General features: G+C 60.2%; 49 protein-coding genes and 2 pseudogenes (1 of these 51 running past the window's edge). 21 read left to right on the forward strand and 30 right to left on the reverse strand.

Features of this window, described 5'->3' with window-relative positions; translation table 11 throughout:
- Positions 1–562: 562 nt before the first annotated feature.
- Both IEQ42_RS22165 and IEQ42_RS22170 read right to left on the reverse strand, forming a co-directional pair.
- Positions 563–991: a nuclear transport factor 2 family protein gene (locus tag IEQ42_RS22165; protein ID WP_210705225.1), complete on the reverse strand. Its 429-nt coding sequence runs from the start codon at positions 989–991 to the stop codon at positions 563–565.
- Between the two features lie 144 nt (positions 992–1,135).
- Entirely contained in the window at positions 1,136–1,357 is a 222-nt protein-coding gene (locus tag IEQ42_RS22170) for a hypothetical protein (RefSeq protein ID WP_210705227.1), read from the reverse strand.
- A 74-nt stretch (positions 1,358–1,431) separates the two neighbouring features.
- Between IEQ42_RS22170 and IEQ42_RS22175 the strand changes: the two genes are divergently transcribed.
- Positions 1,432–1,878, forward strand: coding sequence for an NUDIX hydrolase (locus IEQ42_RS22175; RefSeq protein ID WP_210705228.1), 447 nt, complete (start codon positions 1,432–1,434; stop codon positions 1,876–1,878).
- A 276-nt stretch (positions 1,879–2,154) separates the two neighbouring features.
- Here IEQ42_RS22175 and IEQ42_RS22180 read toward each other — a convergent pair whose 3' ends face one another.
- The 9 genes and pseudogenes from IEQ42_RS22180 to IEQ42_RS22220 all read right to left on the reverse strand — a co-directional run bounded on the left by IEQ42_RS22180 (position 2,155) and on the right by IEQ42_RS22220 (position 12,029).
- Positions 2,155–2,337, reverse strand: a complete 183-nt coding sequence (locus IEQ42_RS22180; RefSeq protein ID WP_042559650.1) for a hypothetical protein — start codon at positions 2,335–2,337, stop codon at positions 2,155–2,157.
- Between the two features lie 143 nt (positions 2,338–2,480).
- On the reverse strand, positions 2,481–3,869 hold the full coding sequence (locus tag IEQ42_RS22185) for an amidohydrolase family protein (RefSeq protein WP_210705231.1): 1,389 nt from the start codon (positions 3,867–3,869) through the stop codon (positions 2,481–2,483).
- A 13-nt stretch (positions 3,870–3,882) separates the two neighbouring features.
- Positions 3,883–5,250, reverse strand: a complete 1,368-nt coding sequence (locus tag IEQ42_RS22190; RefSeq protein WP_210705233.1) for a nucleobase:cation symporter-2 family protein — start codon at positions 5,248–5,250, stop codon at positions 3,883–3,885.
- A gap of 247 nt (positions 5,251–5,497) precedes the next feature.
- Entirely contained in the window at positions 5,498–6,547 is a 1,050-nt protein-coding gene (locus IEQ42_RS22195; RefSeq protein WP_210705235.1) for a CobW family GTP-binding protein, read from the reverse strand.
- A gap of 90 nt (positions 6,548–6,637) precedes the next feature.
- Positions 6,638–7,251: pseudogene (locus IEQ42_RS22200) on the reverse strand (UbiX family flavin prenyltransferase).
- An 11-nt stretch (positions 7,252–7,262) separates the two neighbouring features.
- Complete coding sequence (locus IEQ42_RS22205; protein WP_210705236.1) at positions 7,263–8,648, reverse strand: UbiD family decarboxylase; 1,386 nt, start codon at positions 8,646–8,648, stop codon at positions 7,263–7,265.
- Positions 8,649–8,890: 242 nt separating this feature from the next.
- A complete protein-coding gene (locus tag IEQ42_RS22210; protein ID WP_034152486.1) occupies positions 8,891–9,796 on the reverse strand; it encodes an amidohydrolase family protein in 906 nt (301 codons plus the stop codon).
- A 4-nt stretch (positions 9,797–9,800) separates the two neighbouring features.
- The gene (locus tag IEQ42_RS22215; protein ID WP_042559644.1) at positions 9,801–10,730 is read right to left on the reverse strand and encodes an amidohydrolase family protein; all 930 of its coding nucleotides are present in this window, start codon (positions 10,728–10,730) and stop codon (positions 9,801–9,803) included.
- 375 nt (positions 10,731–11,105) lie between these two features.
- Positions 11,106–12,029, reverse strand: coding sequence for a LysR substrate-binding domain-containing protein (locus tag IEQ42_RS22220; RefSeq protein WP_210705237.1), 924 nt, complete (start codon positions 12,027–12,029; stop codon positions 11,106–11,108).
- Positions 12,030–12,147: 118 nt separating this feature from the next.
- Between IEQ42_RS22220 and IEQ42_RS22225 the strand changes: the two genes are divergently transcribed.
- The 5 genes from IEQ42_RS22225 (at position 12,148) to IEQ42_RS22245 (ending at position 17,807) form a co-directional block, all read left to right on the forward strand.
- Positions 12,148–12,612 carry a (2Fe-2S)-binding protein gene (locus tag IEQ42_RS22225; protein WP_042559642.1) on the forward strand — a complete coding sequence of 155 codons (465 nt, stop codon included), beginning with the start codon at positions 12,148–12,150 and terminating at the stop codon, positions 12,610–12,612.
- Positions 12,612–14,825 carry a xanthine dehydrogenase family protein molybdopterin-binding subunit gene (locus IEQ42_RS22230; RefSeq protein ID WP_210705238.1) on the forward strand — a complete coding sequence of 738 codons (2,214 nt, stop codon included), beginning with the start codon at positions 12,612–12,614 and terminating at the stop codon, positions 14,823–14,825. Before IEQ42_RS22225 ends, IEQ42_RS22230 begins: the two co-directional genes overlap by 1 nt.
- A gap of 6 nt (positions 14,826–14,831) precedes the next feature.
- Positions 14,832–15,725 carry a LysR substrate-binding domain-containing protein gene (locus tag IEQ42_RS22235; RefSeq protein WP_210705239.1) on the forward strand — a complete coding sequence of 298 codons (894 nt, stop codon included), beginning with the start codon at positions 14,832–14,834 and terminating at the stop codon, positions 15,723–15,725.
- 192 nt (positions 15,726–15,917) lie between these two features.
- Positions 15,918–17,414, forward strand: coding sequence for a helix-turn-helix transcriptional regulator (locus IEQ42_RS22240; RefSeq protein ID WP_210705240.1), 1,497 nt, complete (start codon positions 15,918–15,920; stop codon positions 17,412–17,414).
- A gap of 135 nt (positions 17,415–17,549) precedes the next feature.
- Positions 17,550–17,807 carry a DUF1652 domain-containing protein gene (locus tag IEQ42_RS22245; RefSeq protein WP_210705241.1) on the forward strand — a complete coding sequence of 86 codons (258 nt, stop codon included), beginning with the start codon at positions 17,550–17,552 and terminating at the stop codon, positions 17,805–17,807.
- A 1,033-nt stretch (positions 17,808–18,840) separates the two neighbouring features.
- On the opposite strand, the gene IEQ42_RS22250 is transcribed toward IEQ42_RS22245, so the two are convergent.
- Both IEQ42_RS22250 and IEQ42_RS22255 read right to left on the reverse strand, forming a co-directional pair.
- The gene (locus IEQ42_RS22250; RefSeq protein ID WP_042559635.1) at positions 18,841–19,608 is read right to left on the reverse strand and encodes an SDR family oxidoreductase; all 768 of its coding nucleotides are present in this window, start codon (positions 19,606–19,608) and stop codon (positions 18,841–18,843) included.
- Between the two features lie 38 nt (positions 19,609–19,646).
- Entirely contained in the window at positions 19,647–20,714 is a 1,068-nt protein-coding gene (locus IEQ42_RS22255) for a phosphotransferase family protein (protein WP_150592240.1), read from the reverse strand.
- 190 nt (positions 20,715–20,904) lie between these two features.
- Here IEQ42_RS22255 and IEQ42_RS22260 point away from each other — a divergent pair, with 190 nt between their 5' ends.
- Positions 20,905–21,300: a DUF4280 domain-containing protein gene (locus tag IEQ42_RS22260; protein ID WP_210705242.1), complete on the forward strand. Its 396-nt coding sequence runs from the start codon at positions 20,905–20,907 to the stop codon at positions 21,298–21,300.
- Positions 21,301–21,528: 228 nt separating this feature from the next.
- Here IEQ42_RS22260 and IEQ42_RS22265 read toward each other — a convergent pair whose 3' ends face one another.
- From IEQ42_RS22265 to tssB, 12 genes are all read right to left on the reverse strand, one after another.
- Positions 21,529–22,071: a toxin-antitoxin system YwqK family antitoxin gene (locus IEQ42_RS22265; protein ID WP_210705243.1), complete on the reverse strand. Its 543-nt coding sequence runs from the start codon at positions 22,069–22,071 to the stop codon at positions 21,529–21,531.
- 11 nt (positions 22,072–22,082) lie between these two features.
- On the reverse strand, positions 22,083–24,092 hold the full coding sequence (locus IEQ42_RS22270; RefSeq protein WP_210705244.1) for a type VI secretion system Vgr family protein: 2,010 nt from the start codon (positions 24,090–24,092) through the stop codon (positions 22,083–22,085).
- 68 nt (positions 24,093–24,160) lie between these two features.
- A complete protein-coding gene (locus IEQ42_RS22275) occupies positions 24,161–24,628 on the reverse strand; it encodes a hypothetical protein (protein WP_210705245.1) in 468 nt (155 codons plus the stop codon).
- A 13-nt stretch (positions 24,629–24,641) separates the two neighbouring features.
- Entirely contained in the window at positions 24,642–25,475 is an 834-nt protein-coding gene (locus tag IEQ42_RS22280; protein ID WP_210705246.1) for a hypothetical protein, read from the reverse strand.
- A gap of 270 nt (positions 25,476–25,745) precedes the next feature.
- Entirely contained in the window at positions 25,746–27,242 is a 1,497-nt protein-coding gene (locus IEQ42_RS22285; RefSeq protein ID WP_210705247.1) for a hypothetical protein, read from the reverse strand.
- A 77-nt stretch (positions 27,243–27,319) separates the two neighbouring features.
- On the reverse strand, positions 27,320–29,860 hold the full coding sequence (gene tssH / locus IEQ42_RS22290; protein ID WP_210705248.1) for a type VI secretion system ATPase TssH: 2,541 nt from the start codon (positions 29,858–29,860) through the stop codon (positions 27,320–27,322).
- A gap of 1 nt (position 29,861) precedes the next feature.
- Entirely contained in the window at positions 29,862–30,887 is a 1,026-nt protein-coding gene (gene tssG, locus IEQ42_RS22295) for a type VI secretion system baseplate subunit TssG (protein WP_210705249.1), read from the reverse strand.
- Positions 30,851–32,644: a type VI secretion system baseplate subunit TssF gene (gene tssF, locus IEQ42_RS22300; RefSeq protein WP_210705250.1), complete on the reverse strand. Its 1,794-nt coding sequence runs from the start codon at positions 32,642–32,644 to the stop codon at positions 30,851–30,853. Before tssF ends, tssG begins: the two co-directional genes overlap by 37 nt.
- Positions 32,628–33,071: a type VI secretion system baseplate subunit TssE gene (gene tssE / locus IEQ42_RS22305; RefSeq protein ID WP_210705252.1), complete on the reverse strand. Its 444-nt coding sequence runs from the start codon at positions 33,069–33,071 to the stop codon at positions 32,628–32,630. The genes tssF and tssE overlap by 17 nt, the downstream gene beginning before the upstream one ends.
- A gap of 15 nt (positions 33,072–33,086) precedes the next feature.
- A complete protein-coding gene (locus IEQ42_RS22310) occupies positions 33,087–33,584 on the reverse strand; it encodes an Hcp family type VI secretion system effector (protein ID WP_150602870.1) in 498 nt (165 codons plus the stop codon).
- 77 nt (positions 33,585–33,661) lie between these two features.
- A complete protein-coding gene (tssC, locus tag IEQ42_RS22315) occupies positions 33,662–35,143 on the reverse strand; it encodes a type VI secretion system contractile sheath large subunit (RefSeq protein WP_210705254.1) in 1,482 nt (493 codons plus the stop codon).
- 30 nt (positions 35,144–35,173) lie between these two features.
- On the reverse strand, positions 35,174–35,716 hold the full coding sequence (tssB, locus tag IEQ42_RS22320; protein WP_150602868.1) for a type VI secretion system contractile sheath small subunit: 543 nt from the start codon (positions 35,714–35,716) through the stop codon (positions 35,174–35,176).
- 267 nt (positions 35,717–35,983) lie between these two features.
- Here tssB and IEQ42_RS22325 point away from each other — a divergent pair, with 267 nt between their 5' ends.
- From IEQ42_RS22325 to tssA, 5 genes are read left to right on the forward strand one after another with little or no spacing between them, the layout of a single operon-like run.
- On the forward strand, positions 35,984–36,391 hold the full coding sequence (locus IEQ42_RS22325; RefSeq protein ID WP_395593714.1) for a type VI secretion protein: 408 nt from the start codon (positions 35,984–35,986) through the stop codon (positions 36,389–36,391).
- A 46-nt stretch (positions 36,392–36,437) separates the two neighbouring features.
- Positions 36,438–37,769, forward strand: a complete 1,332-nt coding sequence (gene tssK / locus IEQ42_RS22330; RefSeq protein ID WP_210705258.1) for a type VI secretion system baseplate subunit TssK — start codon at positions 36,438–36,440, stop codon at positions 37,767–37,769.
- An 18-nt stretch (positions 37,770–37,787) separates the two neighbouring features.
- Entirely contained in the window at positions 37,788–38,552 is a 765-nt protein-coding gene (locus IEQ42_RS22335) for a DotU/TssL family secretion system protein (protein WP_210705261.1), read from the forward strand.
- Positions 38,549–42,373, forward strand: a complete 3,825-nt coding sequence (locus IEQ42_RS22340; protein WP_210705263.1) for a type VI secretion system protein — start codon at positions 38,549–38,551, stop codon at positions 42,371–42,373. Before IEQ42_RS22335 ends, IEQ42_RS22340 begins: the two co-directional genes overlap by 4 nt.
- Entirely contained in the window at positions 42,370–43,452 is a 1,083-nt protein-coding gene (tssA, locus tag IEQ42_RS22345) for a type VI secretion system protein TssA (protein WP_210705265.1), read from the forward strand. The genes IEQ42_RS22340 and tssA overlap by 4 nt, the downstream gene beginning before the upstream one ends.
- Here the strand turns inward: tssA and IEQ42_RS22350 are convergent.
- Both IEQ42_RS22350 and IEQ42_RS22355 read right to left on the reverse strand, forming a co-directional pair.
- Entirely contained in the window at positions 43,449–44,417 is a 969-nt protein-coding gene (locus IEQ42_RS22350) for a 2-hydroxyacid dehydrogenase (RefSeq protein WP_210705267.1), read from the reverse strand. The genes tssA and IEQ42_RS22350 overlap by 4 nt on opposite strands.
- Before the next feature lie 140 nt (positions 44,418–44,557).
- Positions 44,558–45,082, reverse strand: a complete 525-nt coding sequence (locus tag IEQ42_RS22355; RefSeq protein WP_210705269.1) for a cysteine hydrolase family protein — start codon at positions 45,080–45,082, stop codon at positions 44,558–44,560.
- Between the two features lie 308 nt (positions 45,083–45,390).
- Between IEQ42_RS22355 and IEQ42_RS27810 the strand changes: the two genes are divergently transcribed.
- The 3 genes from IEQ42_RS27810 (at position 45,391) to IEQ42_RS22370 (ending at position 47,474) form a co-directional block, all read left to right on the forward strand.
- Positions 45,391–45,720 (forward strand): hypothetical protein, encoded by a 330-nt coding sequence (locus IEQ42_RS27810; RefSeq protein ID WP_395593712.1) that lies wholly within the window; start codon positions 45,391–45,393, stop codon positions 45,718–45,720.
- Between the two features lie 49 nt (positions 45,721–45,769).
- Positions 45,770–45,940 (forward strand): hypothetical protein, encoded by a 171-nt coding sequence (locus tag IEQ42_RS22365; protein ID WP_196304163.1) that lies wholly within the window; start codon positions 45,770–45,772, stop codon positions 45,938–45,940.
- Positions 45,941–46,193: 253 nt separating this feature from the next.
- The gene (locus tag IEQ42_RS22370) at positions 46,194–47,474 is read left to right on the forward strand and encodes an HAAAP family serine/threonine permease (protein WP_210705346.1); all 1,281 of its coding nucleotides are present in this window, start codon (positions 46,194–46,196) and stop codon (positions 47,472–47,474) included.
- A 267-nt stretch (positions 47,475–47,741) separates the two neighbouring features.
- Here the strand turns inward: IEQ42_RS22370 and acnB are convergent, their stop codons facing one another.
- Positions 47,742–50,351: a bifunctional aconitate hydratase 2/2-methylisocitrate dehydratase gene (gene acnB / locus IEQ42_RS22375; RefSeq protein WP_210705347.1), complete on the reverse strand. Its 2,610-nt coding sequence runs from the start codon at positions 50,349–50,351 to the stop codon at positions 47,742–47,744.
- Between the two features lie 471 nt (positions 50,352–50,822).
- Here acnB and IEQ42_RS22380 point away from each other — a divergent pair, with 471 nt between their 5' ends.
- Positions 50,823–51,293, forward strand: coding sequence for a DUF1289 domain-containing protein (locus IEQ42_RS22380; RefSeq protein WP_042559628.1), 471 nt, complete (start codon positions 50,823–50,825; stop codon positions 51,291–51,293).
- Positions 51,294–51,380: 87 nt separating this feature from the next.
- Here IEQ42_RS22380 and IEQ42_RS22385 read toward each other — a convergent pair whose 3' ends face one another.
- The gene (locus tag IEQ42_RS22385) at positions 51,381–52,244 is read right to left on the reverse strand and encodes a universal stress protein (RefSeq protein ID WP_042559627.1); all 864 of its coding nucleotides are present in this window, start codon (positions 52,242–52,244) and stop codon (positions 51,381–51,383) included.
- 159 nt (positions 52,245–52,403) lie between these two features.
- Here IEQ42_RS22385 and IEQ42_RS22390 point away from each other — a divergent pair, with 159 nt between their 5' ends.
- From IEQ42_RS22390 to IEQ42_RS22400, 3 genes are all read left to right on the forward strand, one after another.
- On the forward strand, positions 52,404–53,012 hold the full coding sequence (locus tag IEQ42_RS22390; protein WP_042559626.1) for a MiaE family protein: 609 nt from the start codon (positions 52,404–52,406) through the stop codon (positions 53,010–53,012).
- A gap of 246 nt (positions 53,013–53,258) precedes the next feature.
- A complete protein-coding gene (locus IEQ42_RS22395; protein ID WP_210705348.1) occupies positions 53,259–53,966 on the forward strand; it encodes a response regulator in 708 nt (235 codons plus the stop codon).
- On the forward strand, positions 53,967–55,253 hold the full coding sequence (locus IEQ42_RS22400; protein WP_210705271.1) for an ATP-binding protein: 1,287 nt from the start codon (positions 53,967–53,969) through the stop codon (positions 55,251–55,253).
- Between the two features lie 313 nt (positions 55,254–55,566).
- On the opposite strand, the pseudogene IEQ42_RS27815 reads toward IEQ42_RS22400, so the two are convergent.
- Positions 55,567–55,674: pseudogene (locus tag IEQ42_RS27815) on the reverse strand (GFA family protein); the annotation flags it as partial.
- A gap of 139 nt (positions 55,675–55,813) precedes the next feature.
- On the opposite strand from IEQ42_RS27815, the gene glsB reads away from it, so the two are divergent.
- Positions 55,814–56,722, forward strand: a complete 909-nt coding sequence (glsB, locus tag IEQ42_RS22410; RefSeq protein ID WP_210705275.1) for a glutaminase B — start codon at positions 55,814–55,816, stop codon at positions 56,720–56,722.
- Positions 56,723–56,923: 201 nt separating this feature from the next.
- Positions 56,924–57,671, forward strand: partial view of an aldehyde dehydrogenase family protein gene (locus IEQ42_RS22415; RefSeq protein ID WP_210705276.1) — the beginning only. Its footprint extends 755 nt past the window's final position; the window shows 748 of its 1,503 coding nt (coding positions 1–748); its start codon is at positions 56,924–56,926; its stop codon lies beyond the right edge, outside the window.

Genomic DNA, 57,671 nt, shown 5'->3' on the forward strand with positions numbered 1-57,671 from the left:
AGCACGATCAGAGGAAAGAGCCGTGAATTAAAGACAAGAAGGGTCTGTTTTTCGGCCGACTTGGATTTTTTGAACCTCAAGCAGCGAGGGCCTCAAAAATCGGTGGGTACTTCAGACCTTCCTTAGGGTTCTTTAATTTCTCCGATTTTGTTGAAACGTTTTCTGTATGGGGTACGCTCGTTGCGATGCCCGTGTTTGGCGTGCTGCTTTATTGGTACAGGCAAAGATTTCGAATGTCCTATGGAGTGTTCGAGTTTTTTATAGGGTTAATTATGACCTACTATGTTTTCTTTCCTGATTTTAGTTATGAAAAAATTACTGTGGTTGAAGGTATACAAATAATCGGTGGATTGTATGTGATGGTTCGGGGTATGGACAATTTAAGCAAGGGGGTTGAAGGTACCCGGTTTGAGACAATGTGGAAAAAAATATTCTCCTGAAGTTTCTCGTAATGATACACCTTCTGTTTTTTAGATGGCGATTAGTGGTGGATGTGAGGGTTGCCAAAGTTGCAGTTTCTCTAATACAACTTTGGTAACTCTCGTAGTTGGAGTGAAGCAAGTTATTTTTTGACCGAGGCGAGATATGCACCAAGCCGTCGGCCCATTTCTTCGCCCAGCGCTTGCAGGCCGCTGAGTGGCCGCACCATCACTTCGAACTCGACAATCTTGCCGCGCTCATCGAAGCGAATCATGTCGATACCTTTAAGTTCCTTCGCGCCCACCTTGGCACTGAACTCCAGAATCACATTCAAACCGTCAGCCGTCGCCAGTTCGCGGTGATATTCAAAATCCTCGAATACCTCAAACACCGTGTTGAGAATCATCGCCACGACCTGCGCGCCAGGGTAAGGCGTGTGTGCCATCGGCGAGCGGAATACGGCGTTGGCATCAAGTAGCGCGGGCAGGGCGCTCAGGTCGCCGGTACGGATCATCTCGTGCCAGCGGTTCAGGGATTCGGCGGCACCGGGTTGCAGGTTCAGATCAGTCATTTGCACCTCTGGATTTTTGTTGTTCTTGGACTCTAGATCAAAGCCTCGGCAGGGCAAGCTTGTTGTCGCTGCTTGAATACCGCCTTATGACAATCGTATTGGGGCTCTTACAGATCAGATCTCATCTGATACGCTTTTTTCGTTTCAATCTGCCTCTGTATTCGGTTCAGATGCAGGATCAAACTGCCCCCGCAGTTCGGTCACTCGCGACAGTCCTTCATCCCGAAGCGTCCAGTGCACCGCAAGCTCAGCATTAAGGAGAGCAACATGAACAAGATGGCGTATTTTCTGGGTGGGTTTTTGGTACTGACCGTTTTGATTGGCATGCTCGCGACGATTTCTCCTGTCTGAGGTGATGTGCTTCATATGACGGTCACAGGTGTGCCGCGCGAATCGTGTTTAAATGCCGCGCCTCACACCTGTAAATGGATTTACCCCCCATGGCCGAACCGCGTATCCGCGCCCTCGCACTCTGCGTTTTTCAGCACAACGGCAGAATTCTGGTTAACGAGTTTCGTGACCCAGTCAGTCAGCAAACCTGCTTTCGGCCCATCGGCGGCGGGATCGATTTCGGCGAGACCAGCGCCGAAGCGATCGTGCGCGAAGTGCAGGAAGAGTTGGGCCAGTCGATAAAAGACCTGCGCCTGCTTGGCACGCTGGAAAGCCTGTTCATCTATAACGGCAAACCGGGACACGAGATCGTCCAGGTCTACGACGCGTCGTTTGCCGATCCAGGTGTGTACACCCATGCGCAGATCAACGGCCACGAAAGCGACGGCGCGCCCTTTACCGTGCGCTGGCATGACAGCTCAAGCTTCAGCGAGCAGGCGCCATTGGTGCCGAAGGGATTGGGCGATTTGCTAAAAAGCGCCGGATTACTGGATTGACCTAAGCCCTTATCGCTGGCAAACCAGCTCCCACAGGGGCCTCGGGCGTGTGCTGAATTCTCAGCCATGCCACGGAAATTGTAGGAGTGAGCCTGCTCGCGATAGCGGTGTGTCAGGCGACACAAATTTTGGTTGGGCCGACGCCATCGCGAGCAGGCTCACTCCTACAGGGTTTTATGTTGACCACAGAGTGTGGACACACCGCCAATCATTGTGGGAGCTGGCTTGCCAGCGATGGCGTTGGGTCAGTCAACATTGATGTAAGGGCTGTCGGCCTCAGCGCTGGCGACGTTCGGTGCCTTCAGGGTTGCCAGTGTCGAGCAATCTTCTTTCCACCAATACGTTCTCCAGCGCCTGACGCTCGACGGGCTTCATTTGGTGTTCGCGCTTTTTCAGCTCCAGCAGGATGGGACTGGACCAGGTGCGATAGGTCTGTTCGATGTTGCGGCGGGACATCATCAGTCTCTCCTTGATCAAGAGCCCGGTGTTACTGGCAGGGGCTCTGTCCGATGAGGTACTAACCCTAGACGACAAACCCGTATCGTGCGAATGCGTACCCCGTGTAGGAGCTGCCGGAGGCTGCTCCTACACGGGGATTTCGATCAGTCGTCAACCTTCATCATCGCCTGCACCCCCTCCCATGCCTCGGTGCGCATGCGTTCAATATCCAGCCCCGGAATCACGCCGTTATCGACGACGATCCGCCCGCCCACCAGGCTGTATTTCACCGTGATCGGTTCGCCCGCCACCACCGGTGCGACGGCGCTGTCGTGGAAGCCGTAGAAGCGTGGGTGGTCGAGGCCGTAGACCACCAGATCCGCCGCTTGGCCGACTTCCAGCGTACCGACGGCGCCAAGGCCCAGCACCTGCGCGCCGCCCGCCGTACCCCAGTGGATGACATCTTCGGCTGTCGTCGCCGAGGCGCCTTGTTCGGCGCGGTGGATCAGCCATGCGGTGTTGGCTTCGCCGACCATGCTCCCGGATTCGTTCGAGGCGACGCCGTCGACGCCGAGGGAGATCGGCACGCCCGCCTCGTACATCTGCGGCACCGGGGCGACGCCACTGCCCAGTCGTGCATTGCTCACCGGGCAGTGGGAAATGCCGGTGCCGGTTTGCGCGAGCATGCGGATTTCGCCGGGTTGTAGGTGCACGGCGTGGGCAAACCAGACGTCAGGGCCGAGCCATTCGTGTTCGGCGACGAACTCCACGGGCAGGCAGTTGTATTTTTCCCGGCAGAAGTTCACGTAATTCTGCGTCTCCGACAGGTGCGTGTGCAGGCGCAGACCGAGGCCGCGCGCGGTGTGGGCCAGTTCGCGCAGCAGGGTGGGCGGCAGCGAGAAGGTCGGCGTGGTGGGCGCAACCACGACACGACGCAATGCGTCTGGCGTGTCCTGGTGATACAGCGACTTCAACCGCTCGATGTCGCCGACCATCTGGTCGAGGCTTTCCGGTTGCAACGCGGTTTTCGAGAAGCCCGGATGGGCACTCGCCGACTCCAGTGCGCCACCCCGACACAGGACGAAACGCAGGCCGAATTCATCCGCCAGGTCGAACAGCAAGTCGCCGGTCTCGGTGCTGCCGTGGGCGTGGTAGAGGTAATGGTGATCGGCGCACGTGGTGACGCCGGACAGCAGTAATTCGACCATCCCCAGGCGCGCGGCGATCCGCGCCAGTTGCGGGGTGAAACGGTTCAAACGCGGGTAGGGCACGCTGGCGAGCCAGCCTTGCAGGTCCTGATTCAAACCTTCGGGCACGGCTTTGAGCAAGTTCTGAAACAGATGATGGTGGGTGTTGATCCAGCCCGGATAAACCACGCAGTTGCGCGCATCGATTACCCGTTCGCCGGGTTGCGCTGCCAGATCGGTAGCCATTTCGGCGATACGACCATTGACCACGCGGATGTCCACGGCGCCCGCTCGGGCACGCGTGCCGCGCAGGCCGGTCATGACCGCGACCGGGTTCTTGATCAGGATGTTCTGAAGTTGAGTCATGGGCAGGCTCCAGTCAAAGGATGTGCGAGGCGGATTTGGCGGCAGTGGTTTGCGGCACGCTGACGCCATTCAGCGCGGCGTTGAGCAGCACCGACACCAGGCAGGCGATGACCACGCTGCTGTGCAGGAACGGCTGCGACCACTCTGGTAATTGTTTGAACAGGGTTGGCGCGAGCACCGGCACCAGCGCCGCGGCGAGGGTGAAACCAACGATCAGCACGTTGTAGCGATTGCGCTCGTAGTCGACCTTGGCCAGGGTCTGAATCCCCGCTGCCGCGACCACGCCGAACATGGCGATACCGGCACCGCCGAGTGCGGCAGTCGGCATCGACGCGATGATCGCCCCGGCCTTGGGCACCAAGGCAACCGAGCACATCAGCAAGCCGCTGACCGCGACCACCCAACGGCTGCGCACGCCGGTCAGGATCACCAGGCCGACGTTTTCCATGAAGGCAATAAACGGGAACGCGGCGAACATCCCGGCGATGGTGCTGGCCAGACCGTTGGCGCGCAGGCCGTTGATGACCTGTTTGTCTTCGACCGGTTTTTCGACGATGTCGCCGATGGCCACGAACAGCCCCATTGACTCGACCATCTGCACGATCATCACCACCACCATGGTCGCAATGGGGATCAGGCTGAACGTGGGCAGACCGAAGTAGAACGGATAGGGCACGGTCAGCCACGGCGCTTCTTCGACGCTGTGAAAACTGCCCATGCCCAAACCGTAGGCCAGACCGGCGCCCACCAGCATGCCCACCAGCACCGCCATGTTGCGCAGCAGCGGGCTGCCATAGCGGTTGACCAGCAGAATCGTCAGCAATACCACCACCGCCACGCCGAGGAAGGCCGGCGCGCCAAAGTTGCTCGCATTGCGCCCGCCACCGACCCATTCATAGGCGATCGGGAACAGCTGCAAACCGATCACCGTGACGATGCAGCCGGTTACCACCGGCGGGAAAAATCGCCGCAATCGACCTACGAAGGGCGCGATCAGCATGGTAAAAATCCCGGCACCGATCACCGCCCCGCAGACGCCGGCAAAGCCCACATCGGGGTTACTGCCGATGGCGATCACCGGGCCAACGCTGCTGAACGCGACGCCTTGCAGGATCGGCAAACGCACGCCGAATTTCCAAAAACCGACGGTTTGCAGCAGGGTGGCGATACCGGAACAGAACAGCGTGGTGCTGATCAGCGCCACTGTTTCGGCGTGGGACATTTTCAGCGCACTGGCGACAATCAACGGCACGGCGATGGCGCCGATGTACGAGACGGCCATGTGTTGCAGGCCGAGTGTGAGCATCTGTCGCACCGGCAGAATCTGGTCGACGGGATGGACGGTGGAAGCACTTTGCGATGGGGATGTGGCTGACGACATGGGGAAACACCTCTGGCTGTTTTTATGCGGTAGAGAGGGGTATTCGTCTGATGCCGCTTAACTCGAGAACACAGTGGAACCTGTGGGAGCTGGCTTGCCAGCGATGGCAGTTGATCAGTCACCTTCTTCATCAACTGACAGTCCGCTATCGCTGGCAAGCCAGCTCCCACAGGTTTTGTGTTGTTCAAAAAACAGGCATCAGTCATTCGTGCTGCGAAGCCGCCATCCACCGGCTCCGACGCCTTGTTCAGCCTGCCAGGCAGGCGGCGAAGCCGTGGTTCAGCGCCGCACGATCCAGGTCGCGGCCGATGAACACGATCTTGCTTGAGCGGGGCTCCGTGCCCCACGCGGTCGACGCCCGGAATTCCACTAGGCTGTGCACGCCTTGCAGCACGTAGCGTTGGTCTTCATTGGCCACCGCCAGCACACCTTTCATGCGGTACAGGTTGTCGGCCTGAGATGAGCGCAGCTCGCTGATCCAGCGGTGGAACGCCATCAGATCGACCGCGCCGTCGACGGCGATGCCCACCGACGACACGCTCGGGTCATGTTGGTGATCCAGCTCTTCGATAGAGTGCTCGTGGGCATGTTGGTGGTGGTCATGCTGTTCAGCGCCGATTTCCATAAGCTTTTGCGTGCATTCGAACGCGCCGATGCCGAGGATCTTCGTCAGGTCGATTTGCGCGTGGGTGGACGTCACCAGATCCGCTGTGGCATTCAGTCCACGGATCTTGTTGCGCAGGCTTTCCACTTCATCTGCGCTGACCAGATCGACCTTGTTGATGACGATCCGGTCGGCGCAAACAATCTGATCCACCGCCTGATTGTCGACGCCGTCCAGTTGCAGGTCTTCCAGATGTTGGGCGATGTGCTTGGCGTCGACCATGGTCACGATCGCGTCGAGTTCGACTTCATCGGCAATCGGGTCATTGATGAAAAAGCTCTGCGCCACCGGGTACGGATCGGCCAGACCGCTGGTCTCGATCAGGATGTGGTCGAGCCGCACCGGGCGCGCCACCAACTCGCGGACGATGCGCACCAGGTCCTCGCGAACCTCGGCGGTGCAGCACACGCAGCCATTGACCATCTCGTAGATTTCTTCGGTTTCTGAGCTCAGCACCAGGTCGCCGTCGATACCGACTTCGCCAAACTCGTTTTCGATCACGGCGATCTTGCGGCCGTGGTTTTCCTTGAGGATGTAATTGAGCAGGGTGGTTTTACCGGCACCGAGGAACCCGGTGAGGATGGTCACGGGGATTTTGGTGTTCGGGGTTGGGGCGTTGAATGGGGTGTTCATTGAGAGCTCCTGGGTATTGATAAACCGGTGCACGATGAAATGAGTGATGACGCTTTCTGTGGGAGCTGGCTTGCCAGCGATGGCGGTGTGTCATTCACCAGTGATGCCGACTGACCTATTGCTATCGCTGGCAAGCCAGCTCTCACAAGGGCCGGGGGGGTCTCTCCAGCGGGTGGCGACGCCCGCATCGAGGCCGAACAGGTCGAGTACCGGCCAAGGCTGTGGTCGACCATTTGCGCGAGGTTGTCGGGGCGGGCATAGAAGGCCGGCACCGGCGGGGCGATGATGGCGCCCATCTCGGTGACGGCAGTCATGTTGCGCAGGTGCGCGAGGGTCAGCGGAGTTTCGCGGGCCATCAGCACCAGCGTGCGGCGCTCCTTGAGGGTGACGTCCGCGGCGCGGCCGATCAGCCCTGATGAAGTGCCGGTAGCAATCTCCGCCAATGTGCGCATCGAACACGGCGCAACCACCATGCCCAGGCAACGGAATGAACCGCTGGCGATCCCGGCGGCGACGTCATCGGCACGGTGGTAGTGGCTGGCCAGGGCGATGATGTCGGCCAGTTTGTAGTCGGTTTCGTGGGCCATGGTCAGTAACGCGGCGCGGCTGATGATCAGGTGGCTTTCGATGTCCAGTTCGCCGAGCAATTGCAGCAGGCGCACGCCGTAGATGAAGCCGGACGCGCCGCTGATGCCGACCACCATCCGTTGCCGGTTCACGATTCCAGCCCCTTGAGCAGTTGCCGCGCGCGTTCGAGCACGTCCTGATCGAGCTGCGCCTTGATCCCGTCGAACCCGGAACCGCGCGTTGCATCCAGCCCCATCCGCGAGGTGGTGCCATTGACCGAGGACGACGGGTCGAGCGGACTGCCGGGCAAGCCGTCGATGGTGAAAATATCCAGATGCGGCTGGAAGTGCGTGGCCAGCGCCCATAGCACCTGGCTGTCGTCGCTGATGTCGATATCACTGTCCACCGCGATCACGGTTTTCAGATACGGGTCCCAGCCGAGCAGGGCCAGCATGATCTGCCGCGCCTCGCCGTCGCGGCTCTGATCCAGTGCCACGTAGCAATGAAAATGCGTGCCGGAGTTCGGGTAGTGCACGGCGGTGACGGCGGGGAAACGTGCCTTGAGCTTCTCGCTCATTTCCGCTTCCCGCGGCAGGCGCGCAAGCGTCAGATGCTCGGCGTAGCGGCCGCCCATTACATCGACCAGCCAGGCGTCCTTGCGCCGTAGCAGGGTGTCGACGCGCAGCACATTGTTGGTCGAGCGATCCGAGGAGTAACCACTGAATTCGCCGAACGGGCCTTCCTCGGCGTAGGCCGCCGGATCGATGGCGCCTTCCAGCACAAACTCGGCATACGCCGGCACACCAATGCCATAGCGCGGGGTTTTCACCAGCTCCAGCGGTGCGCCAAACAAACCGCCGGCCACCGCACGTTCGTCACTGCCATAGGGCAGGCGCGCCGCAGCGGCGAGCATGAACAATGGATGCGCGCCGACCACCATCGCCACGCGCAGTTCTTCGCCACGTTCACGAGCGGTTTGCAGCATCCGCCACAGGTGCCCGCGTGAGTGCAGACTGGTGGCGAGGGCCTGACGGGCATGGCGCATCGAGCGGTGGTAACTCATGTTGGCGATGCCGGTCACCGGGTCTTCGGCGATGATGATCGCGTTGGTGATGTACGGCCCGCGATCACTGTCGAAATGCTTGAGCATCGGCAGCCATGCCAGATCCAGCGCTTCGCTTTCGAAGACTTCATCGAGGATCGGGCCGGTTTCCACATAGCGCGGCGGGACTGGCTGGTTGGCGCGGGTCTGGAAGGTTTCGTGCAGTTGCGCAGGGGTTACGCCGAACAACCGGGCGATGCGGGTGCGGGAGGCGAACAGGTTGGTCGCGACCGGCACGCCAAGGTTGCCGACGTTTTCGCAGATCAGCAGTGGATCGCGGCCCTGGGCGGCGAGGGCATCGACCAGGGCAGTGACGTCCTGATCGGCAGAAATCGGATGGGTGATGGTCAGCACATCGTCCGGGTACTCGCGGCGATAGGCCTCGATGAATACATGAAAATCCTGAGAATCGCCGAGCGTCGAACGGGTCATGGTTTCACCTCGTAAAAAGCAGGCACGCAGGGGTGAGAGGGCGTTCGATCGACAAGCCGTTGGCCTGCCGGTCGAGCGAACGCCGGGTCATCTTCGTGCCTGTAAAGTCGCTGTGTGTCGGTCTTAACACTGGCCCCTGTGGGAGCGAACCTGCTCGCGAATGCGGTTTTTCATTCAATGTTGATGGCGACTGATCCACCGCTTTCGCGATCAGGCTCGCTCCCACAATGGGTTTTGCGTGGCTAGAGATACGTGGTGGTCAGGCGTATGTCGGCCTCGACCAGATCCTTGGGCGGTGGCGTCGGTTCGATCCCGCACAAGCGGGCAATGTTGTTGCCCAGGTAATCTTCCAGATGATCCTCATCGATCCCCAGACCCTGCGGCGCTGGCGAGCACAACACCTCCAGCTCACGCAGCCACATGCCCGGTTCGTTCGGCGGTGAGTCAGTGCCGAACACAATCTTGTTGCGCGGCAGCTCTTTGGCGAACTCGACGATCCGTGACTGGAAGCACCAGCCCGATTCGCAGTACACGTTCGGCGTGTCCATCGCCATCCAGAACGCTTCGAACGAGTAGTTGCCGCCGGTCTGGATACCGAAATGGCCGATGATGAAATTGACCATCGGGAACTCGCGGATGATCGGGTAAAACATTGTTGGAATCGTGTACGGGCCATCGCCTGTGTGGATCAGCACCACGATGTTGTATTTGGCGCAGACCTTCATCGCCGGACGCAGCCAGTCCAGCGCCCGGTCCGGGCGATAGCCGTGCATGTTGGCGTGCAGCTTGAGCATCTTGAAACCGTATTCCTTGATATGGAATTCCAGCTCCGCCGCACCGTTTTCCGGCCCCCAGCGCGGGTTGAAGTTGAAGTTGCCGATGAAGCGATCCGGGTACTTCATGCACAGTTCGGCGATGTACGACATGTAGTCGCGCACGCCCTCACGGCCACGGCGGTTGCCGTCGCGATAACCGGTGTTGCCCGGTGGCGGCTGGATGAAACCCATGTCGATGCGGCGTGGTTTGCCGTTGATCATGTACGGGCCGTCCATCAACTTGAGCATGCGCTCGCCAGTGAACGGTTCGCCGGTGTGGCGCCAGGCCTCGTCGACCAGGTTGGTGGGGTGCAGATGGGTGTCGATGATCATCGGTTCAGCTCCTGGCCAGTTGAGTGGTGACGGGGCGCTTGAGTTGCGCCTCTGCTTCGGAAACGGAACGCGGTGGCGGGGTTGGCTCAAGGCCGATCATCCGCGCGGTGTTGTTGCCCAGATACTCTTCGAGCGTGTCTTCGTCGAGGTTGAGGCCCTGCGGCGGCTCATGACACAGCACTTCGAGCAGGCGCAGCCACATGCCCGGTTCATTCGGCGGGGTGTCGGTGCCGAAGAGGATTTTGTGCGTCGGCAGGACCTTGGCGAATTCGACGATCCGCGATTGCAGGCACCAGCCCGACTCGCAGTAGACGTTGGGCAATTCCATCGCCCATTGCATCGGTTCAAACACGTAGACGCCACCGGTCTGCACGCCGAAGTGGGCCATGATGAAATCGACGTTGGGAAACTCCTTGATCATCGGCACCCATTCGGACGGGATGCTGTACGGCCCGTCGCCGGTGTGCAGCTTGACCGGAATGCCCAGCTCGGCGCATTTCTCGAAGCAGGGGCGCACCCAGTCCAGCGCACGGTCCGGGCGATAGGCGTGCATGTTGGCCTGCATCTGGACCATTTTGAAGCCGTGCTCCTTGACGTAGCGCTCGATCGCCTCGACGCCGTTTTCCACGCCGCAGCGCGGGTTGTAGACGAAGCAGCCGATAAACCGGTCCGGGTAGGTCTGGACCATTTTCAGGGTGTAGGCCATGTAGGCGTCGATGGATTCACGGCCGGTCAGGTCGCCGTCGGTCCAGGTGTAGATGGTGTTGCCTTGCGGCGGCTGGATGAAGGCTTTGTCGATGCGGCGAGGCTTGCCGTTGACCATGTAGGGGCCATCCATCATCTCCAGCAGACGCTCGCCGGTGAACGGGTCACCGTCATGCCTCCAGGCGAGGTCCACCAGATCGGTGGGATAGCAGCTGATATCGATGATCATTGAAGTCGATCTCCTGATAGCGGGGTAGGGAGCCTTGCGGCTCTCGGCATCCACGTCCCGGGCAATCGGCCATTTCTATGCGCAACGTGCACGCATTCCCTCGCCTGGTCGCATCCGGCCCGGGTGGGTGGCTGCTGAGGGCGAGTATTGGAAAGGGGGGAGGGGTTCGTACAATATTAATTGGGAGCGGTGGTGATATGCGTTCGATATGGGGCCTGGATCAAAAGCCCCTCACCCCAGCCCTCTCCCGGAGGGAGAGGGGGCCGACCGCGGTGTCTTGCGCGATGCATCGACCTGAAATAACCAGTCGATTATGGATTCACAGCAAATATCGCACGTCGGCGTTACTCGCCAATATCCCCCAATCAGTCCCCTCTACCTCTGGGAGAGGGCTAGGGTGAGGGCCGGGTTCTCGAGCGTACGCAAAGCCAACTGTTTGATCACTTCAACCACCGGCGCCACGCGCTCAGCCTGGCCCTGCGGCCACACGGCATACAGGTTGTAATGCGCCGCAATCTGCGCCTCGTTCAACGTCACCAACCGTCCGCTGCGCAAGGCATCGGCGGCCAGTAATCCACGCACCAGTCCTGCGCCGACGCCAGCCTCGGCGGCGGCGATCAGATTCGCCGCGTTATCAAAAATCACCCGTGCCGTGGGTTCGGTCGGTGTCATCCCGGCAGCATCCAGCCAAGGAATCCACGAGCGCCGCGTATACCCCAGCAACGGTAACTCAAGCACTTGCGCCGGACTCAATGGCAACTGCAATCCATGCCGTTCCAGCAACTCAGGCGAGGCCACCGCCATCACCCGGTCGCCACAGATTTGCGTCATCTCACAGTCGTCCCAATCGCCATATCCGTAACGCAACGCCAGATCGACCCGCTCAAACGTGCTGCGATCACTGCGCGGCATCGACAGCAGCGTCACCTCGTAATCCGGCAGTCCATCGAGTAACTGCGGCAGGCGTGGATTGAGCCAGCTCTGCGCCAGTTCACTGTCGACATCCAGCGTCAGGCGTTGCGCCACGCTGCGGTTTTTCACCGAGGACAACGCCCGATCAATCTGCGCCAGCCCGTCCGACAACACGCTGGCAAACAACTGCCCGGCGTCCGTAAGGTTGCTGCCGCCACCTTCACGCACGAACAACGGCTGGCCGATGAAGTCCTCCAGCGCACGGATCTGCTGGCTGATGGCGCTGTGGGTCAGGTCGAGTTTGCGCGCAGCGCTGGAAAAACTGCCGCTGCGCGCCGCGTGAATAAACGCGCTCATGGACTGCACCGACGGGTATCGCTTGTACATGTTGTTAGTCCTGCTTACACCGGTTGGCAGAAATCGTCGCTGGCCGCAGATTGCCGTGGCTTCCAATAATCGGTGACCAGGCCCGCACAAAGACGGGCCGCTCTCTTGGAGCCTGACAATGATTACATTCACGGTTAACGGCGAACGACGCGAGCTGGATGAGGCGTCCCCCTCCATGCCCTTGTTATGGGTCTTGCGTGATCAGTTGAAACTCACCGGCACCAAATTCGGTTGTGGCATGGGCCTGTGCGGTGCCTGCACCGTGCATCTGGACGGTGTTGCAGTGCGTTCCTGCCAGTTGCCGCTGGCCGCCGTCGCGGGCCACAGCATCACCACCATCGAAGGCTTGTCGCCGACGCAAAACCATCCGTTGCAACTGGCCTGGGTCGCCGAAGATGTGCCGCAATGCGGCTACTGTCAATCGGGGCAGATCATGTCGGCGGCGGCGTTGCTCAGCACCGGTGCGGCAGTGACTGATGATTCGATCCGCAATGCCATGTCCGGCAACATCTGCCGCTGCGGCACCTACGGGCGTATCAACAAAGCCATCAAACGCGCGGCGAATACGCCGAAGGAGGCTTGATGAGCCTTCTCGATGATAGCTGTGCGGAGCTGCCGCGCCGGGTGTTTCTCAAACAAGCGGTCACGGTCGCTTCCGGGTTGGCGATAGCCTTGTATCTGCCGAGCGGCATGGCGGCGACTGACCCGAAGGCCCCGGCACCCGCCAGCGAATTCGAACCCAATGCCTGGGTGCGGGTGCTGCCCGACGGCACGGTGAAACTGGTGGTGCACAAGCACGATTCCGGCACCGGTACGCATACCGCGCTGGCCGCGTGTGTGGCCGAGGAACTCGATGTCAATCCGATGACCGTGCAGGTGATCACCCCGGAAGATCCGTTCTTCGAAACCTACATTCACCCGATCTGGAAGGTCTTCTCCACGGGCGGCAGCACCAGCGTTTCGCTGGAGTACGATCGCTTGCGTATGGCCGGTGCCACGGCGCGGGCGCTGTTGATCACGGCAGCGGCCAGGCAGTGGAAAGTCAGCCTGGAGAGTTGCTCCACCGAAGAAGGTCGGGTAGTGCACCCCTCGAGCAAACGCAGCCTGGGTTACGGCGAACTTGTCGGCGTGGCGGCGCGTCTGCCGGCACCCGACAAGGTCACGCTGAAGGATCCGTCGCAGTTCAAGTACATCGGCAAACTACGGCATAAACGCGACGCGGCAGCCAAGGTCTGCGGGCAGTTCACGTACAGCATCGACGTGCAATTGCCAGGGATGCTGGTGGCGGTGATCCAGCGTGCGCCGGTGGTGGGCGCGAAAGTGGTCAGCGTGGGCTCGGCAACAGCGTTACGGGTGCCCGGCGTGCGCAAAGTGATCGCGATTCCCGGGCGGCCCGATGTGCTGGGCGGCAATCTGGAAGGTGTCGCGGTGTTGGCCGATACGTACTGGGCGGCGCAGGAGGGGCGCAAGCTACTGGACATCCGGTGGAGTGATTCGACGCTGGCCGGATTCGACAGCGACCAGTTGTTCAGCGCCCAGGCCAAAGCCGTCGGTGATCCGCAAGCGCAAACCGTCGTTGCCATGGCTCAAGGCGATGTCGCCGGGCAATGGGCAGGCGCAGCGAAGCTGCTCGAAGCCGATTACACCATGCCCTACAAAGTGCAAAATCCGCTGGAACCGATCTGCATCACGGCACAAGTGAAAGACAAGGCAATCACCTATTGGGGCGGCGTGCAGGTGCCGTCCTCGGCGCTGGAAGCGGCGCAAACCGTGTGTGGGATCGACAAGGCCAGCGTCACCATCCATGAGTTGGTCTCCGGCGGCAGTTTCGGTGCGCGAGAGGCCAAATACTGGTTGTTCGAAGTGGCCTATCTGGCGCAGAAAACCGGTGTACCGGTGAAGCTGCTCAACAGCCGCGAAGACGAAATGCACGCGCTCTTCTATCACCCGGCAACGCTGAACCGAATCAAAGGTGCACTGGACGCTCAGGGGAAACTCGGCGCATTGCAATTGCATGCGGTTTCGCCGGCTTCCCCCGAGCAGTGGGAGCCGGGTTACTTCCAGCGCCCGGATCACATGGATTACAGCACCACCGAAGCCATCACCGCGTGGGACTTCGCCTACCGTCCGCCGCATCTGCAACTGAATTGGGTCAGGCATGAAAGCAACGTGCCCAGCGGTTGGTATCGCTCGGTGAGTTTCATTCCCAACGTGTTCGCCGTGGAAAGCTTCATGGACGAACTGGCCCACGCGGCGGGTGCCGATCCGCTGGCATTCCGCCTGGCCAACATGCAGGAGCGACCGCGCCATGTAGCGGTGCTTAAGCAGGCCGCCGAGCGCGCCGGATGGGGCCAACCATTGCCGCCGGGCACTGCGCTGGGGATCGCGACCAATCAGGGTTACACCAGTTTTATCGCAGTGGTGGCGCGGGTCACGACTGTCGATGGCAAGGCCCGGATCGAGAAACTCACCTGCGTGGTCGATTGTGGTTTGGCCGTGTCGCCGGGCGGAGTCGAGGAGCAGATCTACGGCGGCCTGATGTGGGGCCTGGGCCATGCGTTGTTTGACAAGCTCGATATCAAACAGGGCAGGGTGGTGCAGAGCAACTTCCACGACTATCGCGTGGCGCGCATGTCCGACATGCCGGCCACCGACATCGTTTTGCTGGACGGCGAGCCGAGTAAACCCGGCGGCGTTGGTGAACTGGGCAGCCCGTCCGTGGTGCCGGCCATCGCCAATGCGCTGTTCGCACTGACCGGCGTGCGTCAGCGCTCGACGCCGCTGAGTCTGGGGTAAACGGCCATGGATCTGCGTCTGCTGCGGTATTTCATGGCCCTGGCCGATGAGCTGCATTTCGGCCGTGCCGCCGAGCGGCTGCACATCTGTCAGCCGCCGTTGAGCCAACAGATTCGTCTGCTGGAAGAGGAACTCGGCACGCCGCTGTTCGAGCGCAGTCATCATCGCGTCGAGCTGACCGCAGCGGGGCAGATGCTCAAGGAGCAGGCGCCGCTGGTATTCGAACAGCTTGAGCGCGCCCTGGACCTGACCCGGCAAACCGGGCGCGGACAGCTCGGTGAGCTGGAAATCGGCATGATCAGCTCGGTGATGGTCGGCGTGCTGCCCAAGGCGCTGCATCTGTTTCGCGAGCGCTATCCGCAGGTCACCTGGCGTTTGCATGAAATGACCCCGGCGGCGCAGGTCAAGGCGTTGAAGGAGAAACGCATCGACGCCTGCGTGTTCCGCGTGGGCTATGACGACCCGCAATTGCGCAATGAATTGCTGATCTACGAGCCGATCCATGTGGTGATGCCAGCGGATCATCCGTTGGCGGGTCGCGACGTGTTGGCCCCGGCGGATCTGGCGCTGGAGCCGTTTGTGGCGCTGGAGTTGAAGCAGTCTCGTTTTGCCAATTTCCTCTACCAGTGCTGCATTCAGGCCGGCTTCACGCCGCAGATCCGCCAGCAGGTGATCGAGGTGCAGACCCTGCTCAGCCTGGTACGTGCGGGTTTTGGCGTGGCGCTGTTGCCAGCGTCCATCGAACAGTTGGCACCGGCGGGCCTGGTGTTCCGCAACTTGACCCCGGCGTTGCCGGAGGTGCCGTTGTACGTCACGTATCGCGCGGACGATGCTTCGCCGGTGCTCAAGCTGTTTCTCGATACCCTGCGTGAGTTGCGCGAAACCCCTAAAACCGCGTAGGAGCTGCCGAAGGCTGCGATCTTTTGTTCTTGTTTTTAAAAACCAAAGTCAAAAGATCGCAGCCTTCGGCAGCTCCTACAGGGGTGTCTGTCGTGCGAATACAGGGGATGTGCGTAGTGCAGCATCGCGGCGCACGATCTCGGTACCGCGCGGTCGTAACCTTCACATGGGCGTATCACTTGTGGAGATCCAATGAGCCAGGAAGTCCTGACCCGCGAAACCAATCGTCGTCAGTTGCAGCAGATCATCGCCGGGCTGTCCGACGGTGTGATTTTGCTTGAGCTCGATCAGAGCATCCTCTGGGCCAACGAAGCGGCGCTAGCCATGCACGGCGTCAGCCGGATCGGCGAGTTGGGCGCGAATGCCGACGAGTACGCCAAGCGCTTCAGCCTGCGCTATCGCAACAATCATGTGGTGCCACCCGAAAACTATCCGATCAGCCGCGTTGCGCGTTGCGAAGTCTTCAGTGACGTATTGATCGAGGTGTTCACGGTGGATGATCCGGAGCGCGTCTGGGTTCATAGCGTGCGCAGTATGGTGCTGACCGACCGCGAAGGGCAGCCGGAGTCGCTGGTGTTGATCATGAGCGACTTCACCGATTGGGCCAACGCAGAGCTGCGTTTCGAAAAAACCTTCAACGCCAACCCGGCGCCGGCGGTGATCTGCCGTCTCAGCGACTTGCGTTACATCAAGGTCAATCCGGGGTTTCTGGAGATGACTGGCTATACCCGCGACCAAGTGATCGGCACTTCGGCCTATGAAATAGACATTTTCGAGCAGGCCGAGAAAAGAGATCTGGCCATCCAGCGCCTGCGCGATGTGGCGACCATTCCGCAGATGCAGGCCGAGTTGCGCCTGCCCGATGGCAGCAGCAAGCAAGTGATTGTCGCCGGGCAACCCCTGTTGCTCAACGATGAGCAATGCATGCTGTTTTCCTTCGTTGATGTGGAGCTGCGCCGCCGGGCTGAGGTGGCGCTGCGCCAGAGCGAGGAACGCTTCGCCACGGCTTTTCGACTGACCCCGGTGCCGATTCTGATTTGCACGGCCGACGAGCAGCAGATCATGGACGTCAATCAGGCTTTCCTCGATTCCCTGGCCTATACCAGCGATGACGTATTGGGCAAAACCGTGACGCAACTGGATTTCATCGACGACGAGGGCGCGCGGAACCGCCTGCTGACGGCGTTGGCAAAAAGCGGTCGGGTTGACCGGGTGGACTTGCGCGTGCGCAAAAGGGATGCCGATCTGCTTGAATGCGCGGTGTCCGCCGATACCGTCAACATCCACGACGTGCCTTGCTACTTGCTGGTGCTGATGGACATCACCGAGCGCAAACGTACCGAGCTTGAACTGGTGTCTGCGATTGAGGAGGTGATGAAAGACGCCTCCTGGTTCAGTCGTACGCTGATCGAAAAACTGGCGAATGTGAAGAAGATCAATTCACCGCAACTGCCGAGCGTGTCGTTCACCGATCTGACGGCACGGGAACGTGATGTGCTTGGCCTGATCTGCGAAGGCCTGGCGGACAAGGAGATTGCGGCGCGGCTGAAACTGGCGCCGAACACTGTGCGCAATCATGTGGCGACGGTGTATTCCAAGCTCGATGTGCATAGCCGCAGCGAGGCGATTGTGTGGGCGCGCGAGCGCGGGCTGTTTTCCGGTGAGTGGCGCACCAAGGGGCAACGTTAGGTGCAAATGCACTAGTGGGCAGGGTGCAAATTGATGTGTTGGGGTGAGGAGGCTTTTTTTAGTCTGTTGGAGTGCGGTACAAGCCTTTTCGGCTTGGGATCGCGTCCCTTCGAAACAGATTAAGGAACGGCCTCAATGATCAATCTTGCGCAGTTGCGCGCCCAGCTTGAGCACAGTTTTGCGCCGCTGGCGTGTGAGTGTTCGGTGGATGGGGATCATTCGCTGACGGTAAAGCTTTATCACCCGTTGTCTGGGCAGGTCGATCTGGTGATCAGTGGCTTGAAGCTCAGTGCCTTGCGTACGCCTGAGTCGGTGGCGGCTTTGATCGATGAATTGCGGTATGAGCTGGAGAGTAATTCTTTGCGCTCTTCCCCGGATGCTGATTTGGCCTAGGCATCTGCTTGTGTGTGGGAGCTGGGTTGTTGGGTGAATATCCGGTTTTTTGGTGATGGCGGATTAAGGTTCCGCCCTTACGGCGGGTCACTTTTGGCAAACGCCCCAAAAGTAACCAAAAGGTCTGTGCCCTGACGTCCGGCCCGCTCGCTAGAGCTCGGGGTTCCTCCGCTCCGGAACCCATCCGGGGCATCGATTCCGGTTTGCTTCGCTGCACCTCCTTTCGATGTCCTCCCCGGATGAATCCCTCCACTCAGCCTCCCGACGGGCCTTCCAGATCAAGAGCTGCACTCGAGCTAACGCTCATTGTGTTGAGTGGTGAGGAGCAAGGGCGGTGGGGTTTGGGTTGCCAGCCTGCTGGCGATGGCGGCCTGACAGCCGACCTGTATCTGTCGGGTGTACTCAATGTTTGTGGGAGCTGGCTTGCCAGCGATGGCGGCATGACTGGCGACCGGAGATTTAAGTCTTACGCTCTCGAATCCCAAAGCAAAATCGACAGCCAATGTCCCCGCATACCACCGGTTTACTGGCGCTCACGAAGGTCTCGTCTATAAAGAATGAGTGGTCAGGTTTTCCGTGGTCGGTTCGGTCGCGGAAGTTTGTCTCCCCTTTATCGCGGGTCGTCCTATGAACAGTCTTGGGAAACGCGTGTGTTTGCCGTTGTCATTGGCTTTTTGCGTGGCGTTGTTGGCCGGTTGTGCCAGTCCGCCGCCGCCTCCACCTGTAGCGCCACCTCCACCGCCGGAACGTACTTGTCAGGTCATCGAGACCACTGAGGTGGCGGGCGATGCTTATGTCGACGAGCAGGTGACTCGACATATCACTACTACCCGTTGTGTCACTCAATAGCGCGGGCGGGGCGCAAGTCTCGGGTTGTGCTGGCAATTGCCCAAAGTGCTTGATGAATGACATACATACCTTGTGGGAGCGAGCCTGCTCGCGAAAGCGGTATCTCAGTTAACCAATAGGTTGACTGATATGGCCTCTTCGCGAGCAGGCTCGCTCCCACAGGGTCAGCTGTTTGCCTCGAGTATCAGGACAGGAAACCACCATCCACGTTCAGCGAAACCCCAGTGGTGTAGCTCGACGCATCGCTCGCCAGATACAACACCGCCCCCGCCATTTCACTCGGATCCGCCACGCGCTTGAGCGGGATCTGCGTCAATGCTTGCTTGAGAATCGCATCGTTTTTCACCAGTGCCGAGGCGAATTTGGTGTCGGTCAGACCCGGCAGCAGGGCGTTGCAGCGGATGCCGAATTGCGCGCATTCCTTGGCGAAGACCTTGGTCATGTTGATCACCGCCGCTTTGGTCACCGAATAAATGCCCTGGAACACGCCCGGCGAAATACCGTTGATCGACGCGACGTTGATGATGCTGCCACCGCCGTTTTCGCGCATCAGCTTGCCCGCTTCCACAGACATGAAGAAGTAGCCGCGAATGTTCACATCGACGGTCTTCTGGAAAGCGCCGAGGTCGGTGTCCAGCACGTTGCAGAACTGCGGGTTGGTCGCGGCGTTGTTCACCAGAATATCCAGGCGGCCGAACTGTTCCTTGATCCCGGCGAACACCTGGCTGATCTGCTCCATTTCCCCGATGTGGCAGGCAACCGCAGTGGCTTTGCCGCCAGCGGCGATGATCGCGTCGGCGACATGTTGGCAGCCGTCGAGTTTACGGCTCGAGACGATCACGTGGGCGCCTTGCTGGGCCAGCAGTTTGGCGATGGCTTCACCAATGCCACGGCTGGCGCCGGAGACGAAAGCGATCTTGCCGTCGAGGTCGAACAACTGAGTCTTGGACATGGGATTCCCTTGTGAAAATTCTTGTTGGAGGGCCTGGATCAGAGGCTTGATTTCTGGATGACCTGCAAGCTCATCTGCTCCAGCAGTTTGTTCATGTGAATGAACTGCGCGAAGCGTTTGTCCTGGGTCTGGCCATGGTAGAAGCGGTAGTAGATCTGCTGCACGATGCCGGCCAGGCGGAACAGACCGTAGGTGTAGTAGAAGTCGAAATTGTCGATCTGGATGCCCGAACGCTCGGCGTAGTAGTCGACGAATTCGCGGCGGGTCAGCATGCCCGGTGCGTGGCTCGGCTGGCGGCGCATCAGTTGCACTGGCGCCGGGTCGTCGGCTTCGATCCAGTAGGCGAGGGTGTTGCCCAGATCCATCAGCGGATCGCCCAGGGTGGTCAGTTCCCAGTCGAGTACGCCGATGATCTGCATCGGGTTTTGCGGGTCGAGGATCACGTTGTCGAAGCGATAGTCGTTATGGACGATGCTCGAGGTCGGGTGATCGGCTGGCATCTTCTCGTTGAGCCAGGCTTTGACCGCTTCCCAGTGGGGCGCGTCCGGGGTCAGGGCTTTTTCGTAGCGTTCGCTCCAGCCTTTGATCTGACGGGCCACGTAGCCTTCGGGTTTGCCCAGATCGCCCAGGCCGCAGGCGTTGTAGTCGACCTGGTGCAGTTCGACGAAGCGGTCGATGAAGCCCTTGCACAGCGCTTCGGTTTTCGCCGAATCGAGGCCCAGTTCCGGCGGCAGTTCCGAGCGCAGGATAATTCCGTTGACCCGCTCCATCACGTAGAACTCTGCGCCGATCACCGATTCGTCGGTGCAGTGCACATAGGCTTTGGGGCAATACGGGAAGCCGTCGCGCAACTGATTGAGAATGCGGAATTCGCGGCCCATGTCGTGGGCGGATTTGGCCTTGTGGCCGAACGGCGGCCGGCGCAGGACGAACTCCTGCTGCGGGTATTCCAGGAGATAAGTCAGGTTCGACGCACCACCGGGAAACTGGCTGATCGCCGGGGAGCCGCTCAGTCCCGGAATGTGTGCCTTGAGGTACGGATCGATCAGGCTGGCATCGAGTTCTTCGCCAGAGCGGATACGGGTGGACTGGTCAGTAAGCGCCATGCTTATCCCTTCTGCTTATTTTGGAGGCCAGACATCATTGGCTAATCTAATGGTGCGCCCGGTCGGTCACAAGCGCGGGTCGGTCTTATAGGTTAGCGTGTTGCCGGATAATCACCTTTGGGAATGTGCAGGGCGGGCCACGGCAGGCTAAGGTTTAGCGGGTATGTCGTGTCCCTGAAGGAATCTGCAAATGGGCTGTCCGCAAGTCTGTGCTACCGCCACATTGCAATGCAGCTTCGGCGCCGCGCCGGCGATGCTCAACGTGCTGCCAGTCAATCGCACGCTGACTGGCGGATTACCCGCGGCGAACATCATGGATCACATTCCACTGGTCAACATTCTGCCTTTCGGGATGTGCATGAGCATGGCCAATCCGATGGTGGCAGCGGCGACGGCTGCTGCGTTGGGGGTGTTGACGCCTATGCCGTGTATTCCGGCGACGGCCACACCGTGGATTCCCGGTGGAGCGCCGACCTTGTTGTTGGGTGGGATGCCGGCAATCGATGCCAACAGCACGTTGATGTGCAACTGGGCGGGGGTGATCAAGATTGTCGTGCCGGGGCAGATGCAGATGTTGATTCCTTGATTTTCCTGATTCCCCTGATCCCCTCACCCCAGCCCTCTCCCGGATGGAGAGGGGGCCGACGGAGGTGTCTTGCGTTGTACATCGACCTGAACGACCGCGTTGAATATGAATCCACAGCTGTTTTTGCAAGTTGGCGACGTTCAGTTATGGATTCACAACGAATCTTCCACGTCGGCGTCATTCATCAATATTCCACGGTCAGTTCCCTCTCCCTCCGGGAGAGGGCTCTCAAGCCTGCTGCGGATCCATCCACCGCTGATACCACCAGCGCACCCGCGATATCGGCTTGCCATCCGCCCCCAACGGCCGCCCATCCTCGGCAAACCCTTGCTCCGGCTCCAGCAACTGCCCATTCATATACCGCGCTTGCACCGCTGTTTTCCCGTTCGGATGAAAGCGCTGATAGCGCCCCTCACGCACCCCATCGCGATAGAACTCGGCCTCCGCCACTTGCCCGTCGGGGAAGTAATTGAACGCCTCGCCATGCAACAATCCACGCCGATACGTCGCCTTGCGCTGTAACCAACCCTCAGGCGCATAAAAACTCGCCACCCCTTGAAGCTTGTCGCGCACGAACGGCATCTGCGCCGAAACCCTGCCGTTGGGGTGATAAAGCAGGGATGTACCCTGCAATTCACCGTGGCTGTACTGCAAATCCGCCTGCTTGCGTCCGTCATCACTGATGTTCAGTGGCCCCTCAAGCTGCCCGTCCTGCAAACGGCCCTTGAGCTGCTTGTCATCCTGCTGCAGATCCAGTGGTGTGATCGCCATGGCGTCTCTCGTCAGTTGACCTGCACCAGGCCGCCCTTGATGGTCAGCATGCCGCCGCCATCGACGGTCTGTGAGGCCGCGCCTTTGTTGGTCAGGCTGATGCCGGCGTCGTTGGTCAGCGAGGTACCGGCCTTGTTGTCCAGTGAAGTCCCGGCTTGATTGGTCAGTGCGGTGCCGGCCTTGTGCGTGATCGAAGTGCTGGCGGAAGTCGCCAGGTCGGCGCCGCTCTTGATCGTGAAGCTGCCACCGCTTTGCAGGGTCAGGGTGCCGCTGACTTTGATCGTCAGGTTGCCGTCGACGGTCAGGCTGTAATCGCCAGTGACTTTGTCGGTGTAGTTGCCACCGGTGCTGTGGTTCTGATCGGCACCGACCGTCACCGTGCGGCTGTCCTTCACATCGAGGCTGTCGCTGCCGGTCTGGATGGTCACACTGCGTTTGCCTTTCTCCAGGGTCACGGTTTCGTCGCCGTCCTTGACCGTGCGAGTGCGGGCGTTCTGCACGGTGAGGGTTTCGTCATGGCCGACGGTGGCGGTGGTGTCGTTGAGCACGTTGATGTTCAGATCTTTCTGCGCCTGCAAAAACACCTCTTCGGCATCTTTCTTGTCCTCGAAGCGCAACTCGTTGAAGCCGCCGCCACCCTTGGACGACTGCGTCTTGATCCCCGATTGCGTCTGATTGGCCGGCAGCGCGTAGGGCAGGGTGTTGTCGCCGTTGTAGACGCAACCGGTCACCAGTGGCCGATCCGGATCGCCGTCGATAAAGGTCACGATGACTTCCTGGCCAATACGCGGAATGAACTGCATGCCGAATCCCTTGCCACTCCACGGCAACACCACGCGCACCCAACAGGAACTGGTTTCGTCATTCTTGCCGTCGCGATCCCACGGGAACTGCAACTTGATCCGGCCGTATTCGTCGGTCCAGATTTCCTCGCCGGATTTGCCCACGACAATCGCCGTTTGCGGGTGCATCCGTGGTTTCGGCGTGACCCGTTGCGGGCGAAACGGCGTGGCTTTGGGAATCGCCTCGAAACGGTTGCGGTAGCGCTCGTGACTGACGTCATGAGTAACCCGCGTTACTACCCAATCGATGTTCAGACTCGCATCATCATGGCCGGCGAGGGTGAACCAGTGCCCCGGAACCAACCAGCGGCAGTCGCTCTCACCGACAAAGCGTTTCTCCTCGCTGCGCAAACCGTCGACGCGCTGCTTGGTCAACGCATCGCCGCGCGCCTTGGCGTTGTAACCGCCCGGATGTTCATACATTGAAAGCGGCCCGGCCACGGCTTCGGCCTGGTCGTACAGCGAGGTGGTCGGCGTGGTGAATTCATAATCCGTCGCCCGATACACCCCAGCCACCGCTTGCAAACACACCTGCCCGGAGCGAATGCCGTGCAACTCACGCTCGCCCAATCCTTGCCCCAGATAACTGACGGTCGGGCCGTTGGGAATCTGCACGAAGGCATCGTTGCTATCGCCCAAAACCAGCGTGTGCTTGCCATCGTCATGGGTGAAAAACCAGAAAATGCCTTCTTCCTCCAACAACCGCGAGACGAAGGCGAAATCAGTTTCACCGTACTGCACAGAGTATTCGCGTGGCGTGTAACTGCAGGTCAGCGACAGTTTGAAATCGGTGAAACCGTGGGCCTTGAAGATTGTGGTGACAATGTCCGAGGTGGCGAGGTTCTGGAATACGCGGTTGTTGCTCGCGAGCGTCAGCCACCACAGCCATGGTCTTAAAACCAGCTGATAGCGCTCGGCAGTGGCGTCGGCGGGGAGTTGGCGGATTTCGGCTACCAGCGCATCGAAAGGACGCAGTTGCGCATCGTTGTGCAAGGTGGTGGTGACGTGTGTGGCAATAGCGCTGCTCAGAGTGAGCGAGGCGCCGTCGTTAAGGCCGTTGAGGATTTGTACACCCAACAGATTGAGCGATTCATCGCCGGACAATGACTCAGGGTAAAGCGCCGACAGCGTGGCAGCGGTCAGGGATAGGCTGGTGTTGCTGTCGGTGGCACGGGGCATTGGACGACCTCTTGTCATGCTGAACTTGAAATGTCTTGTGGACCGGTCGCCCAATCATCCAGCTGTGGTTATTTCTTTGGTTGCGATTTGAATTTGCTCTTTCGCGCGCTTCTCCATGCTTCGAAACTGCCATTTACATTGCGCATGTTGCGCCAGTTGCCGTTTTCCATTGTGAGCGCAGCCTCCAGACCGGGGATGGTGCCGCTGAAGTTACTGATAACGGACAAGAGCGCGCTTTCCGCGGCTCGGCCGGCACTGGCCTTCGCGGCATTTGCAACATTGACGACCTTTTTTTCCTCCTCGGGCGGCGTGTATGCGTTGAGGTATTCGATTGCTGCAGTTCGGTTTTCGGCCGCGCCGGCGTGCTCTCCATCGCCCGCGCCCCCAGAGATGTGGCCGTGGTATTTGGATTTTCCGGGATAGCTGGACAATCTTGCCAGCACCAGGGCCAGGGTGTTTCGGTATCGTCCGAAGATAGTTGTGGCGGCATCGCCGTTATAGGCAAGCAAGCATGACCAGACGTTCTGTTCGCTCATCCAAAGTCTCCTTTTAGTGAATCAATGGGCCCAGTCCTTTGAGCCCCGGGGGCGCTTCAAGCTGACTGGCATCAATGGTTTCGATTTCAAGAGAGCCAGAACCGTCGCTGTCGTCATCGCTGCCTTCACCGCTGTCGTTGCCGCTTGAATCGGAACTTGAACCGTCATCCTCCGGAGCCGGGCGCCATTTGCCCCTGACGAAAATCCACCGCGTAATCCGTTGAGCGGCGCCAGCATTGGCTGTTGGGCCTTCGAGCCGGACCGGCGGGCGAGTTATCGAGTTTTCCTGGCGAAAGGTAACCGCAGTATCAGGACTGGCGACGACGTTCTCGTCTAAACCGTGAGTTTTTTGCACATCAAAGAAAATCTGCCAGTAGCGGTGCCCGAGGATTTGAACTTTTCTGGTGGCCGTGTTGAATGCCATGACCCAGAGTACAAAAACCGATGTACCAAACACGCGATTGAAAGTGACCTCACCATAGGTTCGTGGATAGTCCTTGAACTCGGGCAGGTTCAGTCGGTGTGTCCGCATTTGCTGTGTCGTTACCGGCGGAATGAAGAAGAAGCCCGCGGCGTTTTGTTCCTGATCAAGGCACTGAACCAACACTTCTTTCATTATTCGTTCAGGCGGTCTTGCATCCCGGTATATCCAACTACTTTTCGCACAGAGCAGATTCTGGACAAAACCAAATTGCCAGTTGTGCAAGCTGTGGTCGGGATTGGTGATGTTTATCGACGCTCCAACCACCGTGACGCCACCGACGCCAATGCTGACGCCGTTTCTGTTGTCATAACCCACGGCGAGCTCGGTAGAGACAACGGGGTTCCATGCCAGGACAAATTCCATTCAACCTCCAGCCGCTCGACGGCTATCCGACAGGTTCGGAGTGGTCGCTGCCCATTTCAAGGCTATTCCAATACCCACTCCGCCAACTTCCCGTCACCTGCCTCATCAACACATGCTCGACATCCCGCGCACCCGCCGGGCTGCGCTTGGCGAGCACTGCTTTTACGATTCCTGCAAATCAAACGGGGACAGATTTATTTGTTTATTCATCCATTCATTCCTCAAACGGAAGCAATAAATCCGTCCCTTTGATTCATTTCTTTGATTCAGTCACTTCCGAGCGTCTTTGGCTTCGGCCGCCTTGGCCTGCTGCCACATCGGGATCGCCTTGAACGCAGTGACCATGTCGTAATCCAGCGCCACCGGTTTTGCACCTGCTGCGGTGTCGGGGCCCATCGGGGTCTTGCCGTCGCGGCTCTGGAACCAGCTCATCCAGAGTTTCGATCCGGGTTCAGCCATGACCAGTGCCGCGTCAGGGTCACTGCCCGAAAGCGGCGGATCGATGGTTTGCGGTGGCTGGCTGGAGGTGGGTAGCAAGAACGAGGTCATCGGATATTGGGCGCTACTGTGGCAACCCAGGCATCCTGCACTGGCCAGACCGGCCGGGTAGTAGTGCGAGGCGGTCCAGGCAGGCGTCACGACGGCGCCGTCGTTCGGGCCTGACAGTCGGCCGTCCCAGCCCAGTGTCGAGACCGCGTAAACCGGTGACTGGGGGTTGATCCAGTTTTCGCTGAGTTTCGGATTGACCGTAACGGGCGGAGTCAGCGCCGTGGGTGCTGTGTTGATGACGTCAGGGTTGCCTCCCCAGGTGGCCCCCAGCGGAATCATCTTGTCCCAGGCGTCTTTGCCCGGCGCGTTCTTGTCGTACACCAGGGTGGAGAAAACCCAGCCGGTTTGCGGGGACGCAACGCTGTCTTTGACGATGATGTCGAACTGCATCAACGACACATTGGTCATGGCCGGTTGAGTGGTGGTGCCCTTGAAGTCTTGACCGACGCATTGGGTTTTATTCAATGCACTGCCATTGCTGGTGTTCACCGGTGCGTAGATCTCCCACTGGGCGGCGCCTTCCATGGGCGCCCAATCGCTGCCACAGGCACTGACCATGGCGAATTTGATGATGACGCTGCCTTCGGCAAACTGCGTAGTGGTCGTCTCCAAAACCGGATTCATCGCGCGCTCCGGGGTTTTACCCCAGATATCGCCGAGGGTTTTCGCCGCGCGGGTGTCGTACAGCGTCAGCACATAAGTGGTCACCGGCAGGGTTTGATCCGTCAGTGTGCCAGCGGGAAAGCCTGACCCGACATACACGCCACGAATGGGCTCACGTTCAATACCCAGCCAGATCGAGTCGTACCAGCCACTGTTTTGGTAATTCCAGTTGGCATAGTCATAAACAATTTTGCGCATGTCGGGAGAAACGTAGTCCTTCAGCGCCTGAACGTAGGCACCGGCATTCGCCTGGGTGATTTTGCCGTTGCCGGTGGTCTTGCTCCACGCAAAGGAGTTGCCGGCAGGTAGTTGCGTCGGATAATCATGGCTGAGCGTGAACAGCGGCCCTTTGTAATCCGGTGGTGGGGAAATGGCCGAGGTCAGGAACGGGTCGATCTGTAAATTCGCGTCCCTGAGTTTGTCGACCGTGGAGGTCAGGAAGGACACCTTGCCCACCAGTTCGTTTTCGGAATGCCGAGTGTCGGCCTGCGCGGCCAGCGGTATCGCGATACAGGCTCCCAGTAGGCTCATCGGGTATTTCAGTCTGTTTTTCATGACATTTTCCTTGTCGGTTTTGGCAGAGCGCCTTTCTTTCATCACGGTTTTAGTGCACTTGTTGCGGACGCTGAGCTTTACTCCAATACCCACTCCGCCAACTTCCCCGTCACCTGCGTCATCAACACATTCTCGACATCCCGCGCGCCCGCCGCGCTGCACTTGGCGAGCACCGCTTTAACGATTCCTGAATCAAACTCGAACTGCTTGCCCGTCGCCGCTTTGTACCGACCACGCAACTTCTCAAGCTTGGCCAACACAATCCCTTCCAGCGTCGCTTCATCCAGTGGTCGATACGCAACCACCGTCATGCGCGCCAGAAACGCTGGGCGGAAGGCTTTCAGCAGGACCTTATGCAGTGCCTCGTTGAAGGCGTCAGATCCGAGTTGCGCTACCGGCGTGTCGAGCAACAGTTCGGCACCGACATTGCTGGTGGCCAACATCACGGTGTTCTTGAAATCCACCACCAACCCGGTGCCGTCCTCCATCAAACCCTTGTCGAACACGTTGTAAAACGCCTCCAGCACATCCGGATGGGCCTTCTCGATTTCATCCAGCAACACCACCGAATAGGGTTTGCGCCGCACCGCTTCCGTCAGCACGCCGCCACTGCCATACCCGACATAACCGGGCGGGGCACCTTTGAGCTGGCTGACGGTGTGCGCCTCCTGATACTCGGAAAGGTTGATGCTGATCAGGTTGCGTTCGCCGCCATACAAAGCGTCGGCCAGCGCATAGGCGGTTTCGGTTTTGCCGACGCCGGTAGGGCCGACCAGCAGAAATACGCCGACCGGTTTTTGCGGATCGGTCAGCCCGGCGCGATAGGCCTGCAAGCGTTGAGCGATGGTGTTCAGCGCGGTGCTCTGGCCCATCACCCGTAGGCCCATGCGCTGGCCGAGGGTGCGGACGGCGTGGGCTTCGTCGGCGAGCATTTTGCCGACGGGAATGCCGGTCCAGCCTGCAATCACGGCGGCGACGGTTTTGCTGTCGACTTGCTCGGGGACCAGCGGATCGTCTTGCCGAATCGCATCCAGTCCCGCTTCAAGTCTTAGCAATTCAGCCGCCAGGTGATCGATGCGGCTGTCGGTGGCTTCATCCGGTTTGTCGTTGTCGGCGCGCTCGCTCAACGCCAGCATTTCCCGGCGCGTATCGAGAAGCTCGCGCACGGCCACGCGCTCTTCTCCCCAGCGGGTTTCCAGCTCGCGGATGGCTTGCACGTTACCCGTGGACTCGGTTTCCAGCAGGGTGATGCGCTCGCGGTGATCGAGGCCGGTGGCCTGTTCGCGGCGCAGGCGATCAGCTTCATCCTTGAGGCTGTTCTGCCGATGGCGCAGGCTTTCCAGCGGTGGCGGCACGTCGTGCTGGCCGAGGGCGACGCGGGCACACGCGGTATCCAGCACGCTGATGGCTTTGTCCGGCAACTGGCGGCCGGAGATGTAGCGGTGCGAAAGTTTCACCGCTTCATGGATCGCCGCGTCGAGCACTTGCACGCCGTGATGCTGTTCCAGTTTGGCGGCGACGCCACGGAGCATTTCCACGGCGGTGATTTCGTCCGGCTCCTCTACCTGCACAAGCTGAAAGCGACGGGCGAGGGCAGGGTCCTTCTCGAAGTATTTCTTGTACTCCATCCAGGTGGTTGCGGCGAGGGTGCGCAACTCGCCACGGGCCAGCGCCGGTTTGAGCAGGTTCGCTGCATCGCTGCCGCCCTCGGCCCCGCCCGCGCCGATCAGCGTGTGGGCCTCATCAATGAACAGGATGATCGGTTTGTCGGCGTTACGTACCGCGTCGATCACACCTTTGAGCCGTTGTTCGAACTCGCCTTTGACCCCGGCGCCGGCCTGCAACAAACCGAGGTCGAGCACGCGCAGGCTGACCTCCTGCAACGACGGCGGCACATCGCCGGCGGCGATGCGCAGGGCCAGGCCTTCGACCACGGCGGTTTTGCCCACGCCCGGTGCGCCGACCAGAATCGGATTGTTCTGGCGGCGGCGCAGAAGAATGTCGATGCACTGACGAATCTCGCCGTCGCGCCCCACAATCGGGTCGATGCGCCCGGCGTGAGCGTCGGCGGTCAGGTCTTGCGTGTATTGATCGAGCACAGAATCCTGCCGTGGCGCAGGATTTCCAGAAGGCATGGAACGCGGGCCGACGTGCTCACGAGAGTTTTCCGTCCACTCCAGCAGATTCGCACGCAGCGCCTCCTTGGGAATACGCAGTAGAGACGACGCGCTGTTGAGCAACAAACTGCGGCGTTCTTCGCGATCGATCAGCGCCAGCAACAGCAGGCCGGAGCGAATGCTGTCGAGCCCCAACACGCTGGCCTGCACCACGGCATCTTCCAGTAAACCCAGCGTATGGGAAGACAGCGCCGGGGTGCGTGTGCTGCCGGATTTGAACAGCTCCAGCGCCTTGTTGATTTCCGCCGTCAGCGCATCACGTTCCAGACCGAAACGCGGCAACAGAAAAGCAAAGTCACCGCCCTCGATGTCGAGCAGTTCCAGCAGCAGGTGCTCTATCTCGACAAAGTGATGCCCCCGCTGCAGACAGCGTTGCGCGGCGCGTTCGAGGGCGCGGCGGTTGTCCGGGTTGAGGCGCCCGATCAGGCTGGCCAGTTCCATTTCAGGTGATCTCCAGCTGACGAAGGCGGGTTTCGATGCGTTGCACAGCGAGACTGGCCTGGCGTTGCAAACCGCCGTTCCAGCTCAGTTGCACTGGAGCCTGGCGTCCGAGTTTCATTGGCCCGGCACCGCGTATCAGCAGCACCAGGGTCACGTCCAGGTCCGGACCGAAATACAGCGCCGCGAGACTGGCCAGCGCCGGATGGGTTTCACCGTCCGGCAAAAAACGCCCGGCCTGCGCCGAGGGCAACGGCCCGAGGGTCAGACGAATACCGGCGTGTTCATCCCATACGCGTGTACCGGCGACGGCCGTGCGACCGAGCTGCAGATTGCGCCCACCGGGTTTCATCAGACTGCGACTGGCCAGTGGGATCTCGCGCCATGCGCCTTCATAAGCGCTCAACTCGACCGGAACGCCGAACTGCTCACGCACAATCGCGGCAAACCCGGCGAGTGACCGGCGACCATCGGCAAATAACGCGGTGCAGGCCAACACCGCGCAATCGGCAATGGCCTGGCGCTCCTGCAAGGATTTGGGCAGCAACCCGGTCAGTGCGCGCAGTTGCGCCTGCACCGGCGAGGCACCTGGAGTGACAAAGCCGAGGGCGATGCGGTGTTTGCGCATCACCTTGTACAGCAGGCTGAGCAGGCGATGCTGGAACAGATCGAGGAACGCGGCCGGCGCATGATCCTTGGCCCGCGCCCGTTGTTGCAGCCATTCCTGATAAGCGTAGGGCAGCGGGCCGTCAGGGCCGCCAAGGCCGAAGATCGGCGTGTCGAGGGTCAACGGTTCGCCGGGCTCTTCGCGCAGGTTTTCGATCTGGCTGGCGGCGAACAACGGCGTCAGCGGCCCGCGCAACTTCAGCGCTTCGGCTTGCGGTGCGGTGCCGCTGCCGAGGGAGTTGGCCTGTGGCTGCTCGCGCTCCAGCAGCAGCAACGCCTGCAGCCACTCGAACGCCTGCGGATCGCGGCGCAGTCGCTGGCTCAGCGTCAGAGCGACAGCGGCATGCCGGCTTGGGGTTGCCATGCCTTGACCTCCTTGTCGTCCTGCATCAATACCGTGCGCACAAAGCGATTGGCGGTGGCGTACACCGAAAAGAACTGCGCGAGCACCGCTGAAAACAACACGGCGCTGCTGCCGACAAAATGCTGCGGATCAAGCTGCAGTTGCACCTCCAGACCATTGCGCCAACCGCGCCAGGCATCCGCGCCGACGTGGCCGATGACCCGTTCGCAACCCAGGCTCGACAGGCCCTCGATCTGGCGAATGGCGCTGGTCTCATCACGCAAATTATGCAGATGCAGAATCTCTTTCAGCGCATCGAGCGCCTGCGGGCCTTCGACCAGTGACAAGTGATTGAGGGTCAGTTGCGACACCAGCCGCCAACGCGAATCGCCGTCCAGTCGCGGCATGCTCTGCGGGCTCGGCGGGTTGCGCAGGCGTGCCCAGGCCACCGGGCCGGGGCGTTCAAAACCCAACGGCGTGCCGGCTTGCAAACTCTGTGCGAGGTGTCGATTGGTGCACAGCAACTCGGCGGTGAGGCTGTAATCGGGCAGATCGGTTCGCGGCTCAAAACGGGTGTCGACCACGCTCACCAGCAAATCACTGCCGAGTCGGTTCGGGGTCATGCCGCTGACCCGGCGAGCATGCCAATAACGTTGTTGATCGCCGCCGCTGTGCTGACTGCCGTAATAGGCCGGCAGTCGTTGCACGCCGGCGGGGGAACTGGCGCGCATGCCGCGAATACTGTGGATCTCGACGCTGTTTTCGCGGTGGCTATCGGCAACCAGGCGATACTCGCTGCGGGTGCCGTCCGGGCGCAGCGGCTCGGAGGTGCGCGGGAACAGATTGATCACCGGCGCGCAGCCGAGGGCGATGTCACTGGCCTGCAAATGCAGGCGACTGGTCGGCGCACGGTCGAAAACGATGTACAGATAAAGCGTCTGACTGTCAGTGGCGACGCCGCTCAACGGCAGGTCGAAAAAATGGAATTTGTCCGGGAAGGCGAAGTACTCGGCCAGCAGACGCATGCCCGGATGCACGCCGTCTTCATCGGGCAGCATGACTTCGTCATCGCTGAAGCCAACGATTTTCGGCAGGCCTTTGAGCGCTGTCGGGACACTGCCGGGCGACCCTGCCAGCACTTGCACCGCCCGTGCGCCGAGCAAGTCGTAGAGGCAGGCATTGACCACGGGCGAAGCCGCAAGGTGGATACGCAGTTGCTCGATACCCAGCGCTGACCACTGGCTTTCACCCAGGCAACGCAAACTCAGGCGCAGCGCCGAGCGCGACTGCGCGACACCAGTCAACGCCTGGGCTTCATCGCTGCCCAGCAGCAGCGCTTCGCTCACTTCAATGGGCCACAGACACGCGGCGGCCGTGGTCCGAAAATGGATGCTCTCGCCTTTGCTGGTGGTCACGAACAACGGTGTATCGCGGGGTAGGGGATAGCCGTCGTCGAGGTTGCCTTTGCCTGGGTCTGGTTCGAACTGAACGATTGCGCCGGAGGGCAATGGACGCATGGCCAATGGGTAAAGTTGTTCGAGCAGCGCATCGCTGAATTCGGCGTAATCGTCATCGAGCCTTCGTTGCAGCCGCGCCGCGAGCAACGCAAAACCTTCGAGCAAGCGTTCGACATGCGGGTCGGGGCACTCGCCGGGGGACAGTTGCAGACGTCGGGCGACTTTCGGGTAGCGCTCGGCAAACTGGCTGCCGGCGTGGCGCAGCCAGGTCAGTTCGCGCTGATAGTAGTCGAGCAGTTGCGGGTCAATCGAGTCGCTCATGGCGCACCTCCATCCCTTGACCGCCGGGTTCGATAACGAACGCTACCGGCCAGTGTTGCTCGCCGCTGCGCAGTACGCCCAGCAAACGAATGCTCATTTGCTGAGGGTGCGCAGGCAGGGGATTGACCTGAACCTCGCCCAGTTTCAGGCGCGGTTCGAAGTGAGTAATCGCTTCACGGATGTCCCGCGCCAGGCGCCGACGGTCATCGCTGCGCTGTTGTTGCAGGGCGCTCCAGTCGGCGATGCCGTAGTCGAGCACGCTGGGTGGATGGGTCAGCGTGCGCGGACCACGGCGAGTGTTGAACAGGCGCCCGAGCTCGGCGTGTACCGAGTCGAGCAAGTCCTGGCGATCAAACTCCCGCGTGTCGTCGGCCTCGCTGGAGGCGAGGCGTTCGAACAGCGGAGCGAGTATGCCGGTGCCTGCCATGGCCGCGATGCCGGGTTAGCTGACGAGCTTGTTGGCGGCCATGTCCCACGTCGACGCGGCGGTGCCTTCCTTGGTGCCGTCGTCTTTCTGCGCGGTGAGCTCCCATTTGATTTTGGTGAAGTTCAGCGACACGGTTTCCACCGGTTTGCCACCGGTGCCGCCGCTGACGCTGACATTCGACAGCACCACGTTGGTCAGGGTGTAGACGATAAAGGGCATCAACTGCCCGCTGCCTTCGGCGGCGTTGCGACCGATGGTGATGATGGCTTCGGGGATCGGTTTGCCGGCGCAGCAATATTCGTTGAGAGAGGGCGTCGAGCTGTCGACGAACTTGGTCACGGTGAACTCGCCGATGTGCGGTTTGCCGGAGGTTCGCTCCGAGTTGCTGACGTCGTTGGTCACCTGCATCGCCACGTTGTGGCTGTAGGACATGACTTCGATCTTGTCGGCAAAACCCTCGAGCAGGCTATCGCCTTTGATGTCGCCGCCGAGGTCGAGAATGATTGCATCCATCGCTTGAAACTCCTGAAAGGTGTCGTGCTGGATAAATAGTGCGGTGCCCCGCCGCGCGGGCGGCGGGGGCAGTCAGGTCAGGCCGCAACCGGCGGCGGCAATGTCGCTACTAGACGAATCGACGCCGTCAGTTCCTCAAGCTGAAAGTGTGGGCGCAGGAACACCGTCGCCCGATAGGCACCTGGCTTGCCGGCCACCTCGGTGACATCTACCCGCGCCTCACGCAGCGGGTACTGCGCCTTGATTTCCTGCGGCGCGTTGTCGTTGATCAGCACGTAGTCGGCGATCCAGTTGTTGAGGTAGGTCTGCACGTTGTCACGGGTCATGAAGCTGCCGACCTTGTCGCGCATGATCACCTTCAGGTAATGGGCGAAACGCGACGCGGCGAGTACGTACGGCAACATCGCCGAAATCCGTGCATTGGCGTTGGCTTCGTTGGTGTTGTAGACCTTGGATTTGTTGGTGGTCTGGCCGCCGAAGAACACGGCGACGTCGCTGTTTTTCTTGTGGCACAGGGCGATGAAACCGAGGTCGTTGAGCTCTTTTTCGCGGCGGTCGGTGATCGCCACTTCTGTCGGACATTTGAGCGACAAATCACCGGAACTGGTGCGGAAGGTGTGCGCCGGCAAGCCCTCCACCGCGCCGCCGCCTTCAGCGCCACGGATCGCCGCGCACCAGCCGTACCTGGCGAACGCTTCGGTGATGCGTTGCGACAGCGCCCATGCGGCGTTGCCCCACAGGTATTTGCTGTGGTCGGTGCCATTGACGTCTTCGACGTAGTTGATGCCTTCCACCGGCGAAGTATCCGGGCCGTAAGGCAGGCGCAGGAGGAAGTGCGGCAGCACCAGCGACACATAACGCGAGTCTTCGCTCTCACGGAACGAGCGCCACTTGATCAGCTCCTGGCTCTCGAACACCTTCGACAGATCACGCGGCACCGCCAGTTCGGTGAAGCTGTTCATGTCGAACAGCCGAGGGCTGGCGGCGGCAATGAATGGCGCGTGTGCAGCGGCGGCGACGTTCGACAGTTTCTCCAGCAGGCCGATGTCCTGAGGGTGCCGGCCGAAGGTGTAGTCACCGACCAGCAGGCTGAACGGGTGGCCACCGAAGGTGCCGTACTCCTCTTCGTAGATCTTCTTGAACAGCGCGCTCTGGTCGAATTCGACGGCTTTTTCCAGGTCGTTTTGCAGCTCTTTCTGCGTGACGTTGAGCAGGCGCAGTTTCAGCCGGGAGCTGGTTTCGGTGTTCTTCACCAGCATGTGCAGGCCGCGCCATGAGGCTTCGAGTTTTTGCAGATCGGGATGGTGCAGCACCTCGTTGAGCTGGGCGCTGATCAGCTCGTCGATCTGGCTGATGCGGTCGTTGATCATCGCCACGGTGTCCTTGTCGATGGCCATGCCTTCGTCAAGCACCTGGGTGGCGAACTCCGCGAGCATGTCGCGGGCGTAATCCTGCTGACTGTCATCGTGGGCCATGCGGCCGTCGAGAATGATCTGGTCAAGCAGGGAAAGTGTCTCGGTTGTACTGTCGCTGGCTGGGTTCTTGGCGGCGGCGGGCATGGCGAATTCTCCCTCTATTCAAGTGGACGATCAGGCTTGCGGTTCGGCCGGGGCCCCGGCGTCAGGGGCCGGGGTAGCGGTGTCCGGGCGAGCCGATTTGATTTCCTGCAGGCCTTCGGTGTTGGCGATCACGTCGCGCAACAACTTGTCCAGGTCATCGTTGCCGTCGAGTTTGGTCAGCAGGTCGCGAAGGCGCTGGCGGGCTTCGAACAGGCGCCGCAGCGGCGTGACTTGCTCCACCACGTTGACCGGGTCGAAGTCGTCGATGTGTTTGAAATTGAGTTCGATGTTCAGCTTGCTGTCGTCGCCACTGAGGGTGTTGTTTACCTGCAGCGTGGCGCGGGGGGCAATTGAGGCGAGCACTTCGTTGAAGTTGTCGCGGTCAATTTCGGTAAAACGTCGTTCGGTCAGTTTTGCCAGTGGCTCAAGCGGTTTGCCGGACAGGTCGGCAAGAATTCCGACGACCAGCGGCAACTCTTTTTTCTCGATGGCATTGCCGATTTCGACGTCGTAGGTGATTTGCACCCGGGGCGGACGCACCCGGTCGAGCTTGTGTTGCGTACTTTCTGCCATGTCGGCGAACTCCGATGCGATGAGCGGGCGCAATGCATCGGGGTGGCCCGTTCATCGCTTTCCCTTGCTGGACCGTAGGTTAGAAAGGGAGGCAGATGACCTGTCGTTCCTTTGACAAACCTTCTTGGATTCGGCTGTAGGAACCGAACTACCCAAGACGCTAGAACAGGTCTATAAAAAAGCAAGCGAAAACATTTTTGGACAGAATCACGAAAAGGAAAATTCATTTTGCCTGGACGATTTTTTCTAACATGGGTGTTTGTACTGATGGCGGGTTGTTCCTTCTTCGGGCCGAAGGTGGACCTCGACAGCCTGATCCTTGACGTCGCGCCGAAGGCCAATGACGACACGCCGATTGCCGTGGATTTCATCGCGGTCAATGACCCCGACCTGCTCAAGCAACTGTCCGGCATCAATGCCAGTCAGTGGTTTGCTCAACGCGAGCAGTATCAACGCGACTATCGTCAACTGATGAGCGTGTGGGGACTGGAGCTGGTGCCGGGGCAATTCATCGACCGTCAGCCTTTCCCGCTGGAGGGCAAGAAGGCCGCTGGACTTTTAGTCTTCGCCAGCTATAACACTCCCGGAGCGCACCGATTACGCCTCGACGATCAGCGCGAGGCGTGGCTGAAATTCGACAGTCGCGAGATGAATCTGGTCAGCCAGGACAACTGAAAAAAACCGCCCGCCGCCGGCGTGCGACAGGGTCGAAGGGAGTCGTATGAGTCTGCTACCTGACGCGGTCTGCTGGCACGAAGGCATGCAATTGCTGCCGCAGCATTTTCAGTTGCAGGGGCTGCGGGCCGAAGCGCTCGGCGCGCATCTGGCGCAGGCGTGCAACCCGTGGTTCTGGGGCGTCAGCCACATGGAGTTCGACCCTTCGGCGCTGAGTGCTGGCGTAGTGCGGGTGCTGTCGCTGCAAGGCACGCTGCCCGACGGCTTGCCGGTGGATGTGCAGGCCGGTGTCGGCGAGACGCTGGAGCTGGATGTCAGCGCGGCGATCGAGGCCACTGACGATGCCACTGTCACCGTGTATCTGGCGATCAGCCCGATGTGGCGCGCCGGGCAACTGCTGCCGCTCAGGGGCCGTTTGCAATCGGTGGTCGGTGAGGCGTTGCCGGACCTCACCAGCGGCCAGTTCCCCGAAACGATCACCGTGTGGCGCCCCAATCCACGCCTGTGCACGCAACTGAACCGAGCCGACTCAATCTGCCTGCCGTTGCTGAAAATCCGCAAGGAGGGCGGCGGTTTTCTGCCGTTGGCCTACACACCGCCGACGCCCGTCCTGTTGCCGGAATCTGCCCTCGGTCGACGCATCGCCGGGCTCTGTGCACGGGCGCGGGAAAAATGTCTGTTTCTCGGCGGTCGCCTGCGTCAGGCGCAACAGGCCGGCAATCAGGATGATGCGTTGGAAATCCGTCGGCAGTTGACCGCGTTGTGGGCGCGCCTGCCGGAAGTCGAAGGCACACTGAACAGCCGCATCGCGCACCCGCAAACCCTGTATGTGCATTTGCTGGGCCTTGCCGGCGCGTGGTCGGCGCTCGATCCGCTGGCCGGAGTGCCGGCGTTCGCGCCGCTGGATTTTCTCGAGTTGCAGCGCGGTTACGACACCGTGCTGCAATGGCTCGAAAGCACCCTCGAACTGATCCGCGCCGGCTACCGCAGCCTGCCGTTCGAACGCAGCGAGCAGAGCTTTTCGATCCAGTTGCCGGACGAACAGCCGAGCCAGCGCCTGGTTATCGGTTTGCGCATGCCCAACGGCGCCAGCGAGCAAGCGGCGATTGACTGGTTGCGCGGCGCGATCATCGCTTCTGCGCCGCACATTGCCTTGCTCAGTCGCCAACGCATGAGCGGTTTGACGCACCAGGCCATGAGCCGCACCGAGCAAGTGGCCTATAGCGTCGGTGAGGACACGCGACTGTTCGTGATCACGGCCGAAGGCGCGTGGTTCGATGCGCAACTGCCACTGATGATTGCCGCGCCAGCAGCCAAGCTGACCAGCAGCCCGTGGCAAGTGGTGCTGTTTGTCGCCCAGAACAGCGAAAGTGCCTGATCACACAAGGAACGCCGTATGTCGCAAGGAAGTGCCGCAAGCCTTGGGTTGCAGGACGCACCGTTGAGCAGCGCGTTCCGGCAGGCGTGGCAGCAATGGCAACAGGATTGGTTGCAGTTGCCCAAGGACAGCGAGGACGAAGCGGCATTGGTGGAAACCGTGGTCGAGCTGTCCACGCAGGCCTCGCAACGACTGTGGCGCACCGCGTATTCACGGGTCGGCGACTCGGCCACCGAACAGGTCAAAGCCGTGGTGTATGCGTTCGTCGCACTGGTCGACGAAACCCTGTTGTTCACGCCTTGGCCGGGGCAGGGCGCATGGCAGGACAAACCGTTGGAGTCGCGCTTGTATTCCAGTCGTCAGGCTGGCGAGCAGGTGCCGGCGGCGATTCAAGCCCTGCTCGACGAGCAGCAACCGACCACCCGCGATCTGGCCAACGTGTATTTGCAATGCCTGATCCTCGGCTTCCATGGCCGTCTGCGCGGCGAGCACAGCCAGGCACAACTGGAAAAATGGCGGTTGGCGCTGTTCAACTTTGCCTGGCAAGCCGAAGCCACGTACGCCGACGTCAGCCGCCGACTGGCGCAGCCCTCGCTGGCGATACCGTTGCAGATGCCGGTGCGCACCGCGCTGCCGGATGGCTTTCGTCTGGCGTTGGGCATTCTGGCCATCGTGCTGTTACTCACCGGGCTCGGGCATTGGTTGTGGCGTGACATCGGCCAACAGTTGGCGCCGGTATTGCAAACCAGCGACGTGGTGGATGCGCCGGAGCAAGACTCATGAGCCCGCTGACGATTGTCGCGTGGGTCGTCGCCATTGTGTTGGTGCTGGTAATCATCGGCGTGGCGGTGTGGTGGCTGCGTACGCAGAGCGGCGCGGCGATCCGCAGTTTTTATGCCTCGGTGCGCCATATGGAGCGCGACCAGGGCAATCTCGACCGCTATCAGATGCCATGGCTGCTGATGCTCGGTGACGAAGTCCAGGGTACGCAACTGGTCACCGAGTGGCGTTTGCAGCCGACCGACAAACCGGCGTGGTTCGGGCGCTGGTGGTCGGACCCCGAAGGCGCGGTGCTGGTGGTACCGCAGGCATTGTTCCTGCCGGACGACGGCATGCATTTGCAGCGCGGCAGTTGGTGGCGGCTGCTCGGCCTGATCCTGCGCTTGCGCAGCAAACGGCCGCTGGACGCGGTGATCTGGACGGTGCCGGTCAGTCGCCTGGACAATCTTGAACAAGCGACGCAGTTGGGTCTGGCCGCGCGTCGACGTTTTATCGACCTGCTGCAACGCTTCGGCCTGAGCGTCCCGGTTTATGTGATCGTCACCGGGCTCGAGGAATTGCCGGGATTTCAGGAACTGATCAGTGCGTTGCCGCAGGAGGCTCGCGAAGCCACGCTGGGCTGGTCGTCACCCTATGCGCGTGACGCCGTGTGGCAAGGTGCGTGGAGTGATCAGGCGCTGGACCATCTGCACCGCGCCGTGGCCGAAGCCGTGATTGAAATCGGTACGTTGTCGGGGCAATTGAGTGCCGATCTGTATGCCTTGCCGGACCGTCTCGAGACTTTGCGGCGTGGTTTGCAGAACGTACTGGAGCCTGTATTTCAGGGCAATGCGCAAGGCGAGGCGCCGTGTTTTCGCGGCGTGTATTTCACCGCCAATGTCGCGGGTGAAGACGCGCAGAATGGTTTTGGCGTGGAAGACAGCGGCTTGCAGCGCAGCGCGTTCGCCCGGCAATTGTGGCACCAGCGATTGGTTGGCGAGCAGGGGCTGGCGCACGGTGTGCCGCGCTTGCTGCGCCTGCGTCAACGTTGGCAACGGCTGACTGCCGGGGTGGCGCTGGTGGTGGGTGTGGTCTGGGCGGTGGCGATGCTGTGGGTCTGGCACGCATCGGTCAGGGATGCCCATGAACTGGCGCGGCAGATGCAGGGCGCGCAGAAGAGTTACGTGGCGGTCACCGATGAGGCGCAGCGAATCGATTCGACCCGGCGTAACGTGCAGGCTTTCTGGCGGGTACTGGAACGCGCCCCGCACTGGAACTACGTTTCGCTGGTGTTTCCGACGTCGTGGTTTTCCTCGCTCGATAACCAGCTCGAGCAGGAAGTTTTTCAGTCCACCCGGCGCCATATGATCTTGCCTCTGCAACAACTGCTGAGCGCGGAGCTGGCGCAAATCAAGGCGATCCGCAGCACTGATCGGCGCAGCACTCTCGAAGGCGACGACCCGGCGCAGTGGCAGAACTATCAAAAGGCAACCGATCTGGTGAATCGGGCACTGCGTCTTGAACAGCAAAACCAACTGTTCAATCAAGTGCAAAACAATCAGCGCGCACCGCTGGAAGATCTGGTGCAACTGAGCAACAACGCGCTGTCGCTGAACCTCAACGCAGGCACCCTGGCGTATGCGCCTTTCTACAATCGTCTGCTGGTGGCGGGCGAGGACGGCAGCTTGCAGGCCCTTGACCTGAGCGCCGACCGGCCGTTGATCGTCAGTAATTTCTCCGGATTGATGCAGCGCTGGCTCGATCAATATTTCCTCGCCGACAACTTTGTCAGCAAGGCCGGTTATCTCAAGTTGCACCTGGATCAATTGGAGGCCGGCAGTGGTAACAGCCTGGTCGAGCTAGAAGACCTGACCGCGCTGGTCGACGATCTGCAAGCGGCGATTACCCTGACCAATTCGACCTGGAGCCGCGGCAAGGGCCAGGAGCTCGTGCCGGGTTATCGAGACTTCCTCGACAAGGTTGGCAAGAGTTCGCTGTTGGGGCCACAGGTGCAACAGGACCTTGACACGCAAGCGACACGCTTGCAGCAGAGTTTCCGTGATCAATGGATCGCCCAGGTCGGCTCGCGCGACAATCTTCTCGTTCAGCAGGCCAGTGGGCAGTTGGCGCTGCAAGAGCAAGTGGTGAAGCTCGATAACGCGATACAGGCGCTGTTCAAGCGTGACTTCGTTTCAGCGGCCTTGCGTGCCAGCGAAGACAACGTCAACTTGCAGGGCCAGACCGTGGATGGCGATGACCTCAATGAATCACTGAAATACTTCGCCGACTACAGCCGCTATATCGCTGAAGAATTACCGCGCATCCCGCCGGATTATCGCGGCGCGCTGCTCAAAGCCGCCGAGGGCGCCGCCGCCCAGGCAATGTGGTTGAGCCTCAAGGATCACAACGATCAGGCGCATCCTTATGCGGTGTTCAACGTGCAGGCCGAGCAAGCCATGGCCCTGCAAAAGGCGTTCATCGAGGTGCACCGGCCGGACTTGGCCACGCGCCTGCAAGCAGCGCTCAATCGCCGGGCGATGGCGCAGATTGTCGGCGGTCTGGATGAAATCACAGAGCAGCCGCTGTTTGGCGGACGTGCCGAAATCAGTCAGTGGGACGGCTCGAAAAACCTGGGCCTGCAACTGTTCGGTGCCAGCGATGTGCAGGACCTGAAACTGAGTCTCAAGCAGCAATTCAACACCATGCTTGGCATCACCGAACGGCGCACATCTTCGTTGCAGTGGCTGATGACGCAGCAAGCCAATCTGTCGGCGCTGGATTACGAACGGGTCACGCAATTCAGTGCGCTCAACGATGAACTGCTTAGGTACAAAGAGGCCAATCCGGCCAGTCCACCGGCGCAGATCGAGCAAATGATCAGTCGGGATTTCATCGAAATGGACGTCAATTCCTGCTTGCAAATGTTGCAGACGGTCACCCTTGCGGGGGGGCGCGGCACGTTGGCGATGCGTGCGGTGGAGTTGCAACAGCAAGCCATGCAGCGTTGCCAGGTGCTGCAAGTCCAACAGGCTGCGGCGGCATGGAATGAATTGGCCAGCTACTTCAATCAATACCTGGCCGATCGCTTTCCGTTCGCCAATGGCGTGCAGATGGAGGATGCCGATCCGGCGCGGGTTGAATATTTTCTGCAACTGATCGACAAACGCCTGCCGGTCGCCCAGGCCGGACTGGCCACCAATCAGACTCCAGAACGCCCGGCCGCGGCTGATTTTCTCAATCGCCTGAAGCAGGCCAGCACGTGGCTGACGCCGTTGTTTGTGCGCGACAAGAGCGGCATTCTCGGCGTTGAACTGGACGTGCGTTGGCGCACCGATCGTGATGACGAGCAGGGCGCCGATCAAGTGATTGCCTGGGGCTTGCTTGCCGGCAATCAGCAAATCAATTATCCGGTCCCGGCCGAGCAACCGAACCTGCGCTGGCTGGTCGGCCAACCGATTCGCCTGACCCTGCGCTGGGCGCGCAACGGCAAGGAGCGCCCGGTCAACGACCCGCTGCAACCGAACCTGGTGGTGCGTGATCTGGAAGCCGGTTGGGAATATGGCGGGCCGTGGTCGCTGCTGCGGCTGATGCGCGCGCATTTCTCGGTGCAGCGCCAGCCGAACATGGACTACACCGACTTCCCGTTGACCCTGCGCTTGCCAGTGACGGGGGCCCCCGACAGCGTCACCAGCGAATTCACACGGATGTTCGTGCGCGTTTCGTTGATGAGCCAAGGTTCGAAACTGCCGTTGTCGATTGCGCCGTTGCCGACCCGCGCGCCGCGCTCGCCGTTTCAGGCAACCGGCAGCACCGCCGCCCTTGAATCACAGAAGGAGGGCTTGTGAGCCTGCCATCAACTACGTTGCCGGACCTGATTGATCAGTTACTCGCGCCGATCAGTGCGGACGCGCCTTGCGGCGTCGATTTGCGCTATGAGCGTGAGTTCGACCAGTTGCGCGACCTGCGTCGTGAGGATGACGCCAGCCTGCCGACCGGGGTCTGGCAATCGACACTCAAGCGGGCGAACTGGCCCGATGTCGAGAAACTCACCACGACGTTATTGCTGGAGCGCAGCAAGGATCTGATGCTCAGCGCCTGGCTCGGCGAAGCGTGGCTGCATTTGCAGGCGCTGGACGGCTTGCCCGGCAGTCTGGCGCTGATCGCCGGTCTGTGTGAGCGCTTCCCCGAGGACTTGCATCCGCGCGCCGAGGATGGCGACCAGTCGTGGCGGGTTATTCCGCTGGAATGGCTGGTGCGCCGGTACAGTGAAGTGTTGCTCACCCGCGTGCCTTTATTCGGCAGCCGTAACAGCGATTTCGAGGCTTATACCCTTGAAGTCTGGCGGCGCTTGCAGGTTCAGCAGGTGCAGGCCAACGACAGCAAAAACGCCAAGACTTCAGCGGAAACCGCGCGCAACGAACAGAAAAAACTCAACGAACAGATTCGCGTCACGCCACTGGCGTTCTGGTTACGCACTCAGGGCAATTTGCTGCTGAGCCTGCAACACCTGCAACGGCTCGATAGCTGGAGCGATGCCTATCTGGGTGATCAGGCGCCGGGACTTCGCCCCTTGCAGGAAATCATTCAAGCGCTACTGAAGCTGGTTCAGGAGTTCATCACCATGCACCCACAACAACCGGCGCCGCCATCCCCCGAGGTCGATGTCCCTGCTGCCGTTGCGCCATCCGTCGAAGAGGCACCCATCGCGCAGGTGTTTCGCGAGCCGGCCAATCGCGAAGAGGCCTATCGCCAATTGCTGTTGATCGCCGAATACCTTGCCCGCACCGAACCTCATAGCCCGGTGCCGTATCTGATCCGCCGCGGCGTCGAGTGGGGCAACAAACCACTGAGTGAATTGCTCGGTGAGTTGATCAGCGCCGATGCTGAATCGCGGCGCTTGTGGACATTGCTTGGCGTGCTTTAGTGCACGCGCTGGCTGCTGATTTTCGGCGGTAACTGAATCGGTGTGAGCACCGGTTGGCCGGAGAAGAATGCCACCAGGTTTTTCCCCACCAGCTCCACGGTGCCTTGGGTGGCTTCCGGTGACAGACCGGCGACGTGCGGGGTTAGTAGCACGTTGCTCAGGGTTTTCAGCGCATCCGGTACTTGCGGTTCATGGTCGAACACATCCAGCGCGGCGCCGGCAATGCGCCGTTGTTCAAGGGCGGTGATCAGATCCGCCGTGGCGATCACACTGGCCCGCGCGATATTGACGATAAAACCTTTAGGGCCCAGCGCGTCGAGCACGGGACGGGTTACCAGATGCTGCGTGCCGATCCCGCCCGGCGTCGCGACGATCAGGAAGTCCGAGGCTCGCGCCAGTTCGGTCGGAGTCGAGCAGAACGCATAAGGCACCTCGCTGCGCACTTGACGGCTGTGATAGCTGATCTGCATGTCGAACCCAAGGCTGGCACGTTTGGCAATCGCCAGCCCCACCGCACCGAGGCCAAGAATGCCCAGCCGTTTGCCAGACAGCGATGGACGCATGATCTTCGGCCATTCTCCTCGGCGTACGGCGGCGTCGCAGCGCGGAATATCGCGCACCAATGCCAGCAGCATGGCCATCGCATGGTCGGCCACCGAAGAGGCGTTGACCCCGGCGCCGTTGGTCACGGTAATTCCACGATCACTGGCGGCTTGCAGGTCGACCTGTTCGTAACCGGCACCGATCACCGTGATGATTTTCAGCACGGGCAGGGCGGCGATTTCCTCTGCAGTCAGGCCAAGCGGACCACGGGTCAGCACGGCATCGATACGTGCGCCATGGGTGGCGATGGCCTGGGCGCGTTCGGCCGGCGTGGGAGCGAGGATCAGGTGAAAGCCCTGATGCTCCAGAATCGGTAGATAGTCATTGATGGTTTCAACCAGTACCAGAACGGTGGCGGGCATTGCGCGGCTCCTGTGATCGTTGGTGGTTCGGTCGCGAAAGTCGTAGCAGAGTGCTGATTCCAGAGCGCTTTGGCAATGGTTGGGCGCTGCCCCGTTTCAGCCAGTGTAGGAGCAGAAACGGGGAGCGCGCGGACACTTCGTCAGAAGGTCACGTCGGCGCTGTCGATCAACCTGGCGAAGGCGGCGCCAAGGGTTGCGTTGTGGTGGTCGATAATCGCCTGGGCGGACAATAGCGGTGTGTTCATGCAGGTGTGGGCATCGGCGATCAGGTGCGGTTTAAAGCCCAGGTCGGCGGCGGCGCGGCAGGTGCTATCGAGGCAGAATTGAGACTTCATGCCGACCAGATAAAGGTCTTCGATGGCTTTGCTTTTGAGTTGCTGTGCGAGGTCAGTGCCGTGGAAGGCGTTGGGCCTGGATTTGTCGAAGAGGGTGTCTATTTCTGCATCCAGTTCCAACTCCGGCAGCAATTGCCAGAAAGGGCAACCAGCCGCAATCGGCGAGCCTTGCGGGCCGGTGTGGCGCACGGCGAAAACCGGCACGTTGTGCTGACGCGCTTTTTTGATCAGGTGCTGGATGTTGGCCAGAACCCGTTCGCCATCGTGGGGTTTATCCGGGCCGTGGAACAGACCGACCTGCATATCGATGATCAACAGTGCTGCCGACATGGTGTTTCTCCTTGAGTGTCTGGCGGGACGCGTGTGCCGCACGGACGGGAGAAACAACAAGGCCCCGTCCATTGCTGGCGGGGCCTTGGGTTTGCTGCGCTGGATTTACCTCAGGCACAAGCACCACGACCCGCCGGTGGCGGTCGTGGTGGTGCGGGTGAGGTGCAGCGAGCGAAGGTTCATGAGGTCGATCATGCTGCTCGTGTTGGGCGGCTGTCAATCAAGTACTCGATAACTGGGCGCCGCTGGAATAGACCACATGCTGTGGCAGGGCGATTGGCCCGCTGCAATCTCAGTAGCGACTTTGTATGAGCGAGCCTACCCAACTCGCGGATTTTGCCTACGAAATCGCCGGATTCATCTGCTATCTGGTCAGGGATAAACAGGAAATCATAGGGCACAAAGTAGCTCGGGCATTCAGTGCCAATAGCCAAGGACGGCGCATGCTTCAGGACGATCGCGAAAATCTGGAACTCCAAAGGCTAATGAATGAAACACGGAAACTCGCGGCCGAGAGACAAAAGCTACTAGCGGAAGCAAAAAAATTAGAGAGGGAGACGAATTTGTATCCACTCGCAGTATTGGGTGGAGTCGTGACCGCAATCACTGCAGTGGCAGGCGTTTTTTTCAAGCTTTGAGTGTTCGCGCTTCACAACAGTCAGACCATGACCCAAAAAGGAAATGAACATGAGTACATTTGACCGCAAGGCCATGATTGAACAGTTAGATCGAGAGCACGATGAGTGGGTCGAGAAGATGCGTATCAAGGACAAGGACGATATGTATCCAATTTGGGGGATGCTGGGGTTCGGCATCTTTTGCATGTCACTTGGATTCCTCCTGGCTCGATCGATCTGATCTGGTTTTCCCAATCACATTCGGTGCTGGAGCTTGCCAGAAAGCGACACTGAACATACCCAGCACCGACAGCGTATTTCCCAAAAACGACATCCCTCTCATCTGCTCCGCACAACCATTCCTCAGCTAAGTCTTTGCTTCTGCTCATTTATCACGGAGAATCGCGCCCCTGTTTCGGCCGGAGCATGTCTGTCGGTTTTTCCGACGCGTCCTGACCGAGTGGCAAGTGACCGGAATGCGGAGATCCGACCGGATGAATGATCAGGCCAATAGCGTCGAAGAGCGCTTTGATGCAGCAGCACCCGCTGAACTTTCGAGCTGGAATCGCCAGGACACCACCTGGATGTTGGGACTGTTCGGGACGGCCATCGGCGCCGGCACCCTGTACTTGCCGATCAACGCAGGGATCGGTGGCTTCTGGCCGCTGGTGATCCTCTCGCTGTTGGCCTTCCCCATGACGTTCTACGCACACCGCGGTCTGACCCGGTTTGTGCTGTCCGGTCGCGAAGGCGCCGATATCACTGACGTGGTCGAAGAGCATTTCGGCATCAAGGCCGGCGCGCTGATCACACTGCTGTATTTCCTTGCCATCTTCCCGATCCTGCTGATCTACAGCGTCGGCCTGACCAACACGGTCGCCAGTTTCCTCGAACATCAACTGCACATCACGCCGCCGCCACGCGCGCTGCTGTCGTTCGTGCTGATCCTTGGGTTGCTGGCTGTGGTGCGTTGTGGCGAACAGGCGATCGTCAAGGCGATGAGCTTGCTGGTCTATCCGTTCATCGTCGCGCTGCTGTTCCTCGCGGTGTACCTGATTCCGCACTGGAACGGCGGCATCCTCACCACCGTGTCGCAAGTCCCCGCGCCGTCGGAGCTGCTGCACACGCTGTGGCTGGCGATTCCGGTGATCGTGTTCTCGTTCAACCACTCGCCGATCATCTCGGCGTTCGCGGTCGATCAAAAGCGCCGTTACGGCACCCACGCCGATGAGCGCAGTTCGCAAATTCTCTGCCGTGCGCACCTGCTGATGGTGGTGATGGTGCTGTTCTTCGTGTTCAGCTGCGTGCTGACCCTGTCGCCAGCTCAACTGGCTGAAGCGAAGGAGCAGAACCTGTCGATCCTGTCGTACCTGGCCAACCACTTCAGCAACCCGACCATCGCGTTCGTGGCACCGCTGATTGCGTTCGTGGCGATTTCCAAGTCGTTCCTCGGTCACTACATCGGTGCCAGTGAAGGTCTGAAAGGTCTGATCATCAAGAGCGGCAAGCGTCCCGGCGCCAAGGCGCTGGATCGCATCGTGGCGGCTTTCATGCTGGTGGTGTGCTGGATCGTGGCGACGTTGAATCCGAGCATCCTCGGCATGATCGAGACCATCGGTGGCCCGGTTATCGCGGCGATCCTGTTCCTGATGCCGATGTATGCAATCCGCAAAGTGCCGGCCATGGCGCGCTTTCGTGGTCAAGCGTCCAACGTGTTTGTCACTGTGGTAGGTCTTGTGGCAATTTCGGCGGTGGTTTACAAACTGACGATGTAAAGCAAGATCAACAGAAAAGCCGCTGCACACGATGTGTGTAGCGGTTTTTTTTCGTCTGCAAAGACGATGGTACCTGACACACCGCTATCGCTGGCAAGCCAGCTTCCACAGGGATTGCGGGTGTTTGCGCAGGGGTGGGCATCACGCAGAACACTGTGGGAGCTGGCTTGCCAGCGATGAAGACGGAGCAGGCGGCGTCTCTTCTGCAGGCATAAAAAAACGCCGCTCATCTCGCGATGGGCGGCGTTTTTTCATGGCGTTGTAACGTTAGGCTTGAACGACCGGGATGTTGGCGTTCGCAGCAGCTTCACGGAACTCGGCGATCTGGTCGAAGGACAGGTAACGGTAGATATCGGCCGCCATGCTGTCGATCTTGCCAGCGTATTCCATGTACTCCTCGACGGTCGGCAGGCGACCCAGGATCGAAGCAACCGACGCCAGCTCGGCCGAGGCCAGGTAGACGTTAGCGCCGTCGCCCAGACGGTTCGGGAAGTTACGGGTCGACGTGGAGACCACGGTGCTGTTCGGCTCAACGCGTGCCTGGTTACCCATGCACAGCGAGCAGCCTGGCATTTCCATGCGTGCGCCAGCCTTGCCGTAGATGCCGTAGTAGCCTTCTTCGGTCAGTTGGTGAGCGTCCATCTTGGTCGGCGGCGACAGCCACAGACGGGTTGGCAGCTGACCCTTGACCTGATCCAGCAGTTTACCGGCAGCGCGGAAGTGACCGATGTTGGTCATGCACGAACCGATGAACACTTCGTCGATCTTCTCGCCAGCAACGCTGGACAGCAGACGGGCGTCGTCCGGATCGTTTGGTGCGCAGAGCACAGGCTCGCTGATGTCGGCCAGATCGATTTCGATGATTTCAGCGTATTCGGCGTCAGCATCGGCTTCCATCAGCTCAGGGTTGGCAACCCAGGCTTCCATCGCTTGTGCGCGGCGTTCCAGAGTACGTGCATCGCCGTAGCCTTCGCCGATCATCCAGCGCAGCAGGGTGATGTTGGAGTTCAGGTACTCGGTGATCGACTCTTTCGACAGCTTGATGGTGCAACCGGCAGCCGAACGTTCGGCCGAGGCGTCGGACAGCTCGAAAGCCTGTTCCAGCGTCAGACCTTCCAGGCCTTCGATTTCCAGGATGCGGCCGGAGAAGGCGTTTTTCTTGCCTTTCTTCTCGACGGTCAGCAGACCGTTCTGGATAGCGAAGTAAGGAATGGCATGAACCAGGTCACGCAGGGTGATGCCAGGTTTCATTTTGCCTTTGAAGCGCACCAGGATCGATTCCGGCATGTCCAGCGGCATGACGCCGGTGGCAGCGGCGAACGCGACCAGACCGGAACCAGCCGGGAACGAGATGCCCATCGGGAAACGGGTGTGCGAGTCACCACCGGTACCGACGGTGTCCGGCAGCAGCATGCGGTTCAGCCACGAGTGGATGATGCCGTCGCCCGGACGCAGGGAAACGCCGCCGCGGGTCATGATGAAGTCAGGCAGGGTGTGGTGGGTGGTCACGTCGATCGGCTTTGGATAAGCCGCGGTGTGGCAGAAAGACTGCATCACCAGATCAGCGGAGAAGCCCAGGCACGCCAGGTCTTTCAGTTCGTCACGGGTCATTGGACCGGTGGTGTCCTGAGAACCTACGGTGGTCATCTTCGGTTCGCAGTAGGTGCCAGGACGAACGCCTTTGCCTTCTGCCAGACCGCAAGCCTTGCCGACCATTTTCTGCGCCAGGGTGAAACCCTTGGTGCTTTCAATTGGGGCATCCGGCTTCTTGAACAGATCGAACGGTGGCAGACCCAGTTCGGCGCGAGCCTTCTCGGTCAGGCCGCGGCCGATGATCAGCGGGATACGGCCGCCAGCGCGAACTTCGTCCAACAGCACCGGAGTCTTCATTTCGAAGGTGGTCAGGACTTCGTCGGTGCCGTGTTTGCAGACTTTGCCAGCATGCGGGTACAGGTCGATCACGTCGCCCATGTGCATGTTGGAAACGTCGAATTCGATTGGCAGTGCGCCGGCATCTTCCATGGTGTTGTAGAAGATCGGAGCGATTTTGCTGCCGAAGCAGAAACCGCCAGCGCGCTTGTTCGGTACGTAAGGAACGTCGTCGCCGAAGAACCACAGCACCGAGTTGGTTGCCGATTTACGCGACGAACCGGTACCGACCACGTCACCGACGTAGGCGATCGGGAAGCCTTGACCGCGCATTTCTTCGATCTGCTTCATCGGGCCGATGGCGCCCTGCTGATCAGGAACGATGCCGTCGCGAGCCATTTTCAGCATGGCCAGGGCGTGCAGCGGGATGTCTGGACGCGACCAGGCATCCGGAGCCGGGGACAGGTCGTCGGTGTTGGTTTCGCCGGTTACCTTGAACACGCGCAGGCTGATCTTGTCGGCCAGGGTCGGGCGGTTCTTGAACCACTCGCCGTCAGCCCAGGATTGCAGTACGGCTTTGGCGTGAGCGTTGCCGTTCTTGGCTTTTTCGGCCACGTCGTGGAACGCATCGAACATCAGCAGGGTGTGCTTGAGTTGTGCGGCAGCGACTGGCGCCAGCTCGGCGTCGTCCAGCAGGTCAACCAGGGTCACGATGTTGTAGCCGCCCTGCATGGTGCCGAGCAGTTCTACAGCGCGCTTCTTGTCCAGCAGAGGGGAGGAGACTTCGCCCTTGGCCAGAGCAGACAGGAAACCGGCCTTAACATAGGCAGCTTCGTCCACACCTGGTGGAATGCGATTGGTGATCAGGTCAACGAGAAAAGCTTCTTCGCCAGCCGGAGGATTCTTCAACAGCTCGACCAGGCCGGCTGTTTGTTCGGCGTTAAGCGGCTGGGGAACGATACCCAGTGCTGCGCGCTCTTCGATATGTTTGCGGTAGGCTTCAAGCACAGTTATTACCCTCATCAGTGGTCCCAAATGGGTGTCCGGGACGCTCGTCGCGAAATGCTCGTACTCATGCGCTGCGTGGCGTTGTGGGCCACTTAGCCAGAATTACCGACCATTCCTTACAGAAGCTGCTTTCAAAGTTTTACGCCTGCAGAGGGGGAGCTGATGAGGGTTGGCGTTGGGCTTTTCCCCGCTGGAAAAACCCGTCGCCAACACCGCTCTGAAGGAACGACTGTGCTCGTGACGCTTTGAAAACAGCTTCTAACGGACATTTGCGCCTTAAAAGGCTGGCTGATTCTACGGCAAAAAAAATTTAAAGGTAAGTCGGGCTCTATTGGACTTTGGTGGCGTTGTGCGCGGCCGGGGCCAAACACCGGGCCGGTGCTTGCCCCTGATGTTTGAGGGGTGATCAATGTCTGACAAAGGGCTAACATGCCGACCTGTTCCGCGTTTCAGTGCCTTTGCCTACCTTATATGCCCAATCAGACCATCAAGACCCCCTGCGTCGGCCTCTGCTCCACTGTTTACGGTGATCTGGTGTGCCGTGGCTGCAAGCGTTTCCATCACGAAGTGATCAATTGGAATGGTTACGGCGAGGAGGAAAAACGTGCGGTGTGGCTGCGTCTGGAGCAGTTGCTGTCACAAGTGATGGCGAGCAAGGTCGAGATTTTTGACCCGGCGCGGCTGCGCCAGCAGCTCGAACAGCGCAAGATCCGCTTCGTGCCGCATCAGTCGGAATATTGCTGGGCGTATCAACTGATTGCTCGTGGCGCGCGGGTGATCATTAATCTGGAAGCCTACGGCATGGTGTTGCTGCCGGAGTTTCGCGACTGGGGTCTGCCGGAGTTGCGCGATGCCATTGATCGGGAATTCTTCCTGCTGTCGGAAGCGCACTATGAGCGCTACATCGCCCCGGGATTTCTCAAAGACGCCTTCGGCGCCTGAAAGTCAAAAGATCGCAGCCTTCGGCAACTCCTACAGGTAGGACGCATTCCCTTGCAGGAGCTGCCGAAGGCTGCGATCTTTTGATCTTTATTGTTTTACCGCCAACTCCACCAGATGATCCTCAACCTCCTGCGGCTTGAGCACCAGCACATCACTCTCCAGCGCATCCAGTATCACTTCGGCCGTATTCCCGATCAACGCACCTGACAATCCGGAACGCGCGACGGTGCCAATCACCGTGACGGCTGCCTGCAGCTTGTGGGCCATAAACGGAATCAACACATCCGCCGGACCTTCCTCGATATGCAGGTGCGCGTCATCAACGTCGAACTCGGCTTGAAATGCCCGGCATTGCTCGCGATATCGCGCTGCGATGGTTTCGCTGAGCTGCAACGTCGGGTCGGCCGCCGACAGCATCGGCGACGGGTGGGCGCTGATCACGTGCAGATGCGCCTTGGCCAGGCTGGCAATGTCATAGCCGTGATCGATGATCGTCGTGTGCAGATGCCGATGCTCCCCATCGGTATTTCCTACGTCGATCGCCGCCAGAATCACCTTGTCCTTCCACGAAGTTGAGGTTTTCACCAGCAGCACCGGTGTAGGGCAGTGACGCAGCAGTTTCCAGTCGGCGGGTGTCAGCAGCGCTTTTTTCAACGAGCTGTCGGGGAAATGCTGTTTGATCACCAGCCCGCAACCTTCGGCTTGCTGCACATCGATGATGGTTTCGTGCAGGCTCTCGTTCCATGCCTGTTCGGTGGTCACGCTGTAACCGTCCGCCAGCAGCGCGGTTTTGAGCACGCTGAGCATGCCGGCGTGATCATGCTTCCTGTCGCACACCAGCAGGTGCAAATGGGCCTGGGTCACGCCAGCGATCAGTTTGGCGCGCTTGAGCGCCAGGCTTTCCGAATGTTCGGGTTCGATGACCACCAGAATGCTGCGAATGGCTTGCATGAGCGGAGTCTCCAACAAAGAAAAGGCACGGCGTTGCACAACTATAGTTGCTGCTTGAACACCTGCGACTTGATGCATATCAACGCCAGCCGCTGGTGGTCTGTCCGCAGGCCGGTATAATCGGCGCCCTTCGCTCGAACACCTTTTGCCGTGAGCCCCATGATCCTTCCCGAAATCCACGAATTCCTTGGCTGCCGCACCCCTGACGCCTGGGTCCAGGCCGCACTGGCCGATCAGGAAACCCTGCTGATTGACCACAAGAACTGCGAGTTCAAGGCTGCCAGCACCGCGCTTAGCCTGATAGCCAAGTACCATTCCCACGTCGACCTCATCAACATGATGTCGCGTCTGGCCCGGGAAGAACTGGTGCACCACGAACAAGTCATGCGCCTGATGAAACGCCGCAAGATCGAACTGCGCCAGCTCCACGCCGGCCGCTACGCTTCGAGCCTGCGCAAAGTGGTGCGCAGCCACGAGCCGGTGAAGCTGGTGGATACTTTGGTGGTCGGCGCGTTTATCGAAGCGCGCAGTTGCGAGCGTTTCGAAGCACTGGTGCCGCATTTGGACGAAGAACTCGGCAAGTTCTACTTTGGTCTGCTGAAAAGCGAGGCTCGGCATTTTCAGGGTTATCTGAAACTGGCTTATCAATATGGTGAGGCGAAGGATGTTGCGCAGGTGGTCGAAAGAGTTCGCGCCGCCGAGCAGGAATTGATCGAATCGCCGGATACGGAATTCCGCTTCCACAGTGGCGTGCCTGCCGCTGTATAACCTTGTGAACCTGTCTATGTAGGAGCTGCCGAAGGCTGCGATCTTTTGATCTTGCTTCTAAAATCAAAATCAAAAGATCGCAGCCTGCGGCAGCTCCTGCAGGGAAACTGTTAAAAACTCTTAAGAGTATGAAACATCACCGAAAACCGGCCCCGGCGGCCGGTTTTTGCTGCCCGCGATAAACGTCTTGCCCCTGAATGCCGCCATAATGCGGCCCATTTCACAGACGGTTGGCAGATGGTCGTTATGGATAACCTGGGTTTTGGCAAAGTCCTGCTGGTGGAAGACGATGAGCGCCTCGCCACGCTGATCGCACACTTCCTCGAACAACATGGCTACGAGGTGCGCACGGTGCATCGCGGTGATTTGGCCGTGGCGGCTTTTCTGGAGTTCAGACCCAAGGTCGTGGTGCTCGACCTGATGCTGCCGGGGCAGAGCGGTCTGCATGTGTGCCGGGAAATACGCAGTGTGTCGGACACGCCGATTGTCATCCTGACGGCCAAGGAAGACGACCTCGATCATATTCTCGGCCTGGAGTCCGGTGCCGATGACTACGTGATCAAACCGATCAAGCCGCCGGTGCTGCTGGCCCGATTGCGCGCCTTGCAGCGCCGGCAGGTGCCGGACAACAGTGTGGTGCATTTCCTCGAATTCGGTCAGTTGAGCATCGATCGCAGTTGTCGCGAAGTGCGATTGGCAGGCGAGATCATCGAACTGACCACCATGGAGTTCGAGCTGCTGTGGCTGCTGGCCAGTGCCGCCGGCAATACGCTGTCGCGCGATGACATCCTCAATCGCATGCGCGGTATTGCCTTTGATGGGCTTAACCGCAGCGTCGACGTGTACATCAGCAAGTTGCGCAACAAGCTCAAGGACAATCCCCGCGAACCGGTGTGCATCAAGACCGTGTGGGGCAAAGGTTATCTGTTCAATCCGTTTGCGTGGGAGTTGTAGATGCTGCGGTTATTCCTCGGGCTGTTTCTGGTGATGACGGTCGGTCTGGTACTGGCGTTGCAGACTGTCGAACACACTTTCAACGCGTTGCTCGACAACCAGATGCAGGCCTACAACCGCGAGGCGGTGCGCGGTCAGGCGTGGTCATTGGTTGACCATTTGCGCGGACGCCAGGGCGCCGATCGTGAGCAGAAACTGGAGAGCTTGCGGCCGCATTACGGCCTGTCACTGAAACTAGTCGAGGCCGATCAACTGGCCCTGACGCCAGAGGAAAAAGCCCAGTTGGCGCAGAATGTGTTGGTGATCCGCGACAGCTACACCCAGTTCATCAGCAACATCGACGGCGGTTCGCAGGTGCTCAGCATCAAACTCCCGCCAGAACCGAGCCTGATGCCGTTCTACATCGCCGCGGCTTACGGGATGCTGGCGGTGTTGATCGGCATCGTCCTGTTTTTCTGGGTGCGCCCGCACTGGCGTGACCTGGAGAAGCTGCGTCTGGCGGCAGAGCGTTTTGGCGACAACGATCTGTCGGCACGCATTCAGTTGTCCAAACGCTCGAACATCCGCGATCTGGCCGAGCACTTCAATTTGATGGCGGCGCGCATCGAAGGCCTGATCGCCAATCAGCGCGAACTGACCAACGCCGTCTCTCATGAGCTGCGCACGCCGATTGCGCGGCTGTCGTTCGAACTCGACCAGCTCAAGCAGTTGCCGGACGCCAGTCAGAACCGCGAGCTGATTGCCGACATGTACGCCGACCTTGGCGAGTTGGAGGAAATGGTTTCGGAACTGCTCACTTACGCCAGCCTTGAGCGGGGGGCGACGGTGATCAAGCGCGAGAACATACAAGCGGCCAATTGGCTCGACAGCGTCGTCGGCAGCGTGGCGCTGGAGGCGGAAGCGGCGGGAGTGCAGTTGTTGATCGGCGAGTGCCGGCTCGACACGGTGCGCATCGAACCGCGCTTCATGGCGCGGGCGGTGATCAACCTGCTGCGCAATGCCATTCGCTATGCCGAGCAGCGCGTGGAAGTGACGCTGGTGCGCACCGGGGACTGTTACGAAGTGCAGGTCAACGACGACGGGCCCGGCGTGCCGGTGCATGGCCGGGAGAAGATTTTCGAACCGTTCTCGCGGCTGGATGCCAGCCGCGATCGGCGTACCGGTGGTTTTGGATTGGGGCTGGCGCTGGTGCGGCGGGTGTCGCAGTCCCATGGCGGACAGGTTGAAGTCGGCGATTCGCCGTGGGGTGGAGCATCGTTTCGGATGACGTGGGCGCATCTGGATTAATGCTGTTGGCTGTACTGGCCTTATCGCTGGCAAGCCAGCTCCCACAGGATTTGTGTTGCTCCCGGGATGAGCGCACACCACCGAACGTTGCAGAAGTGAGCCATTATTCAGCAGCTGTTACACCACACATCCCTGTGGGAGCTGGCTTGCCGGCGATGAGGCCGGCATCTGCAACATCGATGTCGACGGGTTCACCGCTATCGCCGGCAAGCCAGCTCCCACAGGGGATAAAGGCGACTTCCGAAAATATTTATCGGGTCAGCCCGAGGCGTTCATGCCATTGGGCGATGGACTCTTCGGGGTAACGCTCGAATTGAATCTTGCGGCAGATCGAGCAATAGCAGCGTTGATAAGGGTAGGGGTGGGCACTGGTGAGGCTGAACGAAACCTCGCCGCAATGGCAGGAGCCTTCGAGGTGCATGGGCGCTCTCCGATAGCAGGGTTGAACACTTGAGCCTAGATCATTCTGCCGGGTGCCTGCCGGTGTGATTCGACGCGTGCCCGCAGCGTCTAGCCCCTGTGTCCCCGCAATCCCATGGGGCGAGACTTCGGAACCCGGCATGCAAGCGCTGTTGAACGAGATCCTTGACGCTGTCCGGCCGCTGATCGGGCAGGGCAAGGTGGCTGACTATATTCCCGCTCTCGGCACCGTGCCGGCCAATCAATTGGGCATCGCCGTGTACGGCAATGATGGCGAGATGTATTGCGCTGGCGACGCCGCAACGCCGTTTTCGGTGCAGAGTATTTCCAAGGTGTTCAGCCTGGTGCAGGCCATTGATCATTCTGGCGAAGCGATCTGGGAACGCCTTGGCCATGAGCCGTCCGGTCAGCCGTTCAACTCGCTGGTGCAGCTGGAATTCGAGCGCGGGCGCCCACGCAACCCGTTCATCAACGCTGGTGCGCTGGTGATCTGCGACATCAACCAGTCGCGTTTCGCCGCACCGACCCTGTCGATGCGTGACTTCGTCCGGCGTCTGTCGGGCAACCCGCAGATCATGATCGACGGCAAAGTCGCCGACTCCGAATATCAGCATCGCGCGCGCAATGCGGCGATGGCTTACCTGATGCAGTCCTTCGGCAATTTCCACAACGACGTCGAAGCGGTGCTGCGCAGTTACTTCAGCCACTGCGCCCTGCGCATGAACTGCATCGATCTGGCCCGAGCGTTTTGCTTCCTGGCCAATGACGGTTATTGCAAACACAGCGGTGAACAGATTCTGACTCGGCGTCAGACTCAGCAGGTCAACTCGATCATGGCCACCAGTGGTCTGTACGACGAGGCGGGCAACTTCGCCTATCGCGTCGGTCTGCCGGGGAAAAGCGGCGTCGGCGGCGGGATCGTCGCGGTAGTGCCGGGGCAATTCACGGTGTGCGTGTGGTCGCCAGAGCTGAATGCCGCGGGCAATTCGCTGGCGGGGATGGCGGCGCTGGAGATGCTCAGTTCGCGGATTGGCTGGTCGGTGTTTTAACCCTATAGCACGAACGCTGAAAAAAACTGTGGGAGCTGGCTTGCCAGCGATGGCGGCGGATCAGGCAACATCAATTTTGAATGTGTCGGCCTCATCGCTGGCAAGCCGGCGCCCACAGGGTTGGTCATGTTTGCAGAAGGTGTATTTCAGCGAAGAATCCTATACATTTTCCGACCGCCCTCTGCATGGTGAATCCGCTTCATGTCTCTTGCGCTCGAACGTCTAGTCGCTGGCACGCCGATCCCTTTCGCTGGTAACCGCGTCACCGTGGTCAGCCCCGAACTGGCTGCGCGTTTTCAGCCCGGTGACCACCTTTTGGTGGAGCAGGTGAGTGGCGAGTTATTGCTGATTCCGGTGGTGGATCAACAAGCGGCCTCGATCGCGATCGAGCGCGCGGCTGCGGCGTTTAGCGCATTGTCGGCGGTGTCGGACGAGGCGATCAGCCGATTTTTCGATCTGTTCGCGCAACGTCTGGAAACCGCCGAATGCTGGGCGCAGATCGAAGCCGCCAACCTCACCGATATCGAGCGTGCCAAGGCTCGCGGGCGCTCCACCACACGGCTGCTCGCCGATGAGCGCATGCGCCGCGACATGATTGCCGGTCTGCGGGCCTGGCGTGATGCGCCGCCGACGCGCGGCAAAGTCATCAGCAGCGTCGAGCACGACGGCTGGAAGGTCGAGCAAGTGGTTTCGCCGCTGGGGATTGTCGCGTTTGTCTTCGAAGGTCGACCGAATGTATTTGCCGATGCTGCCGGGGTACTGCGCACCGGCAACACTGCGGTGCTGCGCATTGGCAGTGATGCGTTGGGCACGGCGCAAGCCATCGTCACTCACGCTTTGAACCCGGCGCTGGCGGTGGCCGGTCTTCCGGCCGGGGCTGTGTCGTTGGTGGAGAGCGTCAATCACGCAGCCGGTTGGGCGATGTTTGCCGATCGGCGCCTGTCGCTGG

Source organism: Pseudomonas iridis, from assembly GCF_017980685.1.
Taxonomy (GTDB): Bacteria; Pseudomonadota; Gammaproteobacteria; order Pseudomonadales; family Pseudomonadaceae; genus Aquipseudomonas; species Aquipseudomonas iridis.

Coding starts and splice junctions, on each gene's coding strand:
- IEQ42_RS22340 (WP_210705263.1), top strand. CDS start 38,549: ATGAGCCCGCTGACGATTGTCGCGTGGGTCGTCGCCATTGTGTTGGTG.
- IEQ42_RS22190 (WP_210705233.1), bottom strand. CDS start 5,250: ATGTCGTCAGCCACATCCCCATCGCAAAGTGCTTCCACCGTCCATCCC.
- IEQ42_RS22170 (WP_210705227.1), bottom strand. CDS start 1,357: ATGAAGCACATCACCTCAGACAGGAGAAATCGTCGCGAGCATGCCAAT.
- IEQ42_RS22265 (WP_210705243.1), bottom strand. CDS start 22,071: ATGGCGATCACACCACTGGATCTGCAGCAGGATGACAAGCAGCTCAAG.
- IEQ42_RS22370 (WP_210705346.1), top strand. CDS start 46,194: ATGAATGATCAGGCCAATAGCGTCGAAGAGCGCTTTGATGCAGCAGCA.
- IEQ42_RS22235 (WP_210705239.1), top strand. CDS start 14,832: ATGGATCTGCGTCTGCTGCGGTATTTCATGGCCCTGGCCGATGAGCTG.
- IEQ42_RS22335 (WP_210705261.1), top strand. CDS start 37,788: ATGTCGCAAGGAAGTGCCGCAAGCCTTGGGTTGCAGGACGCACCGTTG.
- IEQ42_RS22255 (WP_150592240.1), bottom strand. CDS start 20,714: ATGGCGCTTACTGACCAGTCCACCCGTATCCGCTCTGGCGAAGAACTC.
- IEQ42_RS22365 (WP_196304163.1), top strand. CDS start 45,770: ATGAGTACATTTGACCGCAAGGCCATGATTGAACAGTTAGATCGAGAG.
- IEQ42_RS22185 (WP_210705231.1), bottom strand. CDS start 3,869: ATGACTCAACTTCAGAACATCCTGATCAAGAACCCGGTCGCGGTCATG.
- tssF (WP_210705250.1), bottom strand. CDS start 32,644: ATGAGCGACTCGATTGACCCGCAACTGCTCGACTACTATCAGCGCGAA.
- IEQ42_RS22180 (WP_042559650.1), bottom strand. CDS start 2,337: ATGATGTCCCGCCGCAACATCGAACAGACCTATCGCACCTGGTCCAGT.
- IEQ42_RS22400 (WP_210705271.1), top strand. CDS start 53,967: ATGCTGCGGTTATTCCTCGGGCTGTTTCTGGTGATGACGGTCGGTCTG.
- IEQ42_RS22210 (WP_034152486.1), bottom strand. CDS start 9,796: ATGATCATCGACACCCATCTGCACCCCACCAACCTGGTCGACGAGGCC.
- IEQ42_RS22325 (WP_395593714.1), top strand. CDS start 35,984: ATGGCGGGTTGTTCCTTCTTCGGGCCGAAGGTGGACCTCGACAGCCTG.
- IEQ42_RS22350 (WP_210705267.1), bottom strand. CDS start 44,417: ATGCCCGCCACCGTTCTGGTACTGGTTGAAACCATCAATGACTATCTA.
- IEQ42_RS22395 (WP_210705348.1), top strand. CDS start 53,259: ATGGATAACCTGGGTTTTGGCAAAGTCCTGCTGGTGGAAGACGATGAG.
- IEQ42_RS22240 (WP_210705240.1), top strand. CDS start 15,918: ATGAGCCAGGAAGTCCTGACCCGCGAAACCAATCGTCGTCAGTTGCAG.
- IEQ42_RS22310 (WP_150602870.1), bottom strand. CDS start 33,584: ATGGATGCAATCATTCTCGACCTCGGCGGCGACATCAAAGGCGATAGC.
- IEQ42_RS22390 (WP_042559626.1), top strand. CDS start 52,404: ATGATCCTTCCCGAAATCCACGAATTCCTTGGCTGCCGCACCCCTGAC.
- IEQ42_RS22270 (WP_210705244.1), bottom strand. CDS start 24,092: ATGCCCCGTGCCACCGACAGCAACACCAGCCTATCCCTGACCGCTGCC.
- tssK (WP_210705258.1), top strand. CDS start 36,438: ATGAGTCTGCTACCTGACGCGGTCTGCTGGCACGAAGGCATGCAATTG.
- IEQ42_RS22225 (WP_042559642.1), top strand. CDS start 12,148: ATGATTACATTCACGGTTAACGGCGAACGACGCGAGCTGGATGAGGCG.
- IEQ42_RS27810 (WP_395593712.1), top strand. CDS start 45,391: ATGAGCGAGCCTACCCAACTCGCGGATTTTGCCTACGAAATCGCCGGA.
- IEQ42_RS22205 (WP_210705236.1), bottom strand. CDS start 8,648: ATGACCCGTTCGACGCTCGGCGATTCTCAGGATTTTCATGTATTCATC.
- IEQ42_RS22355 (WP_210705269.1), bottom strand. CDS start 45,082: ATGTCGGCAGCACTGTTGATCATCGATATGCAGGTCGGTCTGTTCCAC.
- IEQ42_RS22280 (WP_210705246.1), bottom strand. CDS start 25,475: ATGGAATTTGTCCTGGCATGGAACCCCGTTGTCTCTACCGAGCTCGCC.
- tssG (WP_210705249.1), bottom strand. CDS start 30,887: ATGGCAACCCCAAGCCGGCATGCCGCTGTCGCTCTGACGCTGAGCCAG.
- IEQ42_RS22230 (WP_210705238.1), top strand. CDS start 12,612: ATGAGCCTTCTCGATGATAGCTGTGCGGAGCTGCCGCGCCGGGTGTTT.
- IEQ42_RS22165 (WP_210705225.1), bottom strand. CDS start 991: ATGACTGATCTGAACCTGCAACCCGGTGCCGCCGAATCCCTGAACCGC.
- tssE (WP_210705252.1), bottom strand. CDS start 33,071: ATGGCAGGCACCGGCATACTCGCTCCGCTGTTCGAACGCCTCGCCTCC.
- IEQ42_RS22380 (WP_042559628.1), top strand. CDS start 50,823: ATGCCCAATCAGACCATCAAGACCCCCTGCGTCGGCCTCTGCTCCACT.
- IEQ42_RS22275 (WP_210705245.1), bottom strand. CDS start 24,628: ATGAGCGAACAGAACGTCTGGTCATGCTTGCTTGCCTATAACGGCGAT.
- glsB (WP_210705275.1), top strand. CDS start 55,814: ATGCAAGCGCTGTTGAACGAGATCCTTGACGCTGTCCGGCCGCTGATC.
- IEQ42_RS22245 (WP_210705241.1), top strand. CDS start 17,550: ATGATCAATCTTGCGCAGTTGCGCGCCCAGCTTGAGCACAGTTTTGCG.
- tssB (WP_150602868.1), bottom strand. CDS start 35,716: ATGGCAGAAAGTACGCAACACAAGCTCGACCGGGTGCGTCCGCCCCGG.
- IEQ42_RS22215 (WP_042559644.1), bottom strand. CDS start 10,730: ATGATCATCGATATCAGCTGCTATCCCACCGATCTGGTGGACCTCGCC.
- tssC (WP_210705254.1), bottom strand. CDS start 35,143: ATGCCCGCCGCCGCCAAGAACCCAGCCAGCGACAGTACAACCGAGACA.
- IEQ42_RS22285 (WP_210705247.1), bottom strand. CDS start 27,242: ATGAAAAACAGACTGAAATACCCGATGAGCCTACTGGGAGCCTGTATC.
- tssH (WP_210705248.1), bottom strand. CDS start 29,860: ATGGAACTGGCCAGCCTGATCGGGCGCCTCAACCCGGACAACCGCCGC.
- IEQ42_RS22260 (WP_210705242.1), top strand. CDS start 20,905: ATGGGCTGTCCGCAAGTCTGTGCTACCGCCACATTGCAATGCAGCTTC.
- IEQ42_RS22220 (WP_210705237.1), bottom strand. CDS start 12,029: ATGTACAAGCGATACCCGTCGGTGCAGTCCATGAGCGCGTTTATTCAC.
- IEQ42_RS22195 (WP_210705235.1), bottom strand. CDS start 6,547: ATGAACACCCCATTCAACGCCCCAACCCCGAACACCAAAATCCCCGTG.
- IEQ42_RS22175 (WP_210705228.1), top strand. CDS start 1,432: ATGGCCGAACCGCGTATCCGCGCCCTCGCACTCTGCGTTTTTCAGCAC.
- IEQ42_RS22250 (WP_042559635.1), bottom strand. CDS start 19,608: ATGTCCAAGACTCAGTTGTTCGACCTCGACGGCAAGATCGCTTTCGTC.
- IEQ42_RS22385 (WP_042559627.1), bottom strand. CDS start 52,244: ATGCAAGCCATTCGCAGCATTCTGGTGGTCATCGAACCCGAACATTCG.